This is a genomic window from Aureimonas psammosilenae (assembly GCF_009176975.1).
Classification (GTDB): Bacteria; Pseudomonadota; Alphaproteobacteria; order Rhizobiales; family Rhizobiaceae; genus Plantimonas; species Plantimonas psammosilenae.
Window position 1 is genome coordinate 1 of the sequence record NZ_WEZG01000011.1, and the last position, 57,158, is coordinate 57,158.

The window sequence follows — 57,158 nt, forward strand, 5'->3', positions numbered from 1 at the left end:
CCGACTACTTCACCGGTACGGCCGGCCGTGAGAATGGCAAACTCCAGCGCTCGCGCACCTACCCCTTCGGCCTGCCGTAACTCGGCAACAAATGCACCGAGATCGGCATAGGGCAGTGCCGCGTGGTGCTTCACCTTCGCGACCTTATTACGAGCCGGAAGAAGGTGATCCAGATGACCTTTCCAACGCGCCGGGTTCTGACCGTGGCGGTGTCTCCGCACCGTCGCCCAATCCAAGACGCTTTCGATACGGCCCCTCACACGGCTTGCTGTTTCCGGCTTGGCCGTCCAGATGGGCTCAAGCACCTTCAGCACCAATCCGACATCTACCGCTGCAACGTCGAGGTCGCCGCAGATCGGGAAGACGTAGGTATCGAGCGTGGCGGTCCACTGCGCCGAATGCTTCGCGTTCTTCCACCCCGCCTTGTTGGCGGCGATGTACTTCTCCGCAGCGGTTTTGAACGTCATGCCCTTCAGTTCGGCTAGGCGGCGCTCCTGATCTGCAGCTTGTCGAGTATCTATGGGGTCTGATCCCGCCATCAGCGTCCGGCGGCATTCCAGGGCTTTGTCGCGAGCCATCGCGAGCGTGACGGTATGGACCGGCCCTAAACCCATCTTGCGAGCCTTGCCGTCACGCATGAACCTGAATAGCCACGACTTTGAACCGCCGGCCGCCACTTGCAGATAGAGGCCGTTACCGTCCGCATAGACGCCTGGCTTGGTCATTTTCGAAACAGCGAGAGCCGACAGCTTGCTGGAAGAACGCATGATGAACCCTCGCGCACAAATCTGCGCACAATTCATCGTCGGATTTAGGCGGAACCGTGCGGACGTGTCCAGACGCCAAGCCTCTGCTCCATCACGTATTCCCGCGAAATCCCGGATAGGCCCGGAACAGTGCGGATTAGGCGGAGGCGGACACCCCATCCGCCATCGTCGCTATATCATATCCAAGCCGTGAGATGGCCCTCGAAGCTGCTGTGGCCTCGGCCTTCACTCTTCGTGTCTGCTACCGAAAGCGATCTTGGTGATCGATCGGTCTCCGATGGGGCACTTCGGCGGATTTGCCCTATGTTTCCTCCTTGAATTGACGGGAGCACATCCGATGTCCGCCACAGACAGCCTCTTCTTTCCGCCGACGGGCGAGGAAAGCTCGTATTATCTTCTGGTCACGATCAGCGGTGCGAAGGGGGCCTTGCGGGGCCGCCCGACGATCCAGGCGCCGATCACGATTCCCGAAGGTGCCGATGCTGCGCCGGACTATCCCGAACGCGAAGGTGAACTCGCGGCGATCCTGAAGGAGGCGGGCGAGTTCGCGGCGGTGAACGGCTACCCCTTGCGCGTCAGCAAACCGGCGGAAGTCGACTTTCCGTCGGAACTCGGCACCTATGCCGAGCGGAAGCTGGACGACTGATCGGATCGTCGACCGTTTCGAACACCTTCATCGGGGCTCGGCTTTTCCCTTGGTTGAGCGCGCGTTCATCTGATCCGTGCGACTGACCGGATCGCGTAAGGAATCTCGCATGGCATCGGGACTGATCGCCCTTCTGGACGATGTTGCCGGGATCGCCAAGCTTGCCGCCGCTTCGCTCGACGATGTCGGCGCGGCGGCGGGACGGGCGAGCACGAAGGCGGCCGGCGTCGTGGTGGACGATGCGGCCGTGACGCCGCGCTATGTCGTGGGGCTCGCGCCGCAGCGGGAACTCCCGATCATCGCGAAGATCGCCCTCGGCTCCCTGCGCAACAAATTCCTGATCATTCTTCCCATCGCGCTGCTCCTCAGCGCCGTCGCGCCGTGGGCAATCACTCCCCTTCTCATGGTCGGCGGTCTGTATCTCTGCTTCGAGGGCGCCGAGAAGGTGCTGCAATGGTTGGGCGGCCACGAGGAGCATGGGCTGGAAGAAGTGGAATCCGGCGATCCGAAGAAGCTCGAAGACGCGAAGGTTTCGGGCGCCGTCAGGACGGATCTGATCCTTTCGGCTGAGATCATGGCCATCGCTCTTGCCGACGTGGCTTCGTCGCCGCTTCTGACGCAGGCGATCGTGCTTGCCGTGGTGGGTGTCGTGATGACGGTCGGCGTCTACGGCGTCGTCGCCTTGATCGTGAAGGCTGACGATATCGGTCTCCACCTCGCCAAGAATGGACCCAAGGCGCTGAAAGGAGTCGGACGAGGGCTCGTGAAAGGCATGCCGGTGGCGATGCACTTCCTGTCGATCGTCGGCACGGCCGCGATGCTGTGGGTCGGTGGTGGCATTCTTCTCCACGGTGCTCAAACCTTGGGCTGGTCGTGGCCTGCTCACACGGCCGAATATGCGGCCGAACTCGCCGGACATCACGCTCCCTTCGCCGGAGCGGCCGTCGCCTGGACGCTGTTCGCACTCGTGGCAGGCGTTGTCGGGCTTGCGGTGGGTAGTACGGTTGCCATCGCCAAGGAGAAACTGATCGGGTAGAACGTCGGACGCGCGTTGCGCCGCGTGAACGCGTTCAGAAAAAAGGCGGAATCGCCGTTGCTGATCGCGAGTATGACGATGCGGTCCGCCGGCCTCCCTCTTTCGATGCTTTGCGTGTTCGCAACTGTCACGCCTGCCTCGGCGCAGGACGGAGTGCCCCGCCCTGCGACGACCTTCGCCAAGGCGACGTGCCGAACCATCGCGGAGGAATCTGCCCGGCGGCTTCTGCCTTCGTCCTTCTTCGCGCGGCTGATCTGGCGTGAAAGCCTGTTCAATCCGGCTGCCGTCAGCCATCGCGGCGCGCAGGGCATCGCGCAGTTCATGCCGGCAACCGCGAAGGAGCGCGGCTTGGCGGACCCGTTCGACGCCCCCTCGTCGCTGATCGCGTCGGCCGGCTATCTCAGGAGCCTTCACGATCGGTTCGGAAGCCTCGGTCTGGCGGCGGCCGCCTATAATGCCGGGCCGAACCGGGTGGATGCATGGATGAGCGGACGGGCCACGCTGCCGCTCGAAACGCGCGAATATGTGTTGTGGATCACGGGCCATCCGCCCGAAACATGGCGCGACACAACGAAGGAACTGGCGCTCCTGCCCATCGCCGATGGCATGCCGTTTTCGACTGCCTGCGAAAAGCTCGCGGCGCGCGGCCTCACCGCCAAGCTGCCGGACAAGACGCTTCGGCCGGCGGTCTGGCAGAAAATGTTTGCGGCCGGTCTTGGCATCGTGCAGGTGAAGGCCTCGAAGCCTGGCCGCATCCGGGTCGTGATCGAAACGGGGCAGTCCGGCTCGAGTAAACCATCCGCGCGCGCCAGATGAACGGCTTCGTTTTCGGAGCAGGCGATGCGCAAATGGGTTTGGGCGACGGCGGTCGCCGTGATGCTTGGCGTAGGCTATGTGGCGTGGCCCTTCGTGGGCATGGCGCAATTGGCCGGTGCGGTGCATTCACGTGACGCTGCCGACATCCTGGCGCGTGTCGACATCGCATCGGTTCGCCGGTCACTGCTCAACCAGATGCTCGACGAGGCGACCCGCGACACGGATGTCGCCAAGCGGCTCGGCCATCTCGGACGGCGCGCGGCGGTCGGTTTCGCACAGACGGTTCTCGATGCGCAATTCGCCCGTTTCATCAACGACGATGCCGTCCGGGTCATCCTGTCCGATGGCCGCCTGCCCCCCGATGTCGAGAATGCCGCGCAAGGCCGAGATGGCGGTTCGGGTTCGAGCGATCTGCATTTCGCGCGCCTGCCGGAAAGCCCGTTGCGCTACCTGCAGGATTGGCGGTTCCGCTCGCCGATCACCTTCGAGGCCACGATCGGGGAAGAAGCGGAGCCGGGGAGATGGGTCGAGTTGCGCCTGCGTCGGACGGGAACGACATGGATTCTGACGGGCATACGGCTGCCCGCCGGCATCATCGATCAACTGAAGCCCGTCATTCGCGACAAGCTTCGCGAAGCCGGCTTGTGACAGCCCTGCGCTCGCCCCTCCCCGTTACCCTTCCGCGATCAGGCTTTTGATCCTGTTGGCCAGTTGCTCCATCGCGAATGGCTTGGTCACGACGTGCATTCCGGCATCGAGATTACCGTTTCCGACAACGGCATTCTCGGCATAGCCTGTCACGAAAAGTACCTTCAGGTCCGGTCGTGACACGCGGGCGGCGTCGGCCATCTGACGGCCGTTCATGCCGCCCGGCAGTCCGACATCGCTGACCAGAAGATCGATCCGCACGTCCGACTGCAGGATCGCGAGGCCAGTGCGACCGTCTTCCGCTTCCAGCGCTTTGTAGCCGAGGTCCTCCAGCACATCGAGGATCAGCATTCGAACGAGCGGTTCATCGTCCACGACGAGAACCGTTTCGCCGGCTTCGGCTCTCGGCGCATCCGCAAGGTCGGGAACCGCTTCCAGTTCGTCCGCCGCCCCGACATGGCGGGGCAGCAGCAGGCTGATCGTGGAGCCGACATCCACGGTGGAGTGAATGCGCGCTTGTCCGCCCGACTGGCGCGCGAAGCCGTAGATCATGGACAGACCGAGCCCGGTGCCGACGCCGAGCGGCTTGGTGGTGAAGAAGGGCTCGAACGCCTTTTCCACCACCTCCGGCGTCATGCCGGTGCCGTTGTCGGAAACGCTCAGCGAGACGTACTGCCCGGGCGGCAGATCACGTTCCAACGCGGCGTGCTCGTCCAGCCGTCGGTTCGTGGTCTCGATGGTGATGCGCCCGCCGTCCGGCAGCGCGTCGCGGGCGTTGATGCAAAGGTTGAGAAGCGCGTTCTCGAGCTGGTTGGGATCGACCAGCGTCATCCACAAATCGTCGGAAGCGGCGACCTCGACGCTGATGCTCGGCCCCACGGTGCGACGAACGAGATCCTCCATGCCGAACACGAGGCGGTTGACGTCCGTGGGCTTCGGGTCGAGCGTTTGCCGGCGGGAAAAGGCCAGGAGCCGGTGCGTCAGCGCCGCTGCCCGTTTCGCCGCTCCCGTCGCGCCGTTGATGTATCGCGCGATGTCTTCGGTTCGCCCCTGCGATATGCGGGTCGACAGGAGTTCCAGGCTGCCGGAAATTCCGGCCAGCAGATTGTTGAAGTCGTGCGCGATGCCACCTGTCAGTTGCCCGACCGCTTCCATCTTCTGCGACTGCCGCAGGGCCTCCTCGGCCCTGACCAGAGCGTTCGCCTGCGACCTCATCTCCGTGATGTCCCGGATGGAGGAATAGATCACGCCGTTACGCGGAACCGAGTTCCACGAGAACCAGCGGTAAGATCCGTCCTTCGAGCGATAGCGGTTCTCGAAGGCAAGTTGCGCGTGACCACGCGCCAGATCGGCGAAGGCGGCCAGCGTCCGTTCGGCATCTTCCGGATGCACGAGGTCGAGGCATGTGGTGGCCTTCAGCTCTGCCTCGTCCCATCCAAGGGTGGCGGTCCAGGCCGGATTGATGCTGAGAAGGCGTCCGGAAAGATCGGCGACGCAGAGCAGGTCCGTCGATGCCTGCCAGATCTGGTCGCGTTCGGCCGTCCGTGCGGCGACCTGATCTTCCAGCGTTTCGTTCATCGCGGCAAGCGCCCGCGCCGCCGCGAGTTGCTCCGTGACATCGGTATTCGTGCCGAACCAGCGCACGACCTCACCATCGGCGTTCCTGATCGGCACGACCCGCGTTAGGAACGGCCGATATCCGCCGTCGGACGCCTTCATCTGAAAGGTCATGTCGAACGGCTCGCCGGTGGCCAGAGAATGGCGCCAGCGCTCGGTGACGGTCGGCAGGATCGCCGGCTCGGGCACGCTCAGCCAGCCGTCGCCCTCCATCGTCTCTGGCGTGCCCCCGGTGTAATCGTACCACCGTCGATTGAACCAGTAGATCCGGCCGTCGGCATCCGCCATCCAGCAGAGGATTGGAATGTTGTCGGCGAGAGCCTGGAACTCGGCAGCCTGCTCGCGCAGCATCGCCGCCGTGCGGTCGCGCTCTTCCGCGATGGCACGCCGTTCGTCGACATCGATCAGAACGCCGGGAAAGCGAAGCGGCGTCCCATCCGGCGCACGGTCGACGCGGCCGTTCGCCTCGATCCAGTAATACCGGCCGTCCTCGCGCCGCACCCGGTACTGATGGGCGTAGGCCCCTCCCCGTTCGATGGACAGACGAATCGCTTCGGCGAGGCCAGCGCTGTCGTCCGGGTGAACCGTTTCCACCACCTGGGCAAGGCTCAGTCCAACGCGGCCGAGGGCCGGATCGAGACCGAAATTGCGTGCGAAAGCTTCGTCCACCGTGAAGCGGTCGGTGGGCAGGTCCCAGACCCATGTGCCGATGATCGCCCCGGCCGAAAGCGCGAGCTGAACGCGCTCGACATTCTCGCGCGCCAGGGCCTCGCTTTCGCGAAGACGGCGGTCGACCTCCATCCGTTCGGTGATGTCGAGTTCCACCACGACGCCGCCGATGATGTTGTTCTCGCCGTCGCGAATGGGCGCGCCGTTGTTGAGGAACATCCGGCGGCCGGCCCCGTCGAAGCGCTCGATCTCCACGAGTTCGTCGCGCACCGTTTCGCCGTGAAGGATGGCGCGCGACATCGCCCAGTCCTCGGCCTTCAGGCGCTGTCCGGTATCTGGATAATAGCCGACCCAGTTCGCGTAGCCGCTCCAGTCGTCGGTCTCCGGCGGAACGCCCCAGATCTCGCGATTGGCGACGTTGTCGCGCAGGATGCGCCCTTTCGCGTCGGCGATGATGGCTCCGACCGGAAGGGCGTCCAGGGTCGCGGAAAAGAAGGCCTCGCTGCGACGAAGCTGTTCCTCGTCTTTCAGCCGGCGCCGTTCGGCGAGAACGCGCTCGGTGGTTTCGTTGGTGAAGATGAAAAGCCCGGCGATCTCGCCGTGCTCGCCGAGCACGCGGGAATAGGAAAAAGACCACCAGGTGTCCTCGGCCCCCCGATCCGTATCGAGCTTCCAGGGAAGGTTCACGAAACGGCGGCTGCGTCCGGCGAATGCTTCGTCGATGATCGGCTTGGCCTGCTCCCACCCATCCGCCCAGACGACGTCGAACCGCTCCCCCATCGCCCACGGCAGACGGGGTCCGAGAAGCGGAAAGTAGGTGTCGTTGAAAAAGAAGCTGAGGTCCGGTCCCCAGGCCAGGATCATGGATTCGGGCGAGTTCAGGATCAGGCTGAGTGCCGACTTGAACGCCGGCGACCAGTCTTCCGGCTTGCCAAGCGGATGGTTCGACCAGTCGCGGTTGCGGATCATCTGCGCCGCTTCGCCGCCGCCGTCGAGAAACGACAAAGGGTCCGTCATGAAGGAGTTCGGCATCCGATCCGTTTCACCGCGATGACCCGCGTCGAAGACATCGGGGACGGGTCTCCATGCGGCGGCGCGATAGGTCCGTCAAGCGGATCGCGGAGCCATTCCTGCGTCCATCGCGATGTTCGCCAAGCGAATGCCCGCAGGGCGCGCTATTCCCCCGAAGACCTTGAACCATTGCTCGTCGGTGAAGATATCTCAGCCATGCTGCCGTTCGTTTGTGCCGGCGGCGCAAGGAGGAAAGGCGGCGATCCATGTCCAACATCGAGCCGAACATCATCGACCCTGGCAAGGGCCCGATCCCGCCGACGATCGACCCGAACGGCGATGGGCTTGTCGAACCGGACGATGTTCGGGAGCCCGACAGCGACAATCCGCCCATCGAGCCGGACCCCGAGGAAGGCGGTCACGGAACGCCGCCTTTGCGCAACTGAGGTCTGCTTCAGCGTTCAGTCGATCGTGAAGATGGTCGCGCCGGTCGTGGCGCGGCTTTCCAAATGGCGGTGGGCTTCCGCCGCCTTTTCCAGCGGGTATCGCTGATCGATCCGGACTTTCACGTCGCCTGACCGGATCACCTCGAACAATGCCTCCGAGGACTCCTCCAGTTCGGCCCGATCCAGCGTATAGCCGAACAGGCTGGGACGCGTGGCGAAGAGGGAGCCCTTCTGGTTGAGGATCGCCAGATCGATCTCCGGCAGCTTGCCGGACGACTGGCCGAAGCTGGCCCAAAGGCCCCGAGGCCGCAGGCAGTCGAGACTGCCGGGAAACGTGTCCTTGCCGACCGAATCGTAGACCACATCGCATTTGCGTCCGTCCGTGATTTCACGGACGCGCTCCACGAAGTTTTCCTCGCGATAATTGATGACATGATCGTAGCCATGCGCGAGGGCGAGTTCGCATTTCTCCTTCGAGCCGGCCGTGCCGATCACCGTCGCGCCGAGACGCTTCGCCCATTGCCCTGCGATCAACCCGACGCCGCCGGCGGCGGCGTGGAACAGCACCACGGTTCCTTTCTGGACCTGGAAGGTGCGGCGCAGAAGATATTCGGCCGTCATGCCTTTCAGCATCGATGCCGCCGCGGTCTGCGCATCGACCCCGTCCGGCAGCTTCACCGCTTTCTCGGCATCCACCGTCACGTGTTCCGCATAGGTGCCGTTGCCGGCCGTGTACCCGACCTGATCGCCTTTCGCGAAACGCGTCACGCCTTCGCCGACCTCGATCACCGTGCCCGCCCCCTCCTTGCCGAGCACGAAGGGCATCGTGTCAGACTTGTAGAGGCCGGTGCGGAAGTAGACGTCGATGAAATTCAGTCCGGCGGCATCCTGCCGCACCAGAACCTGCCCCGGGCCGGGACGCGGAGTTTCGCGATCTTCCAGTTGAAGGACTTCCGGTCCCCCGATCTCGCGAACGACGACAGCCTTGCTCACGATGCTTTTCTCCGGCCTTGCTTCACCTTATCGGCGAGCTGGATCGCGGCGCCGATGCCGAGGAGATAGAGACTGGTGGCGAGGATTCCCCCTTTTATCCAACCCGGCACGTCGAAATGGTTGAAGGTCGCCACCGTCGACAGGACCGCCCAAAGCGCCGTCACGAGCAGCGTCACGGTTCTCAAGCGTTTGACGCGCGTCGGATGCACGAACTTGATCGGCAGGAAGGTCGCGACCGCACAGAAGGCGATGATGAGAAAGGCGGCTAGGCTCGTCGGCTGAATCGCGAAGAACGTGAACACGACCATGTTCCAGGCCACCGGGAAGCCACGGAAGAAGTAGTCCGTCGTCTTCATCCGCGTGTCGGCGTAGTAGATGGCGCTCGTGATCACGATCAGGGCGGCCGCGACGAAGGAGAGCGCTCCACCGATGATGCCGGACTGATAAAGCGCGAAAGCGGGGATGATGACATAGGTCGCATAGTCGATGATCTGGTCCAGGACATCGCCCGACCAGTTCGGCAGGATGCGGCTGACATCCACCTTGCGGGCGATCGGGCCATCGATGGCGTCCACGAAAAGCGCGACGCCGAGCCAGCCGAACATATCGGCCCAGCGGCGCTCCGCCGCGGCGATGATCGACAGAAAGGCCCAGAACGCCCCGCTGGCGGTCAGGAGATGGATCGAGAAGGCGCGCCATTCATCGAGCTTCGAAACTGGTTCGGGCATGGAACTGGCGGACTCCCGTTCCGCAGATGAGGCTGTACCGCTCATCGCCATTGTCATCAGCCTCAACTTCCGTATCTCAGGGTACCAATCGAGAACGTATCGCTTCGTCCGCAGGTTGAAAGCGGCGATCGATGACCGGAGTTCATACGTGACGAAGCTTAAACGGGAAATAGCGGTTGTCGGCGGAGGCCTCGCGGGCCTGTCGGCCGCCATCGCTTTTGCGCGCGAAGGGTTCGACACCGTTCTCGTCGCGCCGAAGCCCTCGAACGGCGACGGCAGGTCCACCGCGCTTGTCGGTCCATCCGTCACGTTCCTGTCGGACCTCGGCATCTTCGATGGCCTTCGCAGGCAGGCGCAACCGCTCGCCGTGATGCGAATCATCGACGATACCGGACGGCTGCTGCGTGCCCCGACCGTGGAATTTCGTGCCGGCGAGATTGGTTTGCCCGCCTTCGGGTACAACGTTCTGAACAGCGATCTCGCGGCCGCCCTGTCCGCGAAGCTCGCCGAACTCGGTGATCGGTTGGTGGTCGTCGAAAGCGGGGCGAGGACGCTTTCATATGAAGGCGACGGCGTCGAGATCGGTTTGGACAACGGCGACACGATCATCGCCTCGCTCGCGGTTGCTGCAGATGGCCGACGCTCCGTTCTGCGGCAGGCGGCCGGTATCGGCACGCGGAACTGGTCCTATCCGCAGACGGCCCTTGTGCTGAACTTCGCGCACGACCTGCCGCATAACGACGTCTCGACCGAGTTCCATCGGCGCACGGGCCCGTTCACGCAAGTCCCTCTTCCCGGCCGACGTTCGTCACTTGTTTGGGTGGAGCGACCCGAAACGGCAGCGCTTCTGGTTGATCTGAAACCGGAGAGCCTCGCTGAAAAGGTGGAGCGGCAACTCCATTCGATTCTCGGAAAAGTGACGATCGATGGCCCGGTTCAGGCTTTCCCTCTCAGCGGGTCGATCGCCGACCGCCTGACGGCACGTCGTGTCGCCTTGATCGGCGAAGCCGCACACGTTTTTCCGCCCATCGGGGCGCAGGGCCTCAATCTCGGCCTTCGCGATGCCGCCTCGATCGTGAAGGCCGCGACGATGGCACGCGACGATCCGGGAAGCTCGACGGTCACCGCGCGTTATGAGAGCGAACGGCGCGGCGACGTTCTGACCCGCACGATCGGCGTCGACGCACTGAACCGCTCGCTTCTGGGCGGCTACCTTCCCGTGCAGGCGCTCCGATCGTTGGGACTGGCGACGCTTTCGTCGTCTTCGATGCTCCGCCGGTTCGCCATGCGCGAAGGTACCTCGCCCGGTTCCGGCCTGTTCGGACTGCCCGAAACGCTCCGCAACGCATTTGCTCAGGCCAACACGCCACCGCGTTAGATTCGTTGCGGCGTTTTGCTGTCGCAAGCCTTGTTTAGAAGGTGGCGAAGTATCAAGCTCGGCGACGACGGCTCGTCTTGCGTGAATGCGGGACGCTGCCCATCTCTAGGCTTAAGATGCAGACAGCGCGGTTTTTCATAGGTCAGATCGTTCGCCACCGGATTTTTCCGTTCCGTGGCGTGATTTTCGACGTCGATCCTGAATTCGACAATACCGAGGAATGGTATCTCTCCATTCCCGAAGAGGTGCGTCCGCGAAAGGATCAGCCTTTCTACCATCTCCTCGCCGAGAACGCCGAAACGGAATACGTCGCCTATGTTTCGGAGCAGAACCTCGTCGAGGACGAGACGGGACAGCCGGTCCGTCATCCGCATGTCGAAGAGATTTTCGACGGTCCGGTCGAGGGTGCCTACCGCCTGAAGGGCCAGCACCGGAACTAGAACACCCGTCACGAAAAAGGCTCCGGCGCTGCGCGCGGAGCCTTTCTCTATTCTTTATCGGCCGAAACCTTACTGCGCGGCGGGCGCTTCCGTGCCGCCGGCCTTCGCCTGCGCCTGCGCGTCTTCGAACTTCTTGCGGCGGGCATCGGCCTGCTTCTGCAGCGCTTCGTTCAGTTCCTGCTGACGCTTGGCGAGGTCCGACTGCTGCGTCGGTGCACCGTCATAGGCCTTGCCAAGACCGGACAGGGTGATCTTGATCGGGTTCGGCTGACGCTGGAAGTTGACCGACGTGATCGTCAGGTTGTTGCCCTTCTTCAGCGCGGCGACCATCTGATCGGTAAGCTGCGCTTCGGCGATGCAACGATCCGGGAAGCAGACGGAGTAGTTCATCGTCTGCGCCTTGGCGGCATCGATCTGCATCTGGACGCCGGCCGGGATCACGCGGCCGGTCGGCACCACGGCCTGCACGACTTTTTGATTCGACTTGCCCTTCACGTCGATGAGGTTCACCGCCGTGATGAGCTGACGCGTGTCGGCGATCAGCGTGTACTGCGTGTTGCAGATTTCGTTGTCGCCCTGCTTGGAGCAGACCTTGAACCACTGCGTGCCGGGAACGGGGGCGGGCTGAGCGGCGCCCGCGGCAGCCGGCGCGGGTTTGGGGGCGCTCTGCGCGGCCGCTTGCCCCGAAAGGGCGCCGACCGTGGCCAAGCCGACAAGACCGGCAGCCAGCGTGTGGACGGTAACGGAAAGCGAACGGTTTCTCACGGAGTTGCGGTCCTCTTGGGCGATGATGTCTGCGGCGGAACGGCCGTTCTCTAGACGCTGCGGTACTCTTTCGCAAATGAGGCCGTTTGAAGGTCCGAACGGCTTTCGCGCATGGAGCTTGGCGTCCGTAGGCAATCGTCAGCGAAGTGGGTAGAAAGCGCCGTGGACCCCTGCCGCGAGCCTTTGTCGATGCCAGTTTTCCTAAGCACGAAGCCCTGCGCCAGCCTTGTCGCGGCGCTCAGCATCCTGCTCGCCACATCCGCCCCGCTTTTCGCCGAGCCGCGCCACGCTATCGCCATGCAAGGGGAACCGAAGCTCGGCGCCGGCTTCGATCACCTGCCTTTCGTCAACCCGGACGCGCCGCGCGGCGGGACCATGCGCTACGGCGTCTACGGCACGTTCGACAATTTGAACCCCATCATCGTACGCGGTGCGACGACCACCGCGCGCGGCATCTGGGCCGACCCGGAATTTGGCAATCTCGCCTTCGAGCCCTTGATGTGGCGCTCGCCCGACGAGCCCTTCACGCTCTACGGCCTTCTGGCGGAAAGCGTCGAGACCGACGATGCGCGCAGTTTTGTCGAGTTCACGCTGAATCCGAAAGCACGGTTCTCGGACGGCAGCCCCGTTCGGGTGGAGGACGTGATCTTCACCACGGACATGATGAAGCAGGTCGGCGTGGTGCGTCCGCAATATACCGACTGGCTTTCGCGGGTGGCGAAGATCGAGAAGGTCGGCGAGCGCAGCATCCGCTTCACGTTCAACGAGAAGGCCGACCGCGAACTGCCGCTTCTCCTGGCGGGTCTCCCCGTCCTGCCGGAACATGCCTTCGACCGTGCGACGTTCTCGCAGACCACGCTGAAGCCGGTGATCGGCTCCGGCCCCTACGTGATCGACAAAATCGAGCCGGGCCGGCGGATCACCTATCGCAAGAATGCCGACTATTGGGGACGCGACTTGCCCTTGAAGCGCGGCATCGACAATTACGACGAGATCGTCGTGGATTATTACCGCAATCCCGACGCACAGTTCGAGGCGTTTCAGAAGGGTTTGTTCTACACCTATAGTGACGGCAGCCCGCAGCATTGGCGCACGGCCTACGACTTTCCCGCCGTCAAGGATGGTCGCGTCGTCAAGGAGGAATTCCAAACCGGCAAGCCCGCCGGCACCTACGGCTTCTTTCTGAACAGCCGCCAACCGATCTTCTTCGACCGGCGCGTTCGCGTGGCTCTTGGTCTCCTCTACGATTTCGACTGGGCCAACAAGAATCTCTATTTCGGCGCTTACCAGCGCATCTCCGGCTTCTTCGCCAATTCCGAACTGTCGAGCGTCGGTCGTCCGGCGGACGAGCGCGAAAAGACGCTTCTTGCCCCCTTCCCCGACGCCGTGTTGCCCAATGTTCTGGACGGTTCCTGGAAGCCGCCCGTCAGCGATGCCTCCGGCGCGGATCGCAAGCTTTTAAAGCAGGCGGTCGATCTTCTGACCTCGGCCGGCTTCGCCTTCCGCGATGGCCGGCTGATCGATCCGCAAGGCCAGCCCTTCGGCTTCGAGATTCTGGTGCAGAATGCCGATCAACAGCGGATCGCGCTCGGCTATCAGCGCACGCTCGGCCGGGTCGGCGTCGATGTCAGCGTGCGGCTGGTGGACGACGCTCAGTATCAGCTTCGCAAGCAGCGCTTCGACTACGACGTCCTGATCTCGTCCTTCAATGCCACGCTTTCGCCCGGCGCCGAGCAGCGCGGCCGATGGGGCAGCGCTGCGGCGAAAATCAACGGCTCGTTCAACTATGCGGGCGTGGCGAACCCGGCCGTGGATGCCATGATCGACGCGATGACGGCGGCGCGCAGCCGCGAAAATTTTGTTTCCGCGGTGCGCGCCTATGATCGAGTGCTGATCTCCGAGGCCTATGTCGTGCCGCTCTTCTATGTCGGCGAGCAGTGGCTGGCGCGATGGAACTTCATCCGCCACCCGGAAACAACGCCGCTGAACGGCTACTACCTGCCGTCCTTCTGGCGCGAAAAGGAGAAGTAAGGCAGCCGGTTCAGGCCGCCTTTTTCAGCACCTCGTCGGCGAAGCGGGCGAGTTGCGTGGCGATGGTGGCCGAACCGTTCAGGCGCTTTTCCGGCGTCGGGTAGTCGCGGATCAGCACGATCGACTGGTCGGGCCGAATCTTCGCCTGGCTGCCCTGCTCCGAGATGTAGCGAACCAGGGCCGCCGGATTGGCGAAGTTCTTCTCGCGGAAGTGAATCACCACGCCCTTCGGCCCGGCATCGAGCTTCTCGATATTGGCTTTGCGGCAGAGCGACTTAATGAAGACGACCTTCAAAAGGTGCTGCACTTCTTCCGGCATCGGCCCGAAGCGGTCGATCAGTTCTGCGCCGAAGGCGTCGATCTCGCGCGCGTCGTTCAGCTCGGCCAAGCGCCGATAAAGCCCCATGCGAAGCTGGAGATCCGGAATATAGGCGTCCGGGATCATCACGGCGGTGCCGAGCGTGATCTGCGGCGACCATTGGCCGTCGCTCGCTTCCGGCTCGCCCTTCATCTCGGCGACCGCCTCCTCCAGCATCTGTTGATAAAGCTCGAACCCGACTTCCTTCACATGGCCGGTCTGTTCCTCGCCCAGAAGGTTGCCCGCGCCGCGCTGGTCGAGATCGTGGCTGGCGAGTTGGAAGCCGGCCCCGAGCGTATCGAGCGATTGCAGCACCTTCAGGCGACGGTCGGCACCCGCCGTCGGCGTCTTGTTGGCCGGAATGGTGAGAAGCGCATAGGCGCGCTGCTTGGAGCGGCCGACGCGGCCACGAAGCTGGTAGAGCTGGGCCAGACCGAACATATCGGCGCGGTGCACGATCATCGTGTTGGCGGTCGGGATGTCGAGGCCACTTTCCACGATGGTGGTGGACAGAAGCACGTCGTACTGGCCTTCGTAGAAGGCGTTCATAATGTCTTCCAGCTCGCCCGCTGCCATCTGACCGTGCGCGACGGCGACCTTCAGCTCCGGCACCTGCTCGTCGAGGAAATCCTTGATGCCGGCAAGATCGGCGAGACGAGGCGCGACATAGAAGCTCTGCCCGCCGCGATAGCGCTCGCGCAGCAGCGTTTCGCGCACCACCAATGCATCGAAGGGCGCGATGAAGGTGCGCACCGCCAGACGGTCCACCGGCGGCGTCGTGATGAGCGAGAGTTCGCGCACGCCCGTCATCGCAAGCTGCAAGGTGCGCGGGATCGGGGTCGCGGAAAGCGTCAGGACGTGGATGTCCGACTTCAGTTCCTTCAACCGTTCCTTGTGCTTCACTCCGAAATGCTGCTCTTCGTCGATGATGAGAAGGCCGAGGCGCTTGAAGTCCACCGCCTTGCCGAGAAGCGCGTGGGTGCCGACGACGATGTCCACCGTGCCGTCCGCGACGCCCTTCTTGGTGGCGCTGAGTTCCTTGGCGGTTACGAGGCGTGACGCTTGCGCGATCTTCAAGGGCAGGCCGTGGAAACGCTCGCAGAAGGTCTTGAAATGCTGGCGTGCGAGAAGTGTCGTCGGCACGACAACCGCGACCTGCAACCCGTTCATCGCCGCCACGAACGCGCCGCGAATGGCGACTTCCGTCTTGCCGAAGCCGACATCGCCGCAAACGAGCCGGTCCATCGGCCGCCCCGCGCCGAGATCGTCCACCACCTGATCGATCGCCGCCTGCTGCTCTTCCGTTTCCTCGTAGGGGAAGCGGGCGGCGAACTCGCCCCACAGGCCTTCCGGCGGCAGGAGTTTCGGCGCGCCGCGCATCTGGCGCTCGGCCGCGATGCGGATGAGGCCGCCCGCCATGTCGAGAAGGCGCTTCTTCAGCTTGGCCTTGCGGGCCTGCCAGGCGCCGCCGCCGAGCTTGTCGAGCATGGCTTCTGAGCCCTCGCCGCCATAGCGCGACAGAAGCTCGATATTTTCCACCGGCAGAAACAGCCGGTCGTCGCCCGCATAGTGCAGTTCCACGCAATCGTGCGGCGCGCCCGCCGCCTCGATCGTGCGGAGACCCACGAAGCGCGCGATGCCGTGATCGACATGGACGACGATGTCGCCCTGCGCGAGCCCCGTCACCTCCGAGATGAAGTCCGAGCCGCGCTTCTTGCGGCGCGAGCGCCGCACTAAGCGATCGCCGAGGATGTCCTGCTCGCCGATCACCACGAAGCGGTCGGTCTCGAAGCCGGACTCGATGCCGAGAACGGCGGTCGCCACCATGTTGCGCCCGGCTTCCAAAGCCTGCTTGAGGCTGCCGACCGGCTTGATGTTGCCGAGCCCGTGCTCCTCCACCACCTGCGTCAAACGCTCGCGCGAGCCCTCGCTCCAGGCGGCGAGGATCACCTGCCGTCCGCCTTCGCGAAGGCGCGCGATATGGTCCACGGCGCGCTCGAAGACGTTGACATCCTCGGCCGCGCGTTCGGCGGCGAAGTTGCGCCCCCGCTGGATATCGAGATTGACGACGCGCTGGCCGGTGGCATCCGTCAGCGCGTAGGCCGACAGGCGGATCGGATCGACGATAGCGAGCGCGCCGGCGATCTCCTCTTCCGAAACGTAAAGCTCGCCCGGATCAACCGGGTTGTAGGGCACGGCATCCGCAGTTCCCTCGCCCGCGCCGCGCTTTCGCGCCTCGTAATGATCTTCGATCGTCTTGCGCCGTTCGCCGACCGCCTCGACGCTGAGGTGGTCCAGCACCATCGACCACCCGGCCGTATAATCGAAGAGGGTGTCGAGCTTCTCGTAGAAGAAGGGCAGCCAGTGCTCCAGACCGGCGAAGCGCCGCCCTTCGCTAATGGAGGCATAAAGGCCGTCGTTGCGCAGGGGCGCGCCGAAGCGCTTGATGTAGTTGGAACGGAACCGGCTGATCGTTTCCTCCGTCAACGTCACTTCGCTGACCGGCGCGAGTTCGAACTCCTTGCGCTGCGCCGTGGTGCGTTGGCTCGCGGGATCGAAGGCGCGGATCGTTTCCAGCGTGTCGCCGAAGAAGTCGAGGCGCACCGGCTCCTCGTCGCCCGGCGCGAAAAGGTCGAGAATGCCGCCACGCACCGCGAATTCGCCGCGCTCGCGCACCGTCGCCACGCGCTCGAACCCGCCTCGGCCGAGCACCTTCACGATCGTATCCATCGAGATGCGGCCGCCCGCCTTGGCCGAGATCGTCTCCGCCGCAAGCGTCGCGGCCGGCGGCATCTTCTGGATCAAAGCGTTGGCTGTGGTGAGGATCACCGCGCGATGCGGGTTCTCGCGAAGGCTCCCGATCGCCGTCATCGCGGAAAGACGCAGGGCGGCGGCTTCGCTCGACGGCCCGACCCGGTCGTAAGGCAGGCAGTCCCATGCCGGCAGCGTGACCACGGGGAGTTCCGGCGCGACAAAGCGCAGGGCGTCCTCGAACTCGGCGATGCGGTTGCCGTTGCGCATGACATAGACGAGCGGGGCCTTGGCCGCGCGCGCGCGGGCGATCTCGGCGATCAGGAACGGCTCGTAGCCATCCACCACATTGCCGATGGACAAGCCGTCGCGCGAGGAAAGCGCCTTTTTCAGATCGTCCGCCTTCGTCACGACAGCGTCACCCCGCCGGCCGCGTAGAAATTCTTGATCCTCGTGAAAACCGGCGTGTCGTAGTTGTCCGGCGTTTCCGCCTCGCCCGTCAGCCATTTGAAGAGGTCGCGGTCGGGCGCTTCCATCAGCAGCTCGTAGTCGTCCATCTCCGCACCGGACAGCCGATCGATCTCGGCATCCGCGAAGCGTCCGAGCACGAGATCCATCTCGCGCGTGCCCCGATGCCACGAACGGAAAAGCGCCTTGCGGCGACGGGGATCGAGATCGATGGAGGAACGGCTGGTGCCGGTCATAAGCGAGCCTCTAAGGGAACGTGCCGCATATATAGGGGCCGTTCCGGTCTGTCAGCCATCCCGCCCTTGTGCGCGTGGATGCAGCCGCTAAACAGGGCCCGTCATGCGGCCATCCGTTCTCGATCCCCTTTTCGCCGGCCTGACGACGCTGGACGGCGTCGGCCCCAAGCTCGCGGCCTTGTTCCGCACGCTCCTGCTTCCAGCCGGTTCGGATGCCGCCTTGCGCATTCGCGACCTTCTTTTCCACCTGCCGACCGGCCTCGTGGACCGGCGGCGGCGCGAAGAGATCGTAGATGCGCCGGACGGCGCGCTCGTCACGCTGTCCTTGAGAATCGACCGCCATATCGAGCCCGAGCGCGGCGCGGGCGCCAAGCCCTATCGCGTCTACGGCCATGACGAGACGGGCGAAATCGCGCTCGTTTATTTCCGCGCGCAGCCGCAATGGATGGAAAGGCTCCTGCCCATCGGCGAAACCATGCTCGTTTCGGGTCGGGTGGAACGCTTCAACGGCCGCCCGCAGATGGTGCATCCGGATCTCGTGGTCGCCCTCGCCGATGCCGACAAGGTGCCGCTGGTCGAGCCGATCTACCCGATGACGGCGGGGCTTTCGCCCAAGATTCTGCGCAAGTCCATCGCCGCCAGCCTGTCGCATTTGCCCTCGCTCGGCGAATGGATCGAGCCGAGCGTCCTGTCCCGCCAGTCCTTCGCGCCTTTCGAGAATGCGCTTCGCAAGGCGCACGAGCCGGAAGACGGCGTCGATGTCGATCCGCGCGCGGCCCATCGCCGGCGTCTTGCCTATGACGAACTGCTGGCCGGTCAGCTCGCTCTGGCCGTTTCGCGCCGACGCATCAAGAAGGCGAAGGGCCATCCGCTGAAAGGCGATGGACGGATCACGGCGCGGGTACTTGCGGCCCTGCCCTTCCAACTGACTGAAGCCCAAAACGGAGCGATCGCCGAAATCCTTGCCGACATGGCGGAGGACGACCGGATGCTCCGCCTCCTCCAAGGCGATGTCGGCGCCGGCAAGACGGTCGTGGCGCTGATGGCCATGGCGACGGCGGCGGAAGCCAGCGCGCAGTCCGCGCTTCTGGCGCCGACCGAAATCCTCGCTCGTCAGCATTATCAAGGCCTCGCGCCCTTGTGCGAGAAAGCGGGTCTCCGAATCGTGCTCCTGACCGGCCGCGACAACGGCAAGGCGCGTGCGGCCAAGCTCTCCGCCATGGCCGAAGGCGAGGTGGATATCGTCGTCGGCACGCATGCGCTGTTTCAGGAAGGCGTCGAATATCGCGACCTCGGCCTTGTCGTCGTGGACGAGCAGCACCGTTTCGGCGTCCATCAACGTCTCAGCCTCACCCGGAAAGGCCGCTCCCCGGACCTTCTCGTGATGACGGCGACGCCCATTCCGCGAACGCTCGTTCTCGCCGCCTTCGGCGACATGGATGTCTCGCGCCTCCATGGCAAGCCGGCCGGGCGAAAGCCCATCGCCACCGTCGCCGTGCCCATCGAGCGCTATGGCGAGATCGTGGAGCGCGTCGGCAAGGCGATCGCGGATGGCGGCAAGGTCTACTGGGTCTGCCCGCTGGTGGAAGAGTCCGAGAAGAGCGACCTGATGGCCGCCGAAGAACGGCATCGCCAGCTTTCAGAAATCTTCGGCGACATCGTCGGCGTCGTCCACGGCCAGATGCCGGGCGATGAGAAGGATGCCGCCATGGCTGCCTTCAAGGAAGGGCGCACCCGCCTCATCGTCGCGACCATCGTGATCGAGGTCGGCGTCGACGTGCCGGACGCGACGATCATCGTGATCGAACATGCGGAGCGCTTCGGGCTGGCGCAGCTTCACCAGCTTCGCGGACGCGTCGGCCGGGGTTCGAAGCCGTCCTCCTGCGTCCTCCTTTACCGCTCGCCGCTCGGCGAAGTGGCCAAGGCGCGGCTCGCCGTGATGCGCGAAACCGAAGACGGCTTCCGCATCGCCGAGGAAGACCTGAAGCTGCGCGGCGAAGGCGATCTTCTGGGCACCAAACAGTCCGGTCTGCCGAGTTTCCGGCTGGCCAATCTCGACATCCATGGCGATCTGATGGAGATCGCGCGGGACGACGCCCGCCTCGTCATGGCGACCGACCCGGAACTGGAAGGCCCGCGCGGCGAGGCCTTGCGCACGCTCCTCTACCTCTTCGGCCGGGACGATGCCCTCCGCCTCCTGCGCGCAGGCTGACCCCTACTCGGCTGCCGCGCGCGTTTCCACGAGCTTGGACGCCTCGGCCTGGGTCAGCGTTCGCTCGCCTTCAGGCCCGACGATGCCGGCAGACACGATGAGCTTCATCGCGTCCTCGACGCGCATATCGAGAATCCGCACGTCTTCCTTCGGCACGTAGATCAGGAAGCCGGACGTCGGATTGGGCGTCGGCGGAAGGAACACGGCGATCATCTCGCGCCCGTGGAAGGCATCCGCGATCTCGCCCTTGGCCGTCGTCGCCACGAGCGCGATCGACCAAAGCCCCTTGCGCGGATATTCGATCAGCGCCGCCGTCTTGAACGACGAGGAATGGTCGGCGAAAACCGTCTCGAAAATTTGCTTCAGCGCCGTGTAGAGCGTGCGAACGAGCGGCATGCGCCCGACCAGCCGCTCGCCCCAGCCGACGACGGTGCGCCCCACGAGATTGGCGGTCAGGAAGCCGACCAGCGTGATGAGAAACAGCGCCACCAGGAGACCGAAGCCCGGCACGCTGACGGCCAGATAGTTGTCGGGATTGTAGCGATCCGGGATATAAGGGGTGACCCAACTATCCACCCAGTTCATGAAGGCGAGCGTCAGCCAGATCGTGATCGCCAACGGCGCGCAGATCACGAAGCCCGTCAGGAAATAGGTTCGAAGCTTCACCATCATGGCGGCGCGGTCTCCTTCGCCGCGCCACGCTATCAGGCTCCATGCGGCGGCGCGACAAAAGCTTTCGCGACGCCGTATGAACTATTCCACAGTCACGGATTTCGCGAGATTACGCGGCTGGTCCACATCCGTGCCCATGTGAACGGCTGTGTGATAGGCCAGCAACTGAAGCGGCACCGCATAGGCGATGGGCGTCAGAATTTCCGGCATATCCGGCATGACGAGCGTCGCGACGGTGTCCACCGGGGCGGCCCTCGCCCCGGTCTCGTCCGTGAGGAGAATGATCCGCCCGCCGCGCGCCGCGACTTCCTGCATGTTCGAGACCGTCTTCTCGAAAACGGCGTCGTGCGGTGCGATCACGATCACCGGCATGGTCTCGTCGATCAGCGCGATCGGCCCGTGCTTCAGCTCGCCGGCGGCGTAGCCCTCGGCATGGATGTAGCTGATCTCCTTCAGCTTCAGCGCGCCTTCGAGCGCCAGGGGATAGGACGAGCCGCGCCCGAGAAAGAGCGCGTGCCGATGGCCGGCCATTTCTTTGGCGAGCTTCTCGATCTCGCCTTCAAGCTTGAAGGCCTCGGCCACCATGCGCGGCGCTTCCGACAAGGCGCGCGTCAGTTCAAGCTCGCCCTCGGGCGAAATCACGCCGCGCTGCACGCCGGCCGCGACGGAAAGCGCGGCGAGCGCGGTCAATTGGCAGGTGAAGGCCTTGGTGGAGGCGACGCCGATTTCCGGCCCGGCCAGGGTCGGCAGCACAACATCCGCCTCGCGCGCCATTGTGGATTCGGGAACGTTGACGATCGCGGCGGTTCGGATGCCTTCCGATTTGGCGTAGCGCAGCGAAGCCAAAGTGTCCGCCGTTTCGCCCGACTGCGAAACGAAGAGCGCGAGATCGACGTCGCCAAGCGGGCTTTCTCGATAACGAAACTCCGAAGCGACATCGAGATCGCAGGCGATGCGCGCATGGCGCTCGAAGAAGTAGCGGCCGGTCAGGCCCGCATAGAAGCCGGTGCCGCAGGCCGAGATCGCCATGCGGCCGACATTCGTGAAATCGAGGCCCTTATCGGCCGTCATGCGCGCCCGCCCGGTGGTCATGTCAACGAAGGAACCGAGCGTGTGGCCGATCACCTCGGTCTGCTCGAAGATCTCCTTCTGCATGAAGTGGCGATAATTGCCCTTGTCGACATAGAAGGCCTTGCCGACCGTGCGGCGCAGGGGGCGCTCCACCGGTTCGCCGGCCGCATCGAAAATCTCCGCGTCGTCGTGGTTCATCACCACCCAGTCGCCGTCCTCGAGATAGCGGATCTCGTCCGTGAAAGGCGACATGGCGATGGCGTCGGAGCCGAGAAACATCTCGCCGCGCCCCTGCCCGACCGCCAGCGGCACACCCTTGCGCGCGCCGATCAGAAGGCTTTCCTCGCCTTTGAACAGGAAGCCCAGCGCGAAGGCGCCTTCGAGCCGCTTGAGGCAGTTGTGAACCGCCTGCCTTGGTGCGACGCCACGGTCGAGTTCGCGTGTCACGAACACGGCGACGGCTTCCGTGTCGGTCTCGCTATGGAAGGTGTAGCCGTCGGCGACGAGTTCGGCCTTCAGCTCGCGAAAATTCTCGATGATGCCGTTATGCACGACGGCAAGGCGGGGCGTCGCGTGCGGGTGAGCGTTCGGCACGGTAGGGGCGCCATGCGTCGCCCAGCGCGTGTGGCCGATGCCGATCGTGCCGCCGAGCGGTTCTTCCCGGACGAGCCGTTCGAGATTGACGAGCTTGCCGACGGCCCGGCGGCGGTCGAGCCCGACATACGACAGTGTCGCGATCCCGGCGGAATCGTAGCCACGATATTCGAGGCGCTTCAGCGACTCCACCAAACGCTCCGCAACGGGCGTTCCGCTGACGATACCGATGATGCCGCACATGATCGTCTGACCCTTGTTTCCAACGACCTTCAGGGCCGTCGCGCGAAGACCCGTCCAGCCAAGTTCGCTTGCCGGCTGATACCCGATATCAAGCGGGTTTGGAGGACTTTTGCGCCTTCATCGCGGCGGTACGGGCGCGGATTTCGACCGCGCGCCCTTCCTTCACCACCTGTCGGCTCCGTGCGATGGCGAGCGCATCGGCTGGAACGTCTTCGGTGATCACGCTGCCCGATCCGATGAAGGCACCATCCGCTACCGAGACCGGCGCGACGAGAGCGGTATCCGATCCGACGAAGACATTGGCGCCGATATCGGTGAACCACTTGTTCAAACCGTCGTAATTGCAGGTGATCGTGCCCGCGCCGACATTGGTGTTCGAGCCGATCCGCGCATCGCCGATATAGGAAAGGTGATTGACCTTCGCCCCCGCCTCGATGCGGGCGTTCTTGGTTTCGCAGAAATTGCCGACCTTGGCGCCTTCACCGAGATCCGTTCCCGGCCGAAGCCGGGCATAGGGGCCGACGGAAGTGCCTCTCGCGAGTTTCGCCCCCTCCAGATGGCTGAAGGCATGGATCGCCACGCCGTCGGCGACCACAACGCCCAGCCCGAAGACGACGTTCGGCTCCACCACGACGTCAAGGCCGAGCGCGGTGTCGAAGCTGAAGAACACCGTTTCGGGCGCGATCAGCGTGGCGCCAGCCAGCATCGCCTCGCGGCGTTTACGATCCTGCCAGATGGCCTCGACCGCGGCGAGTTCGACGCGGTTGTTGACGCCGAGCACTTCCTCGGCTCCCGCCTCGATCGCCTTCACCACCCCGCCCCGTTCGCGTGCGATGGCGACGATGTCGGTGAGGTAATATTCGCCCTTGGCGTTGTTGTTGCCGACGGCATCCAGCAGCGACAAGACCGTTTCACCGCGAACGGCCATGATGCCTGCATTGCAGAAGCCGATCTTCTTTTCGTCCGCCGACGCGTCTTTTTCCTCGCGAATGGCGATCACGTCGCCCTCGCGTTCGATCAAACGGCCGTAGCCGGTCGGATCGGCCGTCCGGAAGCCGACGACGCAGATATCGGCGCCTTCCGCCAGAACCGCGCGAGCGGCTTCCAGCGTTTGCGACCGCACGAGCGGCGTGTCGCCGAAGAGTATCAGGAGATCGTCGAAGCCCGGCTCGATGCTGGCCCGTGCGGCGAGAACGGCGTGGGCCGTTCCCAGGCGCTCGGCCTGCACATGAACGGTGGACTGAGGCGCGACGGCGCGCGCAGCCTTCTCGACCGCTTCGGCATCACGACCGGTCACGAGCGCAACGGCGTCGGTGCCGGCCGCCTTCGCCGCCAGCACCGCATGGGCGACCATCGGCAAGCCCGCCACTTCGTGCAGCACCTTGGCGCGGCTGGACTTCATGCGCGTTCCCTCGCCGGCCGCGAGAATCACCGAAAGGCAGGTTCTTGGCATTCGTCGTCCCAAGTGGCATTCGCGGCGATCCGGCCCTGCGCGAAGGAAAAGCCGGCCGGCATCTCTTCGATGTTTAAGCGAGTATGGTTAACCGATCTTCTGCAGCGCCGGAAAGGTTTCCAGAAGCCAGAAGGACATGCGCTGCATTCCACCTGTCAGAAACAGGATTCCGGTGACGACCAGAAGCCCGCCCATCGCCTTCTCGACCTTGCCGAGATGCCGACGCAGCTTGCTGGCCGAAGACAGAAACGCCCCCGAAAAGAGGGCCGCCAGAACGAAGGGGATGCCGAGCCCGAGCGAATAAAAAGCCAGCATCGTCGCGCCCTCGCCGACCGTATCCCGCGCCCCGGCCAGACCGAGGATGGCGCCGAGCACCGGGCCGATACAGGGCGTCCATCCGAAAGCGAAGGCGAGCCCCATCAGATAAGCGCCCAGAAAGCTGCCGGGTTTGTCAGGCGAACGAAAGCGCCGCTCGGTGGAAAGAGCGCCGATGCGGAAAACGCCGAGGAAGTTGAGGCCCATGACGATGATCGCCAAGCCGGCGACGATTCCGAGCCACGAGAGGTTCTCGCGGAGCAGCCGCCCGACCGAACTCGCGCCGGCTCCGAGCGCGACGAAAACCGTCGAGAAGCCGAGAACGAAGAGGAGAGCGCTCGCCACGACCCGCCCCTGCCGTCTCGCTCCGGCAACGCTCCCCCCGCCACGCAGGTCTTCCACCGACACCCCGGCCATGTAGCAGAGATACGGGGGCACGAGGGGCAGAACGCAGGGCGAAAGAAACGACAAGCCGCCGGCGACGACGGCCGCGAGATAGCTGACGTCGTTCACGGAAGGCGAGCCCCACATGGACCCCGAGAAATATGGATTAAGCGACGTTGGTTCATGGCCAGTGCTATAGCCGGTCGCAATGGTTGCGGCAAAAGCGCAAACCGGCCCTCGGAAGCAGTTGACCGAGGAAGGGCCTCTTTCTATGGTCCGCCCCGACGCGAATCCCCATCGGGCCCGCAGTCGAGCGCGTAGCTCAGTTGGTAGAGCAACGGACTTTTAATCTGTAGGTCCTGGGTTCGAGTCCCAGCGCGCTCACCAATCCGTCAGCCAATCATTGCGTCCTAGTTGCCCGGCGAGAAGCTGTTTTCGCACGGACGTTTTTGATTCTTCCTACTGCGATCCAACGTCCTCCTGCCCGGTCGCTTGGATGCGTCCGGGCAGCAGGAAGTGTTCTCTACGGCCGCTCCTCAAGACTCAGCGTGACGCCCGACGCGCGACAGCGTCCGGAGATCGAAGCCGTCACCAGCGATGGTGGACGTGCGGTGCGATTTGGCTTTGGTAGATCTCGCGGACGCGATCCATCACTTCCGGACGCAACGGCGCGAGACCGCTCGCGGCGGCGTTGGCTTTCGCTTGAGCTTCCGATTTCGCGCCGGGAATCACAACCGAAACCGCCTCCTCCATCAAAATCCAGCGCAAGGCCATCTGCGCCATGGTCGCGCCTTCGGGCACCAGCGGGCGAAGCTCTTCCACCGCTGCCAGCGCGACGTCGTAGGGCACGCCGGCGAAAGTCTCGCCGACATCGAAGGCCTCGCCGTGGCGGTTGAAGGCGCGGTGATCGTCCGCCGCGAAGGGGGTGTCGGCCTTCAGCTTGCCGGTCAACATGCCGCTGGCGAGCGGCACCCGCACGATGACGGCGACGCCGCGCCGCTTGGCTTCGAGGAAAAACAATTCGGCCGGACGCTGCCGAAAGGCGTTGTAGATGATCTGGACGGAGGCGACGTTCGGATACTCGATCGCCTTCAGCCCTTCTTCCGCCTTCTCGACGGAAACGCCGTAATGGCGAAGCTTGCCGGACGCCACGAGTTCGTCCAAGGCCCCGAACACTTCCGGACGATAGAAGACTTCCGTCGGCGGACAGTGCAGTTGCACGAGATCGAGTGTCTCCACACCGAGATTGGTAAGGCTGCGATCGATGAACGCGCCGAGATTGGCCGCCGTGTAACCGTCGGCGACATGCGGGGAAAGCCGGCGGCCGGCCTTCGTCGCGACCTTGACGTCGCGGTCGCCCCGCTCGCGCAGAACGTCACGCACGATGCGCTCGGAGCGCCCGTCGCCATAGACGTCGGCGGTGTCGATGAAGGTCATGCCTTCGTCCAGGGCGGCGTGCAGAGCCCCCTTCGCTTCGCTTTCGTCGACATTTCCCCACGAGCCGCCGATGGCCCAGGCGCCGAAGCCGATCTCCGAAACCGACCAGCCCGTGCGTCCGAAGGGACGGTTCGATATGCTCATGATGCTTCTCCCTGCCGATGATGCGAACCGTGATTTCGAAGGCCGATCCGGGGTTGGTCGGGAAATCACGGAGTCGGCCCGAGAGGACTGTCTATCCGATTCTCAAGGGCCGAACCGCCTGCCGTTCGTGGCGAGCATGAGCGCAATTCGGCAGCACCGCTCCGCGTTCCGGCGAATTGTCGGTGACCCTAGCCTCCATGTTCGGCGATCACCGCCAGAAACGCTGGGCCGTACCGGTCGAGCTTGGCTTCGCCGACGCCTGGAACCCTCGCCATCGCCGCCCGCGAGGTCGGTCGGGCCGCCGCCAGTTCGATCAGCGTCTTGTCGTGGAAGATGACATAGGGCGGCAGGTTCTGCGTTCGGGCGATTTCCATGCGCTTCTGGCGCAAGGCCTGGAACAGGTCGTTGTCCCCGTCGGCCACGCTCGATTGCGTTGTGCCGCGCACCTGCCGCTCGCGGCGCGAACGCGCCGGTTGCGGCGCGCGCAGCATCAATGTCGGCTTGTCGCGCAGAAAGTCGCGGCCGGCGGGTGCGATCGACAATCCGCCATGGCCGGCCAGATCGACTTCCACGAAGCGCAGCGCGATCAACTGGCGCAGGATCGCCCGCCATGCGCGGTTGTCGTGCTCCGTGCCGATGCCGTAGGTCGAAACGCGGTCGTGGCCGAACTGCGTGATGCGCTCGCTCTCGGCGCCCAGAAGCACGTCGACGATATAAGCCTGCCCGAAGCGCTCGCCGGTGCGGTAGATGCAGGACAGCGCCTTTTGCGCCGAAACCGTGCCGTCGAACAGCGTGGGCGGCTCGGCGCAGGTATCGCAGTTGCCGCAAGGGTCGCAGCGGTCGCCGAAATAGGACAAGAGCACCTGCCGGCGACAGCCCGCCGTTTCGGCAAGGCCCAGAAGCGCGTCGAGTTTCTGGCGCTCCATCCGCTTGCGGGCGTCCGGCGCGTCCGATCCCTCGATGAAGCGGCTGCGCAGCGCGATATCCTCCGAACCGTAGAGCATCAGCGTGTCGGAGGCCAAGCCGTCGCGCCCGGCGCGTCCGGTTTCCTGATAGTAGGCCTCGATACTGCCCGGCAGATCGATATGGGCGACGAAGCGCACGTCCGGCTTGTCGATGCCCATGCCGAAGGCGATGGTCGCGACCATCACCACCGCTTCGCCGTGCTGAAAACGCATCTGGTTGGCTTCGCGCGCGGCCTTCTCCATCCCCGCGTGATAACTCAGGGCATCGTAACCCTGATCACGCAACCAAGCGGCGGTTTCCTCGGTCTTGCGCTTCGAAAGGCAGTAGACGATGCCGCTCTCGTCCTTGTGGCGCTTCAGAAAGTCCCGCAACTGGGCGCGAGGATTGTCCTTCTCTTCGATGGCATAGCGGATGTTGGGGCGGTCGAAGCCTGCGACGAAGGCATCCGCCTCGGCGATGTCGAGGTGGGACAGGATCTCGGCGCGCGTCGGCTCGTCCGCCGTCGCCGTCAGCGCCATCCGCGGCGTGTCCGGAAACGCCTGAACCAGCGCGTCGAGCTGGCGATAGGAGGGGCGAAAATCATGCCCCCATTGCGACAAACAGTGCGCCTCGTCGATGGCGATCAGCGACAATCGCGTTCGGGCGAGCCGCTGCAGCACCTCGGGGCGCATCAGCGTTTCCGGCGCGACGTAGAGGATGTCGAGAGCACCTGTCTCGACGGCGTCCCACAAGGCGCGTCGCTCTTCCGGTACAAGATCGGAGTTCAGAGCGGCCGCCTTCACGCCCGCTTGCCGCAGGGCCGCGACCTGATCGGACATCAATGCCAGCAGCGGAGATACGACGAGCCCCATGCCGGGTCGGGCGATGGCGGGAATCTGATAGCAGAGAGATTTACCGCCGCCGGTCGGCATCAGGACGAAGGCGTTGTTGCCTTCGATGACATGCTCAACGATGCTCGCCTGGGGTCCCCTGAACGCATCGTAGCCATAGACGGTCTTGAGGATTTCGAGGGCTTTGTCGTTCATCTGCGATGGCATGTAGGATGTCGGAAGCGGCACTCATAGCAGTTTCGATCCGACAGCCAACATCACGACCGACGCCGATGCGTCAGGGTGTAGAGGAGGTCACTGTAGCGGCATCGTTGGACGCCATCCGATGCGTTTCTTCGCTTGTATCGAACACGCCCAACGTCAAAGCGAAGATGAAGGCGATGGCTGCTCCGACACAGCCATAGGCCATGATCGGGGCTCGTCGGTTGCTGGAACGAAGTCCTGATACTGCCATCGCCGTCGCCTTCTGCCGGTGTTGGCGGGAAATGTCGGGCGGAGACAAAAGTTGCGGAAGTCTTAACAGCAACGGCTGCGGCCAAATGGCTTCCGGGTCAGCCCCGCCGATCAATAGCCATCGTCATAGTCGCGGTAGCGATCGTAGAGCGGATACGGCCGAACGGGCGGGGGTGGACGTCGGATATATGGATCACGATATTCGCTATAACGGTCGTAACGATCGTACCGGTCCGGATAGCGTATGGGCGGCGGGACACGGTCGTCGTCGCGGTAATCCGGGCGGAGCGCGTAGTCGGCGGGACCTTCGCTGTAGGTTACGGTCTCGCATCCTGCCAGCGAAACAGGGCCGATCATCAACAAGGCGACCACGATGGTACGGCGCATGGCGGGTTCCTCCGATCCTGACATTTATGTGTAGGAATCAAGCGGACGATCCATCCTCGTTGCCGGCTAAACGATCGAAGATGCATCTGATCACGACGAGTTGATGGCGAACGACCCTGCCGCGCCGCCGGCGGCGCGCGATGTCTTTACGACACACGGCGAGGTGACTGCTATGTCGAGAAGGCTTTTAGCATCGGCTTTGATCGCAGGCGCCCTTCTCGCGCCGCCCGCCGCCAGAGCAGATGACAGCGGCGATGTCCGTTCCGTCATCTCCAGCCAGTTGCGGGCTTTCAAAGCCGGCGATGGCGTCGCCGCCTATTCCTTCGCCGCGCCGAGCATCAAGGCGATGTTCCCGTCGCCGGACGTCTTCATGTCCATGGTTCGAAACGGTTACTCCGTCGTCGTGGAGGCGAACAACGTCACGTTCGGACCGATGCGCGCCGAAGGCGAAGGCTTTCGGCAGGACGTGAACATGACGGATGCCGAAGGGCACAGCTACATCGCGAGCTACACGCTGGCTCGGCAACCGGATGGATCGCTGAAGATCACCAGTTGTTCGATCCGCAAAGGCGACGATTTCTCGGCCTGAGATCAAAGCGGCGGGATATCGCCCTTCGCCCAGGTTTCTTTAATGGCAGCCGCCCGTTCCTCGAAGCAGCCGCGTTCGATGGCGTCGCGCAGGTCGGCCATGAGCGACTGGTAATAAGCCAAGTTGTTCCAAGTCAGCAGCATCGCGCCGAGCGCCTCGTCGGACCGCACGAGATGGTGGATATAAGCGCGGCTGTAGTCGCGCGCGGCCGGACAATTGGATTCCTCGTCCAGCGGACGGTGGTCGTCGGCGTGTCGAGCATTCTTGAAGTTCACCTTGCCGCGCCGGGTGAAGGCCAATCCGTGGCGCCCTGCCCGCGTCGGCATCACGCAGTCGAACATATCGACGCCGCGCCGAACGGATTCCACGATGTCGTCCGGCGTGCCGACGCCCATCAGATAGCGCGGCTTTTCGATCGGCAGAGCCGGAAGGGTTTCCTCCAGAACCGACAGCATCACCGCTTGCGGCTCCCCGACCGCGAGACCTCCGACCGCGTAGCCTTTCAGATCCAACGCCGCGAGAGCTTCCGCCGAGCGCAGACGAAGGTCCACGATGTCTCCGCCCTGCACGATGCCGAACATCGCCTTGCCCAGCTGGTCGCCGAAGGCGATCTTGCAGCGCTCGGCCCAGCGCAGCGACATCTCCATGGCGCGTTCGATCTCGGCTGGCTCGGCCGGCAGCCGGACGCATTCGTCGAGCTGCATCTGGATGTCGCTGTCGAGAAGCCCCTGAATCTCGATCGAACGCTCGGGGCTCAGCGAGTGCATGGAGCCGTCGATATGCGACTTGAAGACGACACCCGTCTCGTCGAGCTTCCGCAGGGCTGCGAGCGACATGACCTGGAACCCGCCGGAATCGGTGAGGATCGGATAGGGCCAGCGCGCCATCTCGTGAAGGCCGCCGAGCCGCGCCACGCGTTCCGCGCCCGGCCGCAGCATCAGGTGGTAGACATTGCCGAGGATGATGTCCGAGCCGAGTTCGCGGACCTGATCCAGATACATCGCCTTCACCGTGCCGGCGGTGCCGACGGGCATGAAGGCCGGCGTGCGGATCGCGCCGCGCGGCATCGTGATCTCGCCACGACGCGCCTTTCCATCCTTGGCAATGAGGCGAAAGGTGAAGCGTTCGGTCATGGAAGGGCCGGGTCGAGAAGGCAGGCATCGCCGTAGGAATAAAAGCGATATTCCTCCGTGATGGCATGGGCATAAGCGCGCCGCATCGTCTCGAAACCGCTGAAGGCGGAGACGAGCATGAACAACGTCGAGCGCGGCAGGTGGAAGTTCGTCAAAAGGCGGTCCACCGCGCGAAAACGGTAGCCCGGCGTGATGAAGATGTCGGTCGATCCGGCGAAGGGACGCACGATACCGTCTTCGCCCGTCGCGCTTTCCAGAAGGCGCAGCGATGTCGTGCCGACGGCCACGATCCGCCCGCCGCGCCGCCGCGCTTCGTTGAGGCGCTCGGCGGTGGCCGGTTCGATTCGGCCGTTCTCGGAATGCATCCGATGCGCTTCGGTCGTATCGGCCTTGACCGGCAGGAACGTGCCGGCGCCGACATGAAGCGTCAGATACTCGCGCGCGACACCTCGTTGGTCGAGAGCGGAAACGAGTTCGTCCGTGAAATGAAGCCCGGCGGTGGGTGCTGCGACAGCACCTTCTTCCCGCGCATGGATCGTCTGGTAATCGCACCGATCACGCTCGTCCACGTCGCGTTTCGAGGCGATGTAAGGCGGCAGTGGAATGGCGCCGACATTGGCGATCGCTTCGTCCAGCGCCGGGCCGGACAGATCGAAGGCGAAGGTGATCTCTCCCTCGATGCCGACCTCGCGCACCTCGGCGTCGAGCGACCCGGCGAGGCAGACATTGCCGTGTTCGCCGAAGGACACGCGGTCGCCGGCTTTCAGCTTTCGCGAACCGCGGACGAAAGCCTTCCAGACGTCAGGCTCGATACGCTGGTGCAGCGTCGCGCCGATCGACGGCTCGGTATCGCCGCGACCGATCCGGCGACCTTCCAGTTGCGCTGGAATGACCCGCGTATCGTTGAAGACGAGAACATCACCCGGTTGAAGCAGCGACGGCAGATCGGCGATATGGCGATCGCCGAAGCTCCCTGCCCCATCCACGGCGAGAAGGCGCGCGCTTTCGCGCGGCTCGGCCGGCCGAAGCGCGATTAAGCGCTCCGGCAGATCGAAATCGAAGGCGTCGACGCGCATCAGGCGTCGGCGGCGACCTTCACGGACACGATCTTATCGGGGTCGCGAACCGGCTCGCCGCGCTTGATCTTGTCGACATTCTCCATGCCTTCGATGACCTTGCCCCAGACCGTGTACTGGCGGTTCAGGAAAGGCGCGTCGTCGAAGCAGATGAAAAACTGCGAATTGGCCGAATCCGGGCTGGCGGCGCGCGCCATCGAGGTGGTGCCACGCACATGCGGCTCGGCGTTGAACTCGGCCTTGAGGTTCGGCTTGTCCGAACCGCCCATGCCGGCGCGCGAAGCGTCGAAGCTGGGTCCGGTGGACTTGCCGAACTTCACGTCGCCGGTCTGCGCCATGAAACCGTCGATGACGCGATGGAACACGACGCCGTCGTAAGCCCCTTCACGCGCCAGTGCCTTGATATGAGCGACGTGGTTCGGCGCGAGGTCGGGCCGCATCTCGATGACCACCGTTCCCTTGGTGGTCTCAATGACCAGCGTGTCTTCCGGCTTGTCGTAGGCCATGGCGGCCTCCTTTTCTTCAGGACTGGCAACAACAAGGGCGGGAACCATCGCTGGTCCCGCCGCTTTGATGCCGCAGATGGAGGAACGGTGCCGGACTGACAAGCCCGGCAGCCGAAAATCACTTAGGATCGATCTTCACCGAGACCATCTTATCGGGCTCGCTGACGGAGCCGTTGTCCGCCTTGCTGCCCTTCTTGATCTTGTCGACGACCTCCATGCCTTTCACCACCTGACCGACCACGGTGTACTGGCCGTTCAGGAAGCTGCCTTCGTCGAACATGATGAAGAACTGCGAATTGGCCGAGTTCGGGTCGGCCGCGCGCGCCATGCCGACCGTGCCGCGCTTGAAGGGCTCCTTGGAGAACTCGGCCTTGATGTCGGGCAGATCGGAACCGCCGGTGCCGACGTCGTTCTGCGAATAGCCGGCGCCTTCCTTGCCATATTGCACGTCGCCGGTCTGGGCCATGAAGCCGTCGATGACGCGGTGGAAGGCCACGCCGTCATAAGCGCCCTTCTTGGCGAGAGCCTCGATCTGCTTGACGTGGTTGGGGGCCAGATCGGGGCGAAGCTGGACGTCGATCTCGCCGTCCTTCGTGGAGATCACCATCATATCCTTGGCGCTCGCCACCGAGGCAGCACCCGCCACCACCGAAAGCGCGACAACCGCCGAAAGCCCGATTCTGGACAAGAATGTCATTCGCGTCGTTTCCTTCATGATTGCCGTGTTCGGAGCGCCTCGGCGACGCACGGCGGGACGAAAGGCGTGATGTCTCCGCCCATCGCGGCGATCTGGCGAACCAATGTGGCCGTTATGGGCCGCACGGCCGGGCTCGACGGCAGGAAGATGGTTCGAACGCTCGGCGCAAGTTCCGCGTTCATGCCGGCCATCTGCATCTCGTAGTCGAGATCCGTTCCGTCGCGGATGCCCCGTATCAGGGTCGCCGCGCCGAGGGCTTCGGCCGCCATCACGACAAGGCCGGAAAAGCTTTCCACCCGAACCTGACCGGCGAAGCCTTGGCCCTCGGCGACCTCTTCGATCAGTTTCTCGCGCGTATCGAAATCAAGCATCGGCGCCTTGCCATGGTGAACACCGATGCCGACGATCACCCGATCGAACAGAGCGCAGCTTCGGCGCAGAATATCGAGATGACCGAGCGTGAAGGGATCGAACGAGCCCGGATAAAGACCGGTGCGCATGGTCATGGTGTGATGCCCGTTAGCGACATTCGGAAAATCTTCATCATGCTCGACAACCCGGGATCAACGCTTCGCGTCGTATTGATGCGTTCGGCGGCGCTGTTGCAAGGGACAGCGTCCCGCCCCTGCGACGATCGGGACATCTTGTGATTCGGATCGTTGGAACAAACGTTTAGCAGCAGCATTCCCCTTGCGCATTCCGGAGATGAGCAATGCTGATTTTCGTTCTTTCGCTCGCCATGGTCGCAGGCCTGTGCAGCGCTACTGCCGTTGCTCTTCATAACGAGGCGGAAGCTTCGCGCGTCAAAGCCGTGGCGCGCAAACGCCGGCCGCTGAACTAACAGCCGACGCCTTCTTCCAACGCATGAGTTATGGGGAGGCGATCACTCGCCCCCCGAAGCATCCTCGGCGCTTTCGTCGCCATCGATCGGCGCGATGATCTCGGCCTCCTCGGCACCCTGGTCCGGGATGCGCTCGACGGACACCACACGCTCCCCTTCCGCGGTTCTGAAGATCGTCACGCCCTTGGTGGCGCGACCCTTCAAGCCGATCCCCTCCACCGGCACGCGGATCGTCTGGCCACGATCCGAGATCATCAGCAACTGATCCCCGGCCTCGACCGGGAAACCGGCGACGAGCCGCCCGATATTGGCCATCTGCGACGGGTCGGTTGCGCGTATCCCCTTACCGCCCCGCCCGCTGGTGCGGAACTCGTAGGACGAGGAACGCTTGCCGTAGCCGAACTCGCTGAGCGTCAGGATGAACTCCTCGGCCGCGCTGAGATAGGCATAGCGCTCCTGATCGATCGCGACATCCTCCACGACCTCCTCCTCCACGGCGACGACGTCCGTTTCGGTCTCGCCCTCCACCGCGCGACGCATCTTCAGATAGGAAGCGCGTTCGGCCGCGGTCGCGTCCACATGGCGAAGGATCGCCATGGAGATGACCTGCTCGCCCTCAGGGAGCGATATGCCGCGCACGCCGACGGAGTTGCGGCCCGCGAACAAGCGCACATCGGTCGCCTGGAAGCGGATGCACTGCCCGGAAGAGGCCGTCAGGAAGACGTCGCTGTCTTCAGAGCAAACGGCGACGGCAAGGATTTCATCCCCCGCCTCGTCCAGCTTCATCGCGATCTTGCCGTTGCGGTTCACCTGAAGGAAGTCCGCCAGCTTGTTGCGCCGGACGGTGCCGCGCGTCGTCGCGAACATCACGTTCAGCTCTTCGACCGAGCGCTCGTCGTTCGGCAACGGCAGGATGGAAGTGATGCGCTCGCCCTTTTCGAGCGGCAGCATGTTCACCAGCGCCTTGCCGCGCGACTGCGGATTGCCGAGCGGCAGGCGCCAGACCTTCTCCTTGTAGACGATGCCGCGCGACGAGAAGAATAGGATGGGCGTGTGAGTATTGGCGACGAACACGCGCGTCACCGAATCCTCATCGCCCTTCAGCGTCATGCCGGAGCGGCCCTTGCCGCCGCGCCGCTGCGCCCGGTAGGTCGCCAGCGGAACGCGCTTGATGTAGCCGCCATGGCTGACGGTGACGACCATCTCCTCGCGCGGAATCAGGTCCTCGTCATCGAGATCGGCCGCGCCTTCCAGAAGCTCGGTCCGGCGGGGCGTCGCAAATTCCAGCTTCACCGCCAGAAGCTCGGCCTTGACGATCTCGCGCACCTTGATCCGGGACGACAGGATCGAAAGATACTCGCGGATTTCCTCGCCGATCTTGTTCAATTCGTCGCCGATCTCGTCGCGTCCGAGCGCCGTCAGGCGTTGGAGACGCAGGTCGAGGATGGCGCGCGCTTGCGTTTCCGATAGGCGATAGGTGCCGTTCTCGGAGATGCGGTGGCGCGGATCGTCGATCAGGCGAATCAGCGGCTCGACATCCTTGGCATCCCATTCGCGCGCCATCATGCGGTCGCGCGCGGTCTGCGGGTCGGGCGCTTCGCGGATCAGCTTGATGATCTCGTCGATATTGGCGACGGCGATGGCGAGACCGACCAAGACATGCGCCCGCTCGCGCGCCTTGCGCAGGAGGAAGCGCGTGCGGCGGTTCACCACTTCCTCGCGGAAGGCGATAAAGGCGCCAAGCATGTCGAGGAGCGTCATCTGCTCCGGCTTGCCGCCGTTCAGCGCCACGATATTGGCGCCGAACGAGGTTTGGAGCGGCGTGAAGCGGTAGAGTTGGTTGAGGACGACGTCGCTCGACGCGTCGCGCTTCAGTTCCACCACGACGCGATAGCCGTCGCGATCGCTTTCGTCGCGAATGTCGGAAACGCCCTCGATACGCTTGTCGCGCACCAGATCGGCCATCTTCTCGATCATCGAGGCCTTGTTCACCTGGTAGGGAACCTCGGTGACGATGATCGACTCGCGGTCACCGCGCAGGGGCTCGATATGCACCTTGCCGCGCATCAGGATGGAGCCGCGCCCGGTGGCATAGGCATCGCGAATGCCGGCCCGGCCGAGCACCAGCGCGCCGGTCGGAAAGTCGGGACCGGGAACGATCTGCATCATCTCTTCCAACGAGATTTCCGGATTGTCGATCATGGCGATGCAGCCATCCACGACTTCGCCGAGATTGTGCGGCGGGACGTTGGTGGCCATGCCGACGGCGATGCCGCCGGAGCCGTTGACGAGAAGGTTCGGGAAGCGCGCGGGCAGAACCACAGGCTCCATCTCGCGCCCGTCGTAGTTCTCCTGGAAGTTCACCGTTTCCTTGTCGATGTCTTCCAGAAGCGCGTCGGACACCTTCTGCAGGCGCGATTCGGTGTAGCGCATGGCCGCCGGCGGATCGCCGTCGATCGAGCCGAAATTGCCCTGCCCGTTGATAAGCGGCGCGCGCAGCGACCAGTCCTGCGCCATGCGCACGAGGGCATCATAGATCGAGGCGTCGCCGTGCGGATGGTACTTACCCATCACCTCACCGACGACACCGGCGGACTTTCGGAAAGGCCGCGTCGAGGTAAGGCCCATCTCGTGCATAGCGAAGAGAACGCGGCGATGCACCGGCTTCAGCCCGTCGCGAACGTCCGGCAGCGCGCGGCTGACGATGACGCTCATCGCATAATCGAGGTAGGATCGGCGCATCTCGTCGACAATCGAGATGCTTTCGACGCCGCGAGGCCGCTCGGGCGTTGTGTCGTGGGTATCGTCGGCCAAAAAAGTCCGCTTCCGAAGCTGAGAGTTCGGGACGGTTATAGCAAGCCAGCTAGGAGGAAGGCAAATCGTCCCACCCGTTCCAGATGGGGATTTACAGTCGACTTTTCAATGACTTGGCCAAGGGTCGACGGGCACGCGCAGATATTGGATCACCATCGGAGCGCCGCCCCCCCGGCCAGCGCCCCGATCCGTCGATCACGATTCGTTCAGAACGGAATCTCGTCGTCCATATCGCGCGATCCGCCGCCGCCCCCGCCGCCGCCGCGATCGTAGTTGCCGGCACCGCCGCCCCCGCCGCCGCGACGCGCACCGCCGCGATCCTCGTCACGGCCACCACCCCCGCCGCCGCCGAAGCTGGAACCGCGATCGTAGTCGCCGCCGCCACTACCGCCTTCACTGCGACCGCCGATCATCTGCAGTTCGCCACGGAACTTCTGGAGAACGACCTCGGTCGTGTATTTCTTCTGGCCCCCCTGGTCCTCCCAAGATCGGGTCTGAAGCTGGCCTTCGATATAAACCGTCGAGCCCTTGCGCAGATACTGCTCGGCGACCTTCACGAGGTTCTCGTTGAAGATCACGACGTTATGCCATTCGGTGCGCTCCTTGCGCTCGCCCGACTGGCGGTCGCGCCAGGTTTCGGAGGTCGCGATGCGCAGGTTCACGACCGCGTCCCCGGAATTCAAGCGACGGATTTCCGGGTCCGCCCCGAGATTTCCGACCAGGATGACTTTGTTCACGCTGCCGGCCATGGCTCGACACTCCCTCGATCGCCGGTCGAGCCGGCCTTTCATGCATCATAGGATATCGCGCGATGATATGCGCGACGCCCGGCGGATTTCCACAAGCGCCGCGCGACATGCGCGTATCGACAAGACGTTCATAATATGTTCTCTTGTGCGACGCAAAGGCAACTTGTTTTCGACGCGTCTCGACGCGAAGCCGATGACACATATCTAGCGCGACGGCTGAACGCCGCCCATCTCCCGGCGGCGCACGTCCCGATCCATGAAGCGAATGCGGCAGCCGATGGCCGATCAGAAGTTCATTTCCGTTCGCGGTGCCCGCGAGCATAATCTCAAGAACGTCGATCTCGACCTGCCACGCGACAAGCTCATCGTGATGACGGGCCTGTCGGGGTCCGGCAAGTCGTCGCTGGCCTTCGACACGATCTATGCGGAAGGGCAGAGACGATACGTCGAAAGCCTTTCAGCCTATGCGCGCCAGTTTCTCGAGATGATGCAGAAGCCGGATGTCGACCAGATCGACGGGTTGTCGCCGGCCATCTCCATCGAGCAGAAGACGACCTCGAAGAATCCCCGCTCCACCGTCGGCACGGTGACGGAGATCTACGATTATCTCCGCCTTCTCTTCGCGCGCACCGGCATTCCTTACTCTCCCGCGACTGGGTTGCCGATCGAAAGCCAGACGGTCAGCCAGATGGTGGATCGCGTCCTCGAACAGCCGGAAGGCACCCGCCTTTTCCTGCTCGCGCCGATCGTTCGCGGGCGAAAGGGCGAGTTCAAGAAGGAGTTGCAGGAGCTTCAGAAGAAGGGCTTCCAGCGCGTTCGCGTCAACGGTGAGTTCCACGACATCGCCGACGTGCCGTCGCTCGACAAGAAGTTCAAGCACGATATCGAGGTCGTGGTGGATCGCGTGGTCGTGCGCGCCGACCTGAAGACGCGCCTCGCCGATTCGATGGAAACGGCGCTTCGGCTGGCCGATGGCATCGCGGTAGCCGAGTTTGCCGATGGCGTCGACGAGAACGGCAAACCGCGACAGCTCATCTTTTCCGAAAAGTTCGCCTGCCCCGTTTCCGGTTTCACGATCTCCGAGATCGAGCCGCGCTTGTTCTCGTTCAACAACCCCTTCGGCGCGTGCCCGAAATGTGACGGGCTCGGCGCCCAGCAGTCGATCGATCCGAACCTGATCGTACCCGAAACCGCGCGCACGTTGAAGAACGGCGCCATCGCGCCTTGGGCGAAGTCGACCTCGCCTTACTACGGCCAGACGCTCGATGCGCTCGGCCGAGAATACGGTTTCAAGCAGACCGAAAAATGGTCCGACCTACCGGAGGAAGCGCGCAACGCGATCCTTTACGGCACGGGCAAGCGCAAGGTCGAGTTCCAGTACAACGACGGCCTGCGCTCCTATAAGACGGCCAAGACCTTCGAAGGCATCATTCCCAATCTCGAGCGGCGCTGGATAGAAACCGATTCGGCGTGGTCGCGCGAGGAAATCGAGCGCTATATGTCGGCGACCCCCTGCCCGGCCTGCAGCGGCTATCGGCTGAAGCCGGAGGCGCTCGCCGTGAAGGTGGCGGGCAGGCATGTCGGCGAGGTCACGGCGCTCTCCATCCGCGCGGCCAAGCACTGGTTCGAAGAGCTTCCCGCCAGCCTCAACGCCAAGCAGAACGAGATCGCCGTCCGTATCCTAAAGGAGATCCGGGAACGGCTTCGCTTCCTAGACGATGTCGGCCTCGATTACCTGACGCTGTCGCGCTCGTCCGGCACGCTTTCGGGCGGCGAATCGCAGCGCATCCGCCTCGCCTCGCAGATCGGATCTGGCCTGACGGGCGTTCTCTACGTTCTGGACGAGCCGTCGATCGGTCTTCACCAGCGCGACAACGCGCGGCTTTTGACAACGCTGAAGCACCTGCGCGACATCGGCAATACGGTGATTGTGGTGGAGCACGACGAGGACGCCGTTCTGACGGCGGATTACGTCGTCGATATCGGGCCGGCCGCCGGCATCCATGGCGGTGAAGTCATTGCGGCGGGCACGCCCGACGAGATCAAGGCCAATCCGAAGTCGCTGACGGGACGCTATCTTTCCGGTTCGCTCGGCGTCGCGGTTCCGCCGGAAAGGCGGAAGGCGCAGAAGAACAAGCGGTTGAAGGTCGTCGGCGCGCGCGGCAACAATTTGAAGAACGTCTCGGCGGAAATTCCGCTCGGCCTGTTCACGGCCGTTACCGGCGTGTCCGGCGGCGGCAAGTCGACCTTCCTGATCGAAACGTTGTTCAAGGCGGCCGCGCGTCACATCAACGGCGCGCGCGAGAATCCGGCCCCGCACGAGCGCGTCGAGGGGCTGGAGCTTCTCGACAAGGTCATCGACATCGACCAGTCGCCGATCGGGCGTACGCCGCGCTCGAACCCGGCGACCTATACCGGCGCCTTCACGCCGATCCGCGACTGGTTCGCCGGGCTGCCGGAGGCCAAGGCGCGCGGGTATCAGGCCGGCCGCTTCTCGTTCAACGTCAAGGGCGGGCGCTGCGAGGCCTGCCAGGGCGACGGCGTCATCAAGATTGAGATGCACTTCCTGCCGGATGTCTACGTCACTTGCGACGTCTGCCACGGCAAGCGCTACAATCGCGAAACGCTGGAAGTCACTTACAAGGTGAAGTCGATCGCCGACGTTCTCGACATGACCGTCGAGGAAGGCGTCGAGTTCTTCGCCGCCGTGCCGGCGGTGCGCGACAAGTTGGTGACCCTGAACGAGGTCGGCCTCGGCTACATCAAGGTCGGCCAGCAGGCGACGACGCTTTCGGGCGGTGAAGCGCAGCGCGTGAAACTCGCCAAGGAACTGTCGCGCCGCGCGACCGGCAAGACGCTCTACATTCTCGACGAACCGACCACCGGCCTCCACTTCCACGACGTTGCCAAGCTTCTGGAAGTCCTCCACTCGCTGGTGGACCAAGGCAATACGGTCGTGGTGATCGAACACAATCTCGAGGTCATCAAGACGGCGGACTGGGTTGTCGATATCGGCCCGGAAGGTGGCGATGGCGGCGGAGAGATCGTTGCCACAGGCACGCCGGAAGCCGTGGTGAAGGTCGAGCACTCTTGGACCGGACGCTTCCTGAAGGAGCTTCTGGACCGTCGCCCGGTGGAAAGTGCAAGGGAAGCCGCGGAGTAAGCGCGGCTTCCCGTTCTAGTCGCGAAGTGCGCGCAGTGCGGCCGGAATCAGGCTCGGCAGGTCCTCGGCGATAAGTCCGGGACCATGGGCCAGCCCCGCCATACCGTGCAGCCAGACAGCGGCGGAAGCAGCTTCGAAGGCGGGAAGCTTCTGCGCCAGAAGCCCAGCGATGAGGCCCGCCAAAACGTCGCCCGTCCCGGCCGTGGCGAGATAAGGCGAGCCGGTGTTGTTGATCGCGGCCCGGCCGTCCGGGGCGGCGATCACCGTGTCGGAGCCCTTCAGGACCACCACGGCACCGGATCGCGCGGAAGCGCCGCGCGCCATCGCAAGCTTCGAGCGCTCTTCCGCGAGTTCGGGAAAGAGCCGCTTGAACTCTCCCGCATGCGGCGTCAGCACCGCGCTGCCCGAACTGCCCCCGATTGCCTGGAAGAGGTCTTGCCGATTGTCCCTGAAGGAGGTGATGGCGTCGGCATCGATCACGGTATGCCGTCCTGACGCCAGAACCGCTCGCACGAAACTTACGGCCTTTTCGCCGATCCCGAAGCCAGGGCCGATCACGAAAGCATTCAGCCGTTCGTCGGCAAGATGGGCATCGAGTTCGGCCTCGTTCTCGCAGCGCTTCAACATGATCGCGGTGAGATGGCTGGCGTTCACGAGAAGCGCGGAGGACGGCGAAAAGACCGTGACGAGCCCCGCGCCGACACGCAAGGCAGAAAGCGCCGACATGCGCGCCGCGCCTGTCTTGGTCGCGCCGCCGGAAAACACGACGGCATGGCCTCGGTCGTATTTGTGACCGATCTGCGAAGGCGGTGCGAAGACCTCCCGCCATAAGGCCGGTTCGTTGGCGAAGGTGCGCGGGCCGATGGAGCCGAGGATATCGGGGTCGATACCGATATCGACGACGGCCAGTTCGCCGCACCGCGAACGGCCGGGCTCCAGCAGATGTCCTGGCTTGCGGCGGAAGAAGGTCACGGTCAGCGCCGCCTGGATCGCCAGTCCCATTTCCGCGCCCGAATCGCCGGAGATGCCGCTCGGCAGGTCGATCGCGACGATGGGTCGGCCGGATGCATTCGCCTTCTCGATGACCGTTCTTGCGATGCCGTCCACATCTCGCGCGAGACCCGCGCCGAAAAGGCCGTCGATGATGAGGTCCGCATCGGCCGGGTCGAACGCGTCGAGCGGAAGGACTTCGCCGCCGTAGTCGGCCATCGCCTCGGCGGCGTCGCCCTTCAGCGATTTGGGGTCGCCCAGGAGGTGGATCCGAACATCCGCGCCCTCGTTTCGCAGAAGGCGCGCCACGACGAAGGCATCGCCGCCGTTATTGCCCGGACCGGCGAGGATCGCGACGCGCGATACGCCGGGAAACCGTTCGCGCAACACCTCGAACACCGCCTGCCCGGCTCTGCGCATCAGCGCCCATCCGGAAATTCCGCTCGCGATCGTCAGTCGATCGGCCTCGGCCATCTCGACGGGCGTCAACAGATGGATATCTTGCACATCTATGCTCATGCGAATGGCAACCTGCTTTCCCGATGCACAAGTTGATAGGCCTTCGACAAGGCCGATCAAGCGATACGGGCCCTCCAGCGGAAGGTGGCCGAGTGTCGAGCAGTTTCGGAACGGCGATAGTTGCGTTCTCGGCGAAGCCCGCCTACTCCCACCGGGCAACGCCGCGAGGCTTGCCAACGGTCCCGGCCTACCGGATCGAGTGGCACGCGTCCTGCATTCATCGCTTCGGCGGACGATGATCCGCGAGGGGGAAACATCGTGAGGATATGTCGATGAAGAAGGTCGAAGCCATCATCAAACCCTTCAAGCTCGACGAGGTGAAGGAGGCTCTGCAGGAAGTCGGTCTTCAGGGCATCACCGTGACCGAGGCCAAGGGCTTCGGGCGGCAGAAGGGCCATACCGAACTTTATCGCGGCGCCGAATATGTCGTCGATTTCCTGCCGAAAGTGAAGGTCGAGGTCGTTCTGACCGACGAGGCCGTACCGGCAGCGGTGGAGGCGATCCGCAAGGCGGCGCAGACCGGACGCATCGGCGACGGCAAGATCTTCGTCTCGACGATCGAGGAAGCCATCCGCATCCGCACAGGCGAAACAGGCAACGACGCCGTCTGACGCCCGACGTCAAGGCTTGCCGCAAGCAGCAAACGACATCTTGGAGAGGAAAGACATGACCACTGCCAACGACATTCTGAAGCAGATCAAGGACAACGACGTCAAGTTCGTCGACCTGCGTTTCACCGACCCCAAAGGAAAGCTTCAGCATGTCACGATGGATGTTTCCATCGTGGACGAGGACATGTTCTCCGAAGGCACGATGTTCGACGGTTCGTCGATCGGCGGCTGGAAGGCGATCAACGAGTCCGACATGGTTCTCATGCCGGACCCCGAGACCTCGCATATGGACCCCTTCTTCGCGCAGTCGACCATGGTCGTGCTTTGCGACATTCTCGATCCGGTGTCCGGCGAAGCCTATAACCGCGATCCGCGCGGCACGGCCAAGAAGGCCGAAGCCTATCTGAAGCAGTCCGGCACGGGCGACGTCGCTTACTTCGGCCCCGAAGCCGAGTTCTTCATCTTCGACGACGTGCGCTACAAGGCCGACCCCTACAATACGGGCTTCAAGCTCGACTCGACCGAACTGCCATCCAACGACGATACCGAATACGAGACCGGCAATCTCGGCCACCGCCCGCGTGTGAAGGGCGGCTACTTCCCCGTCCCGCCGATCGATTCCTGCCAGGACATTCGGTCCGAGATGCTGTCCGTCATGGCGGAAATGGGCGTCGCGGTCGAAAAGCATCACCATGAAGTCGCCGCCGCGCAGCACGAACTCGGCATCAAGTTCGACACGCTGGTCCGCAACGCGGACAACATGCAGATCTTCAAGTACGTGACCCATCAGGTCGCCAATGCCTACGGCAAGACCGCGACCTTCATGCCCAAGCCGATCTTCGGCGACAACGGCTCGGGCATGCACGTCCACCAGTCGATCTGGAAGGGCGGCAAGCCGACCTTCGCGGGCAACGAATATGCAGGGCTCTCGGAAAGCGCGCTGTTCTATATCGGCGGCATCATCAAGCATGCGAAGGCGTTGAACGCCTTCACGAACCCCTCCACCAACTCTTTCAAGCGCCTGGTGCCGGGCTACGAGGCGCCCGTGCTCCTCGCCTACTCGGCGCGCAACCGCTCGGCTTCCTGCCGCATCCCCTTCGGCCAGTCGCCGAAGGCCAAGCGCGTCGAAGTCCGCTTCCCCGACCCGATGGCCAACCCCTATCTCGCCTTCTCGGCGATGCTGATGGCCGGCCTCGACGGCATCCGCAACAAGATCCATCCGGGTTCGGCGATGGACAAGGACCTCTACGACCTGCCGCCGGAAGAGCTGAAGGAAATCCCCACGGTCTGCCGTTCGCTCCGCGAGGCGATGGAGCATCTCGATGCCGACCGCGACTTCCTGAAGGCCGGCGGCGTCTTCGACGACGACCAGATCAACGCCTTCATCGACCTGAAGATGGCCGAAGTCCTGCGCTTCGAAATGACGCCGCATCCGGTCGAGTTCGATATGTACTACAGCCTCTGACACGAAGCGGCCGAGCGATCGGCCGTTCCATCGCACTTCACAAGGGGCGGCTCGTCGGGCTGCCCCTTTTCACATGGTTCCGGAGACCCGAGATGAGCGAGACAGCGAGCCGCATCGAAAGCGCGGTCACCGAGATCGCGGAGGAGATGCAGGCACGCGCGGACAGGGGAAAGGTCGCGGACTACATCCCCGAACTCGCGCTTGTGGACCCTGCGGGTTTTGGTATCGCGGTGATCGACAACCAAGGTGGTGTTTTCGCAGCCGGCGACTGCGACACGCCCTTCTCCGTGCAAAGCATCACCAAGGTCTTCACCCTGACGCTCGCCCTCGGCATGGTCGGCGATCGGCTTTGGCGGCGTGTCGGGCGGGAGCCTTCGGGAAGCGCGTTCAACTCGATCGTGCAACTCGAGCACGAGCACGGAATTCCGCGCAATCCCTTCATCAATGCCGGCGCGATCGCCGTCACCGATCTGATCCTTTCCGGTCACGAGCCGCGCGAAGCGCTGGGCGAAATCCTGCGTTTCGTGCAGTTTCTCGCGGACGACCAAACCATCAAGATCGACAAGGCCGTTGCCGCTTCCGAACAGCGAACCGGGTTCCGCAACCGCGCGCTCGCCAATTACATGAAGAGCTTCGGGGTGATCGAGAACCCGGTCGACTACACGCTCGGTGTTTATTTCCACCACTGCGCCATCGCCATGTCATGCCGCCAACTCGCGATGGCAGGGCGTTTCCTGGCGCATTCCGGTCGCCATCCGACCACCGGGCGCTCGGTGATCCACATGGAGAGGGCGCGCCGTATCAACGCCTTGATGCTGACCTGCGGGCATTACGATGGTTCGGGAGATTTCGCGTACCGCGTCGGGCTGCCCGGCAAGAGCGGGGTCGGCGGCGGCATTCTGGCGATCGCGCCTGGGAAAGCGACGATCGCGGTCTGGTCGCCGGGACTGGATGCGGCCGGCAATTCCCATCTCGGCCGCATCGCTCTCGAACTTCTGACCAAACGTCTCGGATGGTCGATCTTCGGCGGTTAGTTCCGCTTGTTCGGGTTGCGGGACGCCGCCTCCGCTTCCTCGCGAATGGCGTCCTCATGATACCATCCGCCTTCGGCGATGTGAGGGGCAACGGGTGCGACTGCTGCCACCGGTGTCAGGCTCATGCTGCGGGTTCGGCTGAGGCGACCTCCCCGCGGAAACTGGTGGATCGTCGCGCTCCGATTGGAATGCGTCAGGTTCATGGACGTCCTCCCGATCGCGTTTGTCACGCTTGTTCCATCAACGTAACCTCTGCTGCTTGAAGAACAAGCACGTTGCACAAAAAATTATCAGCAAATGGCGAAACTATAGGCGCGCGGACTTCTGCATAATACGTTATCACATGCTGCTGCCGACATCGGTCGAGCGCTCTCATCGATAAGCCTGCCCGGCTCTGATGGTTGCCCGTTCGAAAACCGAAACGCGAGCGTGGTGAAACAATTTGCGAGGCGCGACCGCTTTCGACGACCCGGCATATCCATGTCCTTCAGGCACCGTTCCTCTGCGGAACCCGCCCTTCAGTCCGTCGAAGATCGCATCTCGCCCGTGAGGGAACCGCAATGACGAAGTACAAGCTCGAATACATCTGGCTCGACGGCTACAGCCCGACCCCGAATCTTCGCGGCAAGACCCAGATCAAGGACTTTGCGGAATTTCCGACCCTCGATCAGCTTCCGCTCTGGGGCTTCGACGGCTCGTCCACCATGCAGGCCGAAGGCCGCAGCTCCGACTGCGTGCTGAAGCCCGTCGCCATCTACCCCGATCCGGCCCGCACCAACGGCGCCTTGGTGATGTGCGAAGTCATGATGCCGGACGGCGTCACCCCGCACGCTTCCAACAGCCGCGCCACGATCCTCGACGATGAGGACGCCTGGTTCGGTTTCGAGCAGGAATACTTCTTCTACGAGAACGGCCGCCCGCTCGGCTTCCCGGAAAGCGGCTTCCCCGCTCCGCAGGGCCCCTATTACACCGGCGTGGGCTACAAGAATGTCGGCTCGGTCGCCCGTGAGATCGTCGAGGAACATCTCGACCTTTGCCTCGCCGCCGGCATCAACCACGAGGGCATCAATGCCGAAGTGGCCAAGGGCCAGTGGGAATTCCAGATCTTCGGCAAGGGCTCCAAGAAGGCGGCCGACCAGATCTGGATGGCGCGCTACCTCCTTCTGCGCCTTTGCGAGAAGTACGGCATCGACATCGAGTTCCATTGTAAGCCGCTCGGCGATACCGACTGGAACGGCTCGGGCATGCACTGCAACTTCTCCACCAAGTTCATGCGCGAAGTCGGCGGCAAGGCCTATTTCGAGGCCCTGATGGCGCAGTTCGACAAGAACCTTCAGGACCATATCGATGTCTACGGCCCGGACAACCACCTGCGCCTGACCGGCAAGCACGAGACCGCGCCCTGGAACAAGTTCAGTTACGGCGTCGCCGACCGTGGCGCGTCGATCCGCGTCCCGCACTCCTTCGTCAACAACGGCTACAAGGGCTACCTTGAGGACCGCCGTCCGAACTCGCAAGGGTGCCCCTACCAGATCGCTTCTCAGGTCCTGAAGACGATCTCCGAGGTCCCGACGCAGGCCGAGGTTTCGGTCGCGGCCTGATCGATCTCGTTCGGCTGGCTTAAACCTGCCGTTTCTCCTTCACCCGTCGCGCTTCCCGGTGCGGCGGGTTTTCGTTTGATGCTCAGTCGGCTGTCGCCAGGAGCCAGTTCAACGTTTCGCGCCAGTCGATCATCCTGATCGGCGTGCCGTGATTGCCATCGCGCATGGAAACGAAACGCACCGGATAGGCGCCGGCTCGTAGACGGTCGTAGAGATCGTGGGCGCTTCGCCAGGCGAAGACCTTGTCGCGCGTGCCATGCGTGAGGAGCATCGGAATCTTGCGAGCGCCGGCAGCGTGCCTCATCGCTTCGACCTTCGCGGGCGGATTGTTGGCGCTCAGCATCACGATGCCGGCGACCGAAGCCGCGACGTCTCGCTCGGCCAGAAGGTCCCAGCAGAACTCGCCGCCCATCGAGGCGCAGGCCAGAAGAACAGGCGGACGACCGGGTTTGGCCGCCAGATCCTTGACGAGCGCCGCGACCCGCATCTTGTCCGAAGAGCCGAAGCCGCCGGCATCCGTTGTGACGTAAAGCCCTCCGGCACGGTCCAGCAGGTTCTTCAAGCGATTGAAGTTGCCGCCGAAGGTGCGGTCGTACATGCCGAGCCGCCGGTCTCCGTTTCGTCCGTGAATGAACAGAACGATCGCGGTCGGTTTGGCGCGCTCGCCCGCCTGGATCGTCCGCAAAGGTCCGGCCGGAGTATCGACAACGAGTTCCGCCTGCCGTCGCAGCGGCGCGGGATCGACATAGGTCGCCTTGACCCGCCGCTCGGGGATTTCGTCGCGCCCGTTGATGTCGCGCAGCTCGGAGTAATCGACATCGACCTGATTGCCGCCGTCGCTGCGAACGCTTGCCGGAGAATAGGCGAAGAGATCGTCTTTGAAGGGCGAAAGCTGCAAAGGGTTCGCCAGAACGGGAAGCGACCAAAGTGCGAAGATCGCCGACAAGACCGGACGGAGGACGCGAGGATGGTTCATGACCGTGGCTTGTGCGGGGCGGATCGGCCCTCGGCAACTCATTTCTAAGGGTTAGTTGTTGAAATGCGCGCTCGTGCCGGTTGGCGATCCCGTCGGCGGGTTGAAGAACATTTCGTGAATATGTAGATTGAGCCCATGGTTTCCTTCGAAAATTCGCCCCTCCCGCGGGGCATGGCGATCTTCAAGGCATGAGCGAGGACCTCTTCACGGGCAACGCTGCCCGCGCGCGTGAACCGCGCCCCCTCGCCCGCCGCAAGCTGCCCGACCCGGTGCTGGCTGCCGCGCGCGCCGCCGCGCCCAAATTTGAGCCGCAAGCCGAATACACGGCTGCCGACATCGAGGTTCTGGAAGGGCTGGAGCCCGTTCGCAGACGTCCCGGCATGTATATCGGCGGCACGGACGAAAAGGCGCTGCACCATCTCTTCGCCGAGGTGATAGACAATTCCATGGACGAGGCTGTCGCGGGGCACGCCAACTTCATCGAAGTGTCGCTGGAAGCCGATGGGAGCCTTGCCGTCACCGACAACGGACGCGGCATCCCCGTAGACCCGCATCCGAAATACAAGAACAGGTCGGCGCTCGAAGTCATCATGACGACGCTCCATGCCGGCGGCAAGTTCGACTCCAAGGTCTACGAGACGTCCGGCGGCTTGCACGGCGTCGGCGTGTCCGTGGTGAACGCTTTGTCCGCGCGGCTGGAGGTCGAGGTCGCGCGCAACCGTCGCCTTTATCGCCAGACCTACGAGCGCGGCCACGCGACGGGCAAGCTCGAAGAGGTGGGCGAGGTCCATAACCGGCGCGGCACCCGCGTCCGGTTCTGGCCGGACCCGCAGATTTTCGGCGGAAACGCCGCCTTCGACCCCGCGCGCCTTTTCGCGATGGCGCGTTCGAAAGCCTATCTGTTCGGCGGTGTCGAGATCCGGTGGTCCTGCGATCCTTCCTTGGTGGCGGACGGCGACAAGACGCCGACGCGCGCGAACTTCCACTTCCCCGGCGGTCTGAAGGACTACCTGGAAAGTTCGCTCGGCACCGAACACCGCATCACCACACAGACCTTCGCGGGACGCACGGAAAAGGTCTCCGGCCACGGCGCTGTGGAATGGGCGGTGAACTGGACATCGGCGGATGGCTTCGTCCGCTCCTACTGCAACACCATCCCGACGCCCGAAGGCGGCACGCACGAGACGGGCCTGCGCAACGTGCTCCTGCGCGGCTTGAAGTCCTTCGGCGAGGTGTCCGGCAACAAGAAGGCCGCCGTGGTGACGGCCGAGGACGTGATGCTGACCGCTTCGTCCATGCTGTCGGTGTTCATCCGCGAGCCCGAATTCGTCGGTCAAACGAAGGACAAGCTTGCGACGGCGGAAGCGCAGCGCATCGTCGAAAGCTCGATCCGCGATGCCTTCGACATCTGGCTGGCATCCTCGCCGCAGGATGCGGCGCGCCTTCTCGACTGGGTGGTGGAGCGCGCCGAAGAGCGCGTCAGGCGTCGGCAGGAAAAGGAAGTCAGCCGAAAGAGCGCGACGCGCAAGCTGCGTTTGCCGGGCAAGCTCGCCGATTGCAGCCAAACGGGCGCGGCGGGTGCCGAACTCTTCATCGTGGAAGGCGATTCGGCCGGCGGTTCGGCCAAGCAAGCGCGCGATCGTATGCGTCAGGCCATTCTGCCACTGCGCGGCAAGATCCTGAACGTCGCCTCGGCCGGGCGCGAGAAGCTCGGCGCGAACCAGCAGATCGGCGATCTCGTGCAGGCGCTCGGTTGCGGCACGCGCAGCAAGTATCGCGAGCCGGACCTTCGCTACGAGCGGGTCATCATCATGACCGACGCCGATGTGGACGGGGCGCATATCGCATCGCTTCTGATCACCTTCTTCTATCAGGAGATGCCCGAACTGATCCGTCAGGGTCACCTGTTCCTGGCGGTGCCTCCGCTTTATCGCCTCGCGCAGGGTGGCAAGGTCGTCTATGCCCGCGACGATGCCGACCGGGAAAGGCTGATCGCGCGGGAATTCAAAGGCAAGGGGAAGATCGAGGTCAGCCGGTTCAAGGGTCTCGGCGAGATGCTGCCGGCGCAGTTGAAGGAAACCACGATGGACGTGCGTCGCCGCACGCTTCTGAAGGTCGAGATCGACGAGGCGCCGGAAGCCGGTACGTCCAGCGCGGTGGATGCGCTGATGGGCAACAAGCCGGAGGCACGTTTCCGTTTCATTCAGAACCGCGCCGCTTTCGCCGTCGACCTCGACGTTTGATCGGGCTAAGAGACCGGTCGAAAGCGCCTTGGAGAATGCCGCGGAGAAGCCTAGCTGACCCCCGCGATACTGGACCCGGCCGATGCTTTCAGGCTTGGTCATACACGTGGAATGAACGCCTCGCCTGAAGCCGAGTTTCGGCGCGTTTAAAACCTTCTGACCGACCCGCCGATTGCCGGTCGCGTTGGAGACACGAAGACGAACCGCAACGGAATGACGCTCATGATCCTTCGTTCAACGCTCGCGGCCGCGGCGGTGCTCCTCGCGGTCCCGGCGATCGCGCAGAACGATCCGGCGGCTTCGCCTCCGGCAGCGGTCGGTGCGCCCAAGCCCTATGTCGCGCCCACGCCGGGCACGGATCAGCCGGAAGCTGCCCCTGCGGCCCCCGTCGCGCCTGCGGTCACCAACATTCCCCCGGCCGACCCGGCTTCGTTGCAGGCGGTCCAGTCGCTGCCGACCCAGGTCGAGGACGTGCAGATCGTCGGGCCCTGGACCGAAGCCGAGACGAGCGGCGTCTGGAGAACGGTGATGCTGCAGGTCGGCGGAACCGACAAGGATGTTTATCGCTTCTTTTTGCAGAAGCTCGACCGCGTCGGTCCGAACGCCAAGATCGTATCGACGACGGAAGTAAAGGAAGTCGCGGGCGTCAACGGGACGGTCGTCGGCTATCGCGCGGAAGAGCCGGAAGAAGGCGCTGCGGGCAACGACTTGACGCTGTTCTTCGACGTGGTGCCGCTGGATGGCGAAGTTCCGGAAAGCTACGAGCTGCACTTCATGCAGGACAACACCTACACCTTCGGGCCCGCGACGAACTGAACAGCGCAAATGCTCAGAAAACATGCCGCCGATACGAAATCCGGCGGCTATTCGTTGAGGATGTTTGCTTGTTTCGAGCGCGATCCGGCCCTATCTTCAGTCGTAGCGTTGACTTGACATAGTCTTACGCTTACTGCCGCCATGAGAATGCGGTCAGCCGAAGGCGTTTTCGTCTTCTCTTTCGTCAATCGCGAGATACGCCAAGCGCAATGCTCTTCAGCGAACTCGGCCTGAGCGCCAAGGTTCTTTCGGCCGTCGAGGCCGCAGGTTACTCCACCCCGACACCGATCCAGGCCGAGGCTATTCCGCACGCCCTGGAAAAACGTGACGTGCTCGGCATCGCCCAGACAGGCACCGGCAAGACCGCGTCCTTCGTGCTGCCGATGCTGACGCTTCTGGAAAAGGGCCGGGCGCGGGCGCGGATGCCGCGATCCCTCATTCTGGAGCCGACGCGCGAGTTGGCGGCGCAGGTGGCGGAAAGCTTCACCAAATACGGCTTGGACCAGAAGCTGAATGTCGCCCTTCTGATCGGCGGCATGTCCTTCGACGAGCAGGACCGCAAGATCGACCGCGGGGCCGATGTGCTGATCGCGACGCCCGGCCGCCTGCTCGATCATTTCGAGCGTGGCCGGCTGCTGATGACCGGCGTTGAGATCCTTGTAATCGACGAGGCCGACCGCATGCTCGACATGGGCTTCATTCCGGACATCGAGCGGATCTGTAAGATGCTTCCGTTCACCCGCCAGACGCTGTTCTTCTCCGCGACCATGCCGCCGGAAATCACGCGCTTGACCGAACAGTTCCTCCAGAACCCGGTGCGCGTCGAAGTCGCCAAGGCCTCGTCGGCCGCGTTGACGGTCGAGCAGCGGCTCGTGGCGACCCAGCGCGAGGATTGGGAAAAACGCGAAACGCTGCGTAAGCTGATCCGCGCCGAAGACGAAATCACCAACGCGATCATCTTCTGCAACCGCAAGATCGACGTGGCGTCCCTGTTCCGGTCGCTCACACGCCACGGCTTCTCCGTCGGGGCGCTGCATGGCGACATGGACCAGCGCGCGCGCATGGCGATGCTGCACAATTTCCGCGAGAACAAGATTCAGCTTCTGGTCGCTTCCGATGTGGCGGCGCGCGGTCTCGATATCCCGGCGGTCAGCCACGTCTTCAACTTCGACGTTCCGATCCATGCCGAGGACTATGTCCACCGCATCGGCCGGACCGGACGCGCCGGACGTTCCGGCAAGGCGTTCACGCTCGTTTCGCGCTCCGACACGAAGTATCTCGACGCCATTCAAAAGATGCTCGGCAACGATCTCGGTTGGCTGGACGACAAGGACCTCAGCCAACTTCCGGCACCGGAAGCCTTCGACAAGGACCAGGGCGAGCGCGGTGGTCGACGCGGTTCCTCTTCCCGCCGCGGCGGGAGTGGACGCGGGCGCGAACGTGATTCGCGGCGGTCAAACGGACGTGGAGACGGCGGACAGGCGCCGGTTCGTGCCGAAAGCCGCGCGGATGTCGAGGAAACGGAAGCGACGACCACCAGCCTCGTGTCCGGTCAGTCCAGCCATTCCCGCCGCGCCAGCGCCAACCATCAGCCGCGCGCCGGGCGTGGTCAGCGCCAATCGGACGATCAGCCGTCTCCGCTCGGCTTCGGCGAGGATGTGCCAGCCTTCATGATGATCGGGACCGGCCTCTAACGCTTCTGCCGGGAACGCGGTTGTTTCCGGCCTGCTCGCCCTGCAGCTTCGTTTGCGCGGCGAGCCCATAGGGTCATCGCATCGGGATCGTCGTAAGCTTCCGATGGAAGAGCGTGGTAGGGCATCATGACCGGCGGTTTGCCGGCCCGCCCATAGCTCCAGCGTCGCGCGCCCGCATCCTCAAAGAAGGCTGCGGTGACTTCGTCGCTTTTCAGGAAGATTTCGTCCCGAAAAATCACTGCGACGATCCGGTCGTCCAGCCATACGCCATGGCCTCCGAACATGCGGCGGATGCGAACGGGGCCTTGCCCCTCAAAAAGGTCTCGGACGAAATCTTCGTCCATTGGAAGATCAGGCCGATTGGGCGAGAGCCAGGGCGCTGAGATCGGCCTTCTGCAGTTCGACGGATTCGCCGCAACCGCAGGCCGATGTCTGGTTGGGATTGCGGAACGTGAAGCCCGTCCGCAGCCGGGTCACTTCGAAATCCATCTCAGTCCCCAGCAAGAATAGAACCGCCTCCGGAGCGATCACGACCTTCGCGCCGTTCCGCTCCACCAGATCCTCGCCGGGCTTGGCCTCGGTCGCCAAGTCGACCGTGTACTCCATCCCGGCGCATCCGCCTTTCTTGATCCCGACGCGAAGGCCGAACGCACCCTCGCCGCGCGCGGCGACGATTTCGTTGACGCGCTCGGCGGCGGCGTCGGTCAGGCTCATTACGGCAAAGCGGGGCATGGTCCGTCCTCGATCGGCAGACAGATAATATGGCGTCGCGCATGGCACGACGCAATGCGGAGCATCAGAACCAGCCGACCGCGACCTGAGCCTCTTCGCTCATGCGCTCCGGCGTCCATGGCGGGTCGAACACGAGATCGACGCTCGCATGGCTGACGCCCTGAACGGAGAGAAGCGCGTTCTCGACCCATCCCGGCATCTCGCCCGCCACCGGACAGCCGGGCGCGGTCAGCGTCATTTCGACGTGAACGCTTCGGTCGTCCTCGATGTCGATCTTGTAGATCAGGCCGAGCTCGTAGATATCGGCCGGGATCTCGGGATCGTAGACCGTCTTCAACGCGGCGACGATATCGTCGGACAGCCGCGTCAACTCTTCCTGCGGTATGCTGGACGCCGCCCGGTCTCCGCGTGCCAGCGCGGCATTCGCTTCCGCGCTGTCGTCGGCAGCCGGCGCGGTTGTGCCAGTCAGGACGTCTTCGGTCATCAGCTTTCCTCAGGCGAAGAAGCGCCGGGCCTTTTCCAAGGCGAGCGCCAGCGCGTCGATCTCCGGTTTGGTATTATACATTCCGAAGGATGCGCGACAGGTGGATGTCGCGCCGAAGCGCTTCAAGAGCGGTTGGGCGCAATGAGTGCCGGCACGGATGGCGACGCCCTCCCGGTCGATCACCATCGCGACGTCATGAGCATGCACGCCTTCGAGGTCGAAGGAAACGATCGCGCCCTTCCCAGGCGCCTCACCGTAGAAGCGCAGCGAATTGACCGACTTCAGCCGCTCGTGAGCGTAGTCGCGCAACTCTTCCTCATGACGCAGGATCGCCGCCCGGCCGACATTCTGCATGTAGGTCAGCGCAGCGCCAAGGCCGATGGCTTGAACGATCTGCGGCGTGCCCGCTTCGAAGCGATGCGGCGGCGGGCTGTAGGTGACGGTCTCTTCCGACACCTCGATGATCATTTCGCCACCGCCGTTGAACGGCCGCATCCGCTCCAGCATCTCGCGCCGGCCATACAGGACGCCGATCCCGGTCGGTCCGTAGAGCTTGTGTCCGGTCACGACATAGAAATCGACGCCGAGATCCTGCACGTCTACAGGCAAGTGCACCGCGCCCTGGCTGCCGTCCACCAGGATCGGGATACCGCGCGAACGGGCGAGCGCCGCCAGTTCCTTCACCGGAGTCACCGTACCGAGAACGTTCGACATATGCGTGACGGCGATCATCTTCGTGCGCGGCGTGATGGCGCGCTCGAAGGCTTCGATGGAGATCGAGCCGTCGACTTCCACCGGGACGAAGACGAGCTTGGCGCCCTTCCTTTCCCGGATGAAGTGCCAGGGGACGATGTTGGAATGGTGCTCCATCTGGGTGAGCACGATCTCGTCGCCCTCCCCCAGTTCCGCCAAGCCATAGGAATAAGCGACGAGATTGATCGATTCCGTCGCCGACGAGGTGAAGATCACTTCCTCGACGCTCGGGGCGTTCAGGAAAGCGCGGACGATTTCGCGCGCGTTCTCGTATTCCTCGGTGGCCTTGTTCGACAGGTAGTGCAGGCCGCGATGGACGTTGGCATAGTCCTGCGAATAGGCCTTCTGGATCGCGTCCAGCACCGCCTTCGGCTTTTGCGCGGAAGCGCCGTTGTCGAGATAGACCAACGGCTTGCCGTAGACATGCATCGACAGGATGGGAAAGTCCCGCCGCACCGCCTCCACATCGAAGGCGGCGCCGGCTTCCCGGATGGGGGCTTCAGCGTTCATGTGCGTCTCCTTCGGCGCGCGGCGTTCCGGCGCCTCAGCGTTCCCGCTCGAGCCAGGAATCGATGCGCGCTTCCAGCGCCTCGACGACCGCTTCGTCTTCCAGTTCCTCCACCACTTCGTCGATGAAGGCGCGAACGAGAAGCGCGCGCGCCGGCGCAGCCGGGATGCCGCGCGCCATCAGGTAGAAAAGGTGGTTCCGGTCGATTTCGGCCACCGTCGCGCCGTGGCCGCATTGCACGTCGTCGGCAAAGATTTCCAGCTCGGGCTTGGCCGAGAAGTCCCCGTCGTCGGACAGAATAAGCGTGTTGCAGGCCATCCGGGCATCGGTCTTCTGCGCGCCCTTGGAAACGCGGATCATGCCCTGGAAAACGCCATGGCCGCCGAGGATCACGTTGCGGAAGACTTCCGTTGCCGTGGTGTTTTCGACCTTGTGGTTCAGGGTCGTCGTCACATCGATATGCTGACCGTCTTCCAGAAGGTTGACGCCGCGCATGATGATTTCGGCACCCTCGCCGACCGCCAGGGTATGAACTTCCTGACGCACCAGCGCACCGCCGGCGTTCAAGACGAACAAGCGGAACTTGGCGTTCTTGCCGACGGAAACGTTGAGCTGGCCGAGATGAGTTTCGCTGGCCCCACGCTCCTGATCGATGATCCAAAGAACTTCGGCATCTTCGCCGATCGTCAGGTTCGTCACCACGGTGGAAAGGGCGCGATCCTGCCCGGCGGCCAACCGCTCCACGAACGTCGCTGAAGAGCCGGCGCCAAGCGTGCATTCGGTGAACGCACGCTCGCCGGACGCAATGGTTTCCGCGCGCAGTTCCACGGCGTGCTCGAGATGGATTCCTTCCGCCACCGCAATATCCGTCCGCACGGCCCCGAAGGCGGTCGCCAGCAAACGAACGGTATCGAACTCGCGGTCGAGATGGTTGACGACGTGCCGCCATTCGGGCGTGCCGCCATTGGGCGCAACGGACAGGCCGGGAACGCTCAGTGATACCGGGCTCCCAAGTTCCACGACCACGCTTCCCGGCACCAGCGGCGACAGAATGTCATCGCGCGGCGCAGGACGGGCGGCATCAGCCTGACGTCCGACGAGACTGCGCAGATCGGTATAATGCCAAGCCTCGATCCGGCGATGCGGCAGACCTTCGCGGCGAAGCACCGCGATAGCGTTGCGCCGGGCCTCCTCGCCGTCCGAAAGGCCAGCCTCGGCCTTCTCGATCACGGCTTCTTCGGCCGGCGTCATGCGACGCAGGGAAACGACGCTCATCAGGCGGCCTCGCCGATGATCTGGCTGTAGCCCTGGTCTTCGAGCTGAAGCGCAAGTTCCTTGCCGCCCGAGCGGATGATCCGCCCCTTGTAGAGGACATGCACCGAGTCGGGGATGATATGTTCCAGAAGGCGCTGATAGTGCGTGATGACGAGGAAGGAACGGTCGGCCTTGCGCAGCGCGTTCACGCCCTCCGAAACGATGCGCAGCGCATCGATATCGAGGCCCGAATCCGTTTCGTCCATGACGCAGAGCTTCGGCTCCAGAAGCGCCATCTGGAGGATTTCGGCGCGCTTCTTCTCGCCGCCCGAGAAGCCGACATTCAGCGGCCGCTTGAGCATGGCGGCGTCGATCTTGAGGCCCGCCGCACCTTCCTTCACGCGGCGCATGAATTCCGGTGTCGTCAATTCGTCCTCGCCGCGCGCTTTGCGTTGCGCGTTGAGAGCGGTCTTCAGGAAGGTCATCGTCGCAACACCGGGAATTTCCAGCGGATACTGGAAGGCCAGGAAGATGCCGGAGGCTGCGCGTTCGGCGGCGTCCATCTCCAGAATGGACTCGCCGTTATAAAGGATATCGCCCTCCGTCACCTCGTAGTCCTCGCGTCCTGCGAGGATGTAGGACAGGGTCGATTTGCCCGAGCCGTTAGGTCCCATGATCGCGGCAACCTCGCCGGCTTTCACGGTCAGATCCAGACCGCGCAGGATCTCGGTGTCGGTGTCCGCAACGCGGGCATGAAGGTTCTTGATTTCGAGCACTTTAGCGCTTCCAAAGCTTCTTAAACAGCGAACGGACGGTCGATCCGAAAACGAAGAGCGGCCATAGGATAAGTTCCAGCGGGTCGCTCGGCAAAGCCGCGACCCACCAGAACTTGTTCATGCGATCCCCGAGATAGACGTGTTTTTCGCCGCTCTTCGGGACGTCTTT

The 57,158-nt window shown here is 63.8% G+C and carries 50 protein-coding genes and 1 tRNA gene; 21 read left to right on the forward strand and 30 right to left on the reverse strand.

All coding sequences use genetic code 11. The annotated features are described in order from the left end of the window. On the reverse strand, positions 1 to 767 hold a 767-nt coding region (locus F9929_RS17360; RefSeq protein ID WP_152047822.1), incomplete at its 3' end, for a tyrosine-type recombinase/integrase. Between the two features lie 337 nt (positions 768 to 1,104). Here F9929_RS17360 and F9929_RS17365 point away from each other — a divergent pair. From F9929_RS17365 to F9929_RS17380, 4 genes are all read left to right on the forward strand, one after another. Beyond that, positions 1,105 to 1,413 carry a hypothetical protein gene (locus F9929_RS17365; protein ID WP_152047823.1) on the forward strand — a complete coding sequence of 103 codons (309 nt, stop codon included), beginning with the start codon at positions 1,105 to 1,107 and terminating at the stop codon, positions 1,411 to 1,413. A 109-nt stretch (positions 1,414 to 1,522) separates the two neighbouring features. Then, positions 1,523 to 2,449: a DUF808 domain-containing protein gene (locus F9929_RS17370; RefSeq protein WP_152047824.1), complete on the forward strand. Its 927-nt coding sequence runs from the start codon at positions 1,523 to 1,525 to the stop codon at positions 2,447 to 2,449. 114 nt (positions 2,450 to 2,563) lie between these two features. Beyond that, positions 2,564 to 3,265: a lytic transglycosylase domain-containing protein gene (locus F9929_RS24815; RefSeq protein ID WP_328596002.1), complete on the forward strand. Its 702-nt coding sequence runs from the start codon at positions 2,564 to 2,566 to the stop codon at positions 3,263 to 3,265. A gap of 24 nt (positions 3,266 to 3,289) precedes the next feature. After that, complete coding sequence (locus tag F9929_RS17380; protein ID WP_152047826.1) at positions 3,290 to 3,913, forward strand: DUF2939 domain-containing protein; 624 nt, start codon at positions 3,290 to 3,292, stop codon at positions 3,911 to 3,913. 24 nt (positions 3,914 to 3,937) lie between these two features. On the opposite strand, the gene F9929_RS17385 is transcribed toward F9929_RS17380, so the two are convergent. Next, entirely contained in the window at positions 3,938 to 7,231 is a 3,294-nt protein-coding gene (locus tag F9929_RS17385; protein ID WP_235919386.1) for a PAS domain S-box protein, read from the reverse strand. 245 nt (positions 7,232 to 7,476) lie between these two features. Here F9929_RS17385 and F9929_RS17390 point away from each other — a divergent pair, with 245 nt between their 5' ends. After that, on the forward strand, positions 7,477 to 7,656 hold the full coding sequence (locus F9929_RS17390) for a hypothetical protein (protein ID WP_152047827.1): 180 nt from the start codon (positions 7,477 to 7,479) through the stop codon (positions 7,654 to 7,656). A 15-nt stretch (positions 7,657 to 7,671) separates the two neighbouring features. Here the strand turns inward: F9929_RS17390 and F9929_RS17395 are convergent, their stop codons facing one another. Together F9929_RS17395 and pcsA are read right to left on the reverse strand one after the other, a co-directional pair. Further along, positions 7,672 to 8,649 (reverse strand): quinone oxidoreductase family protein, encoded by a 978-nt coding sequence (locus F9929_RS17395; RefSeq protein WP_152047828.1) that lies wholly within the window; start codon positions 8,647 to 8,649, stop codon positions 7,672 to 7,674. Beyond that, complete coding sequence (gene pcsA, locus F9929_RS17400) at positions 8,646 to 9,377, reverse strand: phosphatidylcholine synthase (RefSeq protein WP_152047829.1); 732 nt, start codon at positions 9,375 to 9,377, stop codon at positions 8,646 to 8,648. Before pcsA ends, F9929_RS17395 begins: the two co-directional genes overlap by 4 nt. Positions 9,378 to 9,525: 148 nt before the next feature. Between pcsA and F9929_RS17405 the strand changes: the two genes are divergently transcribed. Then, positions 9,526 to 10,755 (forward strand): UbiH/UbiF family hydroxylase, encoded by a 1,230-nt coding sequence (locus F9929_RS17405; RefSeq protein ID WP_235919387.1) that lies wholly within the window; start codon positions 9,526 to 9,528, stop codon positions 10,753 to 10,755. A 116-nt stretch (positions 10,756 to 10,871) separates the two neighbouring features. Beyond that, entirely contained in the window at positions 10,872 to 11,195 is a 324-nt protein-coding gene (gene hspQ, locus F9929_RS17410) for a heat shock protein HspQ (RefSeq protein WP_152047964.1), read from the forward strand. Positions 11,196 to 11,264: 69 nt separating this feature from the next. Here the strand turns inward: hspQ and F9929_RS17415 are convergent, their stop codons facing one another. Next, positions 11,265 to 11,960: an invasion associated locus B family protein gene (locus F9929_RS17415; protein WP_193227815.1), complete on the reverse strand. Its 696-nt coding sequence runs from the start codon at positions 11,958 to 11,960 to the stop codon at positions 11,265 to 11,267. A 189-nt stretch (positions 11,961 to 12,149) separates the two neighbouring features. Between F9929_RS17415 and F9929_RS17420 the strand changes: the two genes are divergently transcribed. Next, positions 12,150 to 13,991, forward strand: coding sequence for an extracellular solute-binding protein (locus tag F9929_RS17420; protein WP_235919388.1), 1,842 nt, complete (start codon positions 12,150 to 12,152; stop codon positions 13,989 to 13,991). Positions 13,992 to 14,001: 10 nt separating this feature from the next. Here F9929_RS17420 and mfd read toward each other — a convergent pair whose 3' ends face one another. Next, positions 14,002 to 17,370, reverse strand: a complete 3,369-nt coding sequence (mfd, locus tag F9929_RS17425; RefSeq protein ID WP_152047967.1) for a transcription-repair coupling factor — start codon at positions 17,368 to 17,370, stop codon at positions 14,002 to 14,004. 137 nt (positions 17,371 to 17,507) lie between these two features. Next, on the reverse strand, positions 17,508 to 17,804 hold the full coding sequence (locus F9929_RS17430; RefSeq protein ID WP_152047831.1) for an FAD assembly factor SdhE: 297 nt from the start codon (positions 17,802 to 17,804) through the stop codon (positions 17,508 to 17,510). Positions 17,805 to 17,907: 103 nt separating this feature from the next. Here F9929_RS17430 and recG point away from each other — a divergent pair, with 103 nt between their 5' ends. Continuing rightward, a complete protein-coding gene (gene recG, locus F9929_RS17435) occupies positions 17,908 to 20,016 on the forward strand; it encodes an ATP-dependent DNA helicase RecG (RefSeq protein WP_152047832.1) in 2,109 nt (702 codons plus the stop codon). A 3-nt stretch (positions 20,017 to 20,019) separates the two neighbouring features. Here the strand turns inward: recG and F9929_RS17440 are convergent, their stop codons facing one another. From F9929_RS17440 to F9929_RS17455, 4 genes are all read right to left on the reverse strand, one after another. After that, the gene (locus F9929_RS17440; protein WP_152047968.1) at positions 20,020 to 20,685 is read right to left on the reverse strand and encodes a DUF502 domain-containing protein; all 666 of its coding nucleotides are present in this window, start codon (positions 20,683 to 20,685) and stop codon (positions 20,020 to 20,022) included. An 84-nt stretch (positions 20,686 to 20,769) separates the two neighbouring features. Beyond that, entirely contained in the window at positions 20,770 to 22,596 is a 1,827-nt protein-coding gene (gene glmS / locus F9929_RS17445) for a glutamine--fructose-6-phosphate transaminase (isomerizing) (protein WP_152047833.1), read from the reverse strand. A gap of 88 nt (positions 22,597 to 22,684) precedes the next feature. Continuing rightward, a complete protein-coding gene (glmU, locus tag F9929_RS17450; RefSeq protein ID WP_152047834.1) occupies positions 22,685 to 24,049 on the reverse strand; it encodes a bifunctional UDP-N-acetylglucosamine diphosphorylase/glucosamine-1-phosphate N-acetyltransferase GlmU in 1,365 nt (454 codons plus the stop codon). 87 nt (positions 24,050 to 24,136) lie between these two features. Continuing rightward, positions 24,137 to 24,877 carry a cytochrome c biogenesis CcdA family protein gene (locus F9929_RS17455; RefSeq protein ID WP_193227816.1) on the reverse strand — a complete coding sequence of 247 codons (741 nt, stop codon included), beginning with the start codon at positions 24,875 to 24,877 and terminating at the stop codon, positions 24,137 to 24,139. A gap of 182 nt (positions 24,878 to 25,059) precedes the next feature. Between F9929_RS17455 and F9929_RS17460 the strand changes: the two genes are divergently transcribed. Next, positions 25,060 to 25,135: transfer RNA gene (locus tag F9929_RS17460), tRNA-Lys, on the forward strand. Between the two features lie 201 nt (positions 25,136 to 25,336). Here the strand turns inward: F9929_RS17460 and F9929_RS17465 are convergent. The 3 genes from F9929_RS17465 to F9929_RS17475 form a co-directional block, all read right to left on the reverse strand. Next, positions 25,337 to 26,323: an aldo/keto reductase gene (locus tag F9929_RS17465; RefSeq protein WP_210251358.1), complete on the reverse strand. Its 987-nt coding sequence runs from the start codon at positions 26,321 to 26,323 to the stop codon at positions 25,337 to 25,339. Between the two features lie 194 nt (positions 26,324 to 26,517). Beyond that, positions 26,518 to 28,320, reverse strand: a complete 1,803-nt coding sequence (gene recQ, locus F9929_RS17470; RefSeq protein WP_152047969.1) for a DNA helicase RecQ — start codon at positions 28,318 to 28,320, stop codon at positions 26,518 to 26,520. Positions 28,321 to 28,689: 369 nt separating this feature from the next. Beyond that, positions 28,690 to 28,965 carry a hypothetical protein gene (locus tag F9929_RS17475; protein WP_152047837.1) on the reverse strand — a complete coding sequence of 92 codons (276 nt, stop codon included), beginning with the start codon at positions 28,963 to 28,965 and terminating at the stop codon, positions 28,690 to 28,692. A 172-nt stretch (positions 28,966 to 29,137) separates the two neighbouring features. Between F9929_RS17475 and F9929_RS17480 the strand changes: the two genes are divergently transcribed. Then, positions 29,138 to 29,554, forward strand: coding sequence for a DUF4864 domain-containing protein (locus F9929_RS17480; RefSeq protein WP_152047838.1), 417 nt, complete (start codon positions 29,138 to 29,140; stop codon positions 29,552 to 29,554). Positions 29,555 to 29,556: 2 nt separating this feature from the next. Here the strand turns inward: F9929_RS17480 and tgt are convergent, their stop codons facing one another. The 5 genes from tgt to coaD form a co-directional block, all read right to left on the reverse strand. Further along, positions 29,557 to 30,687, reverse strand: coding sequence for a tRNA guanosine(34) transglycosylase Tgt (tgt, locus tag F9929_RS17485; protein WP_152047839.1), 1,131 nt, complete (start codon positions 30,685 to 30,687; stop codon positions 29,557 to 29,559). Next, a complete protein-coding gene (queA, locus tag F9929_RS17490; protein WP_152047840.1) occupies positions 30,684 to 31,763 on the reverse strand; it encodes a tRNA preQ1(34) S-adenosylmethionine ribosyltransferase-isomerase QueA in 1,080 nt (359 codons plus the stop codon). Before queA ends, tgt begins: the two co-directional genes overlap by 4 nt. Further along, positions 31,763 to 32,269, reverse strand: a complete 507-nt coding sequence (locus F9929_RS17495) for a peptidylprolyl isomerase (RefSeq protein ID WP_152047841.1) — start codon at positions 32,267 to 32,269, stop codon at positions 31,763 to 31,765. The genes queA and F9929_RS17495 overlap by 1 nt, the downstream gene beginning before the upstream one ends. Before the next feature lie 118 nt (positions 32,270 to 32,387). Then, positions 32,388 to 32,966: a peptidylprolyl isomerase gene (locus F9929_RS17500; protein ID WP_152047842.1), complete on the reverse strand. Its 579-nt coding sequence runs from the start codon at positions 32,964 to 32,966 to the stop codon at positions 32,388 to 32,390. A gap of 14 nt (positions 32,967 to 32,980) precedes the next feature. Further along, on the reverse strand, positions 32,981 to 33,466 hold the full coding sequence (gene coaD / locus F9929_RS17505; protein ID WP_328596004.1) for a pantetheine-phosphate adenylyltransferase: 486 nt from the start codon (positions 33,464 to 33,466) through the stop codon (positions 32,981 to 32,983). Here coaD and F9929_RS24820 point away from each other — a divergent pair. Both F9929_RS24820 and F9929_RS24730 read left to right on the forward strand, forming a co-directional pair. Continuing rightward, positions 33,350 to 33,616, forward strand: coding sequence for a hypothetical protein (locus F9929_RS24820; protein WP_328596006.1), 267 nt, complete (start codon positions 33,350 to 33,352; stop codon positions 33,614 to 33,616). The two genes, coaD and F9929_RS24820, sit on opposite strands and share 117 nt — an antisense overlap. 62 nt (positions 33,617 to 33,678) lie before the next feature. Beyond that, positions 33,679 to 33,807, forward strand: coding sequence for a hypothetical protein (locus tag F9929_RS24730; RefSeq protein ID WP_268915669.1), 129 nt, complete (start codon positions 33,679 to 33,681; stop codon positions 33,805 to 33,807). A 42-nt stretch (positions 33,808 to 33,849) separates the two neighbouring features. On the opposite strand, the gene gyrA is transcribed toward F9929_RS24730, so the two are convergent. Beyond that, on the reverse strand, positions 33,850 to 36,549 hold the full coding sequence (gene gyrA / locus F9929_RS17510; protein ID WP_235919398.1) for a DNA gyrase subunit A: 2,700 nt from the start codon (positions 36,547 to 36,549) through the stop codon (positions 33,850 to 33,852). 278 nt (positions 36,550 to 36,827) lie between these two features. Continuing rightward, positions 36,828 to 37,370 carry a single-stranded DNA-binding protein gene (ssb, locus tag F9929_RS17515; protein ID WP_152047845.1) on the reverse strand — a complete coding sequence of 181 codons (543 nt, stop codon included), beginning with the start codon at positions 37,368 to 37,370 and terminating at the stop codon, positions 36,828 to 36,830. 277 nt (positions 37,371 to 37,647) lie between these two features. Between ssb and uvrA the strand changes: the two genes are divergently transcribed. Further along, complete coding sequence (gene uvrA / locus F9929_RS17520; RefSeq protein ID WP_152047846.1) at positions 37,648 to 40,533, forward strand: excinuclease ABC subunit UvrA; 2,886 nt, start codon at positions 37,648 to 37,650, stop codon at positions 40,531 to 40,533. Between the two features lie 15 nt (positions 40,534 to 40,548). Here the strand turns inward: uvrA and F9929_RS17525 are convergent, their stop codons facing one another. After that, positions 40,549 to 41,997 carry an NAD(P)H-hydrate dehydratase gene (locus tag F9929_RS17525; RefSeq protein WP_152047970.1) on the reverse strand — a complete coding sequence of 483 codons (1,449 nt, stop codon included), beginning with the start codon at positions 41,995 to 41,997 and terminating at the stop codon, positions 40,549 to 40,551. Positions 41,998 to 42,314: 317 nt separating this feature from the next. Here F9929_RS17525 and F9929_RS17530 point away from each other — a divergent pair, with 317 nt between their 5' ends. The 3 genes from F9929_RS17530 to F9929_RS17540 all read left to right on the forward strand — a co-directional run bounded on the left by F9929_RS17530 (position 42,315) and on the right by F9929_RS17540 (position 45,152). Next, on the forward strand, positions 42,315 to 42,653 hold the full coding sequence (locus tag F9929_RS17530; protein WP_152047847.1) for a P-II family nitrogen regulator: 339 nt from the start codon (positions 42,315 to 42,317) through the stop codon (positions 42,651 to 42,653). A 55-nt stretch (positions 42,654 to 42,708) separates the two neighbouring features. After that, positions 42,709 to 44,118 carry a type I glutamate--ammonia ligase gene (glnA, locus tag F9929_RS17535; protein ID WP_152047848.1) on the forward strand — a complete coding sequence of 470 codons (1,410 nt, stop codon included), beginning with the start codon at positions 42,709 to 42,711 and terminating at the stop codon, positions 44,116 to 44,118. 92 nt (positions 44,119 to 44,210) lie between these two features. After that, the gene (locus F9929_RS17540) at positions 44,211 to 45,152 is read left to right on the forward strand and encodes a glutaminase (RefSeq protein WP_152047849.1); all 942 of its coding nucleotides are present in this window, start codon (positions 44,211 to 44,213) and stop codon (positions 45,150 to 45,152) included. Here F9929_RS17540 and F9929_RS17545 read toward each other — a convergent pair. Further along, positions 45,149 to 45,355 carry a DUF2735 domain-containing protein gene (locus F9929_RS17545; RefSeq protein WP_152047850.1) on the reverse strand — a complete coding sequence of 69 codons (207 nt, stop codon included), beginning with the start codon at positions 45,353 to 45,355 and terminating at the stop codon, positions 45,149 to 45,151. The genes F9929_RS17540 and F9929_RS17545 overlap by 4 nt on opposite strands. 357 nt (positions 45,356 to 45,712) lie before the next feature. On the opposite strand from F9929_RS17545, the gene F9929_RS17550 reads away from it, so the two are divergent. Beyond that, a complete protein-coding gene (locus tag F9929_RS17550; protein ID WP_152047851.1) occupies positions 45,713 to 46,753 on the forward strand; it encodes a glutamine synthetase beta-grasp domain-containing protein in 1,041 nt (346 codons plus the stop codon). Between the two features lie 82 nt (positions 46,754 to 46,835). Here the strand turns inward: F9929_RS17550 and F9929_RS17555 are convergent, their stop codons facing one another. Beyond that, a complete protein-coding gene (locus F9929_RS17555) occupies positions 46,836 to 47,729 on the reverse strand; it encodes an alpha/beta hydrolase (protein ID WP_152047852.1) in 894 nt (297 codons plus the stop codon). A 188-nt stretch (positions 47,730 to 47,917) separates the two neighbouring features. Between F9929_RS17555 and parE the strand changes: the two genes are divergently transcribed. The 3 genes from parE to F9929_RS17570 all read left to right on the forward strand — a co-directional run bounded on the left by parE (position 47,918) and on the right by F9929_RS17570 (position 52,482). Further along, positions 47,918 to 49,972, forward strand: a complete 2,055-nt coding sequence (gene parE, locus F9929_RS17560) for a DNA topoisomerase IV subunit B (RefSeq protein WP_152047853.1) — start codon at positions 47,918 to 47,920, stop codon at positions 49,970 to 49,972. 222 nt (positions 49,973 to 50,194) lie between these two features. Then, complete coding sequence (locus F9929_RS17565; RefSeq protein ID WP_152047854.1) at positions 50,195 to 50,788, forward strand: hypothetical protein; 594 nt, start codon at positions 50,195 to 50,197, stop codon at positions 50,786 to 50,788. Positions 50,789 to 50,997: 209 nt separating this feature from the next. Next, positions 50,998 to 52,482, forward strand: coding sequence for a DEAD/DEAH box helicase (locus F9929_RS17570; RefSeq protein WP_152047855.1), 1,485 nt, complete (start codon positions 50,998 to 51,000; stop codon positions 52,480 to 52,482). Here the strand turns inward: F9929_RS17570 and F9929_RS17575 are convergent. The 6 genes from F9929_RS17575 to sufC all read right to left on the reverse strand — a co-directional run bounded on the left by F9929_RS17575 (position 52,479) and on the right by sufC (position 56,989). After that, complete coding sequence (locus F9929_RS17575) at positions 52,479 to 52,826, reverse strand: TfoX/Sxy family protein (protein ID WP_152047856.1); 348 nt, start codon at positions 52,824 to 52,826, stop codon at positions 52,479 to 52,481. The two genes, F9929_RS17570 and F9929_RS17575, sit on opposite strands and share 4 nt — an antisense overlap. A 7-nt stretch (positions 52,827 to 52,833) precedes the next feature. Continuing rightward, positions 52,834 to 53,214, reverse strand: a complete 381-nt coding sequence (gene sufA, locus F9929_RS17580) for a Fe-S cluster assembly scaffold SufA (protein WP_152047857.1) — start codon at positions 53,212 to 53,214, stop codon at positions 52,834 to 52,836. Between the two features lie 64 nt (positions 53,215 to 53,278). After that, the gene (locus F9929_RS17585; RefSeq protein WP_152047858.1) at positions 53,279 to 53,698 is read right to left on the reverse strand and encodes an SUF system Fe-S cluster assembly protein; all 420 of its coding nucleotides are present in this window, start codon (positions 53,696 to 53,698) and stop codon (positions 53,279 to 53,281) included. 9 nt (positions 53,699 to 53,707) lie between these two features. Further along, positions 53,708 to 54,961 carry a cysteine desulfurase gene (locus F9929_RS17590; protein WP_152047859.1) on the reverse strand — a complete coding sequence of 418 codons (1,254 nt, stop codon included), beginning with the start codon at positions 54,959 to 54,961 and terminating at the stop codon, positions 53,708 to 53,710. 34 nt (positions 54,962 to 54,995) lie between these two features. Next, the gene (gene sufD / locus F9929_RS17595) at positions 54,996 to 56,234 is read right to left on the reverse strand and encodes a Fe-S cluster assembly protein SufD (protein WP_152047860.1); all 1,239 of its coding nucleotides are present in this window, start codon (positions 56,232 to 56,234) and stop codon (positions 54,996 to 54,998) included. After that, positions 56,234 to 56,989, reverse strand: coding sequence for a Fe-S cluster assembly ATPase SufC (sufC, locus tag F9929_RS17600; RefSeq protein WP_152047861.1), 756 nt, complete (start codon positions 56,987 to 56,989; stop codon positions 56,234 to 56,236). Before sufC ends, sufD begins: the two co-directional genes overlap by 1 nt. Between the last annotated feature and the right edge of the window lie 169 nt (positions 56,990 to 57,158).

Bases quoted from the DNA above. Each gene is read 5' to 3' on its own strand.
- parE (WP_152047853.1), top strand. From the start codon at position 47,918: ATGAGCGAGGACCTCTTCACGGGCAACGCTGCCCGCGCGCGTGAACCG.
- F9929_RS17585 (WP_152047858.1), bottom strand. From the start codon at position 53,698: ATGACCGAAGACGTCCTGACTGGCACAACCGCGCCGGCTGCCGACGAC.
- F9929_RS17475 (WP_152047837.1), bottom strand. From the start codon at position 28,965: ATGCGCCGTACCATCGTGGTCGCCTTGTTGATGATCGGCCCTGTTTCG.
- F9929_RS24730 (WP_268915669.1), top strand. From the start codon at position 33,679: ATGCTGATTTTCGTTCTTTCGCTCGCCATGGTCGCAGGCCTGTGCAGC.
- F9929_RS17420 (WP_235919388.1), top strand. From the start codon at position 12,150: ATGCCAGTTTTCCTAAGCACGAAGCCCTGCGCCAGCCTTGTCGCGGCG.
- uvrA (WP_152047846.1), top strand. From the start codon at position 37,648: ATGGCCGATCAGAAGTTCATTTCCGTTCGCGGTGCCCGCGAGCATAAT.
- F9929_RS17525 (WP_152047970.1), bottom strand. From the start codon at position 41,997: ATGGCCGAGGCCGATCGACTGACGATCGCGAGCGGAATTTCCGGATGG.
- queA (WP_152047840.1), bottom strand. From the start codon at position 31,763: ATGCGCGTCGACGCCTTCGATTTCGATCTGCCGGAGCGCTTAATCGCG.
- F9929_RS17385 (WP_235919386.1), bottom strand. From the start codon at position 7,231: ATGCCGAACTCCTTCATGACGGACCCTTTGTCGTTTCTCGACGGCGGC.
- tgt (WP_152047839.1), bottom strand. From the start codon at position 30,687: ATGACCGAACGCTTCACCTTTCGCCTCATTGCCAAGGATGGAAAGGCG.
- glmS (WP_152047833.1), bottom strand. From the start codon at position 22,596: ATGTGCGGCATCATCGGTATCGTCAGCGGAACGCCCGTTGCGGAGCGT.
- F9929_RS24820 (WP_328596006.1), top strand. From the start codon at position 33,350: ATGGTGAACACCGATGCCGACGATCACCCGATCGAACAGAGCGCAGCT.
- F9929_RS17440 (WP_152047968.1), bottom strand. From the start codon at position 20,685: ATGGTGAAGCTTCGAACCTATTTCCTGACGGGCTTCGTGATCTGCGCG.
- F9929_RS17495 (WP_152047841.1), bottom strand. From the start codon at position 32,269: ATGGCCTACGACAAGCCGGAAGACACGCTGGTCATTGAGACCACCAAG.
- F9929_RS17545 (WP_152047850.1), bottom strand. From the start codon at position 45,355: ATGAACCTGACGCATTCCAATCGGAGCGCGACGATCCACCAGTTTCCG.
- sufA (WP_152047857.1), bottom strand. From the start codon at position 53,214: ATGCCCCGCTTTGCCGTAATGAGCCTGACCGACGCCGCCGCCGAGCGC.
- F9929_RS17370 (WP_152047824.1), top strand. From the start codon at position 1,523: ATGGCATCGGGACTGATCGCCCTTCTGGACGATGTTGCCGGGATCGCC.
- F9929_RS17380 (WP_152047826.1), top strand. From the start codon at position 3,290: ATGCGCAAATGGGTTTGGGCGACGGCGGTCGCCGTGATGCTTGGCGTA.
- F9929_RS17575 (WP_152047856.1), bottom strand. From the start codon at position 52,826: ATGGACGAAGATTTCGTCCGAGACCTTTTTGAGGGGCAAGGCCCCGTT.
- F9929_RS17570 (WP_152047855.1), top strand. From the start codon at position 50,998: ATGCTCTTCAGCGAACTCGGCCTGAGCGCCAAGGTTCTTTCGGCCGTC.
- recQ (WP_152047969.1), bottom strand. From the start codon at position 28,320: ATGAACGACAAAGCCCTCGAAATCCTCAAGACCGTCTATGGCTACGAT.
- F9929_RS17480 (WP_152047838.1), top strand. From the start codon at position 29,138: ATGTCGAGAAGGCTTTTAGCATCGGCTTTGATCGCAGGCGCCCTTCTC.
- F9929_RS17500 (WP_152047842.1), bottom strand. From the start codon at position 32,966: ATGACATTCTTGTCCAGAATCGGGCTTTCGGCGGTTGTCGCGCTTTCG.
- F9929_RS17550 (WP_152047851.1), top strand. From the start codon at position 45,713: ATGACGAAGTACAAGCTCGAATACATCTGGCTCGACGGCTACAGCCCG.
- ssb (WP_152047845.1), bottom strand. From the start codon at position 37,370: ATGGCCGGCAGCGTGAACAAAGTCATCCTGGTCGGAAATCTCGGGGCG.
- F9929_RS17540 (WP_152047849.1), top strand. From the start codon at position 44,211: ATGAGCGAGACAGCGAGCCGCATCGAAAGCGCGGTCACCGAGATCGCG.
- hspQ (WP_152047964.1), top strand. From the start codon at position 10,872: ATGCAGACAGCGCGGTTTTTCATAGGTCAGATCGTTCGCCACCGGATT.
- mfd (WP_152047967.1), bottom strand. From the start codon at position 17,370: ATGCGCAACGGCAACCGCATCGCCGAGTTCGAGGACGCCCTGCGCTTT.
- pcsA (WP_152047829.1), bottom strand. From the start codon at position 9,377: ATGCCCGAACCAGTTTCGAAGCTCGATGAATGGCGCGCCTTCTCGATC.
- F9929_RS17555 (WP_152047852.1), bottom strand. From the start codon at position 47,729: ATGAACCATCCTCGCGTCCTCCGTCCGGTCTTGTCGGCGATCTTCGCA.
- F9929_RS17530 (WP_152047847.1), top strand. From the start codon at position 42,315: ATGAAGAAGGTCGAAGCCATCATCAAACCCTTCAAGCTCGACGAGGTG.
- gyrA (WP_235919398.1), bottom strand. From the start codon at position 36,549: ATGCGCCGATCCTACCTCGATTATGCGATGAGCGTCATCGTCAGCCGC.
- F9929_RS17365 (WP_152047823.1), top strand. From the start codon at position 1,105: ATGTCCGCCACAGACAGCCTCTTCTTTCCGCCGACGGGCGAGGAAAGC.
- glnA (WP_152047848.1), top strand. From the start codon at position 42,709: ATGACCACTGCCAACGACATTCTGAAGCAGATCAAGGACAACGACGTC.
- F9929_RS17390 (WP_152047827.1), top strand. From the start codon at position 7,477: ATGTCCAACATCGAGCCGAACATCATCGACCCTGGCAAGGGCCCGATC.
- sufD (WP_152047860.1), bottom strand. From the start codon at position 56,234: ATGAGCGTCGTTTCCCTGCGTCGCATGACGCCGGCCGAAGAAGCCGTG.
- F9929_RS17590 (WP_152047859.1), bottom strand. From the start codon at position 54,961: ATGAACGCTGAAGCCCCCATCCGGGAAGCCGGCGCCGCCTTCGATGTG.
- F9929_RS17430 (WP_152047831.1), bottom strand. From the start codon at position 17,804: ATGACCGGCACCAGCCGTTCCTCCATCGATCTCGATCCCCGTCGCCGC.
- glmU (WP_152047834.1), bottom strand. From the start codon at position 24,049: ATGCCAAGAACCTGCCTTTCGGTGATTCTCGCGGCCGGCGAGGGAACG.
- recG (WP_152047832.1), top strand. From the start codon at position 17,908: ATGCGGCCATCCGTTCTCGATCCCCTTTTCGCCGGCCTGACGACGCTG.
- coaD (WP_328596004.1), bottom strand. From the start codon at position 33,466: ATGCGCACCGGTCTTTATCCGGGCTCGTTCGATCCCTTCACGCTCGGT.
- F9929_RS17565 (WP_152047854.1), top strand. From the start codon at position 50,195: ATGATCCTTCGTTCAACGCTCGCGGCCGCGGCGGTGCTCCTCGCGGTC.